The organism is Arthrobacter sp. H14 (assembly GCF_000520495.1).
In the GTDB taxonomy this organism is placed as follows: Bacteria; Actinomycetota; Actinomycetes; order Actinomycetales; family Micrococcaceae; genus Arthrobacter_C.
On sequence record NZ_KI914687.1, the window covers coordinates 25,535 to 74,668 of the forward strand.

Below are 49,134 nucleotides of genomic sequence, written 5' to 3' on the forward strand. Positions count from 1 at the left end.
CCATACCGGCCAGCGCGCCGGCATCCGACAGCCCATGCCACCAGATCCCCAGTAGCAGCAGCGGCGCGATTGTGGAAGCCGTAAAGGCGAAGACCAGCCCCACGCTGCCGGCCAGGGCGAGCGAGTCAGTCATCAACGCCAGGACCAAAGGGACGACGGCCGAAAGCAGGGCCGCGATCCGGAAGCCGAACACACCGCCGTCGAATACGTCCTGGCTGATCACCCCCGCCGACGAAACCAGCAGGCCCGACGTCGTCGACAGGAACGCCGCGAAGGCTCCTGCGATCACCAAAGCCGACAGGAACGCACCCGCGGTGCCGCCCACCAGTTCGCCCGGGAGCAGCAGCACGGTGGAATCAGACGCGCCGGCGTTGGACAGTTCCGGAGTGTACAGCCGGGCAAGGACGCCATACATGGTGGGGAAGAGGTAGAAAACGCCCAGCAGGGCGAGCACAATCAGCGTCGTCCTCCTCGCCGACGCGCCATCGGGGTTGGTATAGAAACGGACGAGCACATGCGGCAACCCGAGAGTGCCGAGCAGCAGTGAGAAGACCAGCGAGACGTTCCTGTAGATTGACGGGTCCGGAACGGTATTCAGTTCCTGCCGGAACGCGGCTCCGCCGTCGGTGATCGGCTGGCCGGTATTGCCGAGCACCAGCAGCGCAAAGACTATGGGTACGGCGATGGCGGTCAGTTTCAGCCAGAATTGGAAGGCCTGCGCGAAGGTAATGGAGCGCATTCCGCCGGTGATCACGGAAATGCAGACCACCACCATGACGACGACGGCGCCCAGCCACGACGGCAGCCCGGTCGCGATGCCCAGGGTCAACGCCGCACCGTGCAGCTGCGGAACGATGTAGAGCCAGCTGACCACGATGACCAGGATGCTGGTGAAGCCGCGGGCCTGCCGGGATTGCAGCCGCGCCTCAGCGAAATCCGGAACGGTGTACGCGCCCGAGCGGCGCAGGGGAGCGGCGACAAAGAGCAGCAGCATCAGGTACCCGGCGGTGTAGCCAATTGGAAACCAAAGCCCGTCGACGCCGGAAATCAGGATCAGTCCTGCCACGCCCAGGAAACTCGCGGCCGACAGGTATTCGCCGCCGATCGCGGAGGCATTCCACCACGGCGGCACCGTGCGCGAGGCGACATAGAAATCCCCGGTCGTGCGGGAAATGCGCAGGCCGTAAATACTGATCACCACCGTCATGATCGACACGGCTGCGATGGCGGCATAGCCGATCAGCGGATTCACGCCTACTGCTCACCCACCAGATCCCGGTACCGTGCTTCATTCCGGGTGGCGCTGCGGATATACAACCAGGCGCACAGGCACATCACCGGGTAGATCAGCGCGCCAAGGATCAGCCAGGAGACGGGAATCGTCAGGACGGAGACATCCTCCAGAACCGGAAACAGCCCCATCAGCACGGGCACCCCGAGCAGGATCAGCAAGAACCCGCCTGCCACGACGAGCGCGAGGCGCAACTGGCTGCGGATCAACGACCTGACGAAGACGTCGCCGACGGCGGAATGCTCGGCCACTTCGCGCGACAGCCGGAAACTGTCCGGGGCGACCGTTGCCTTCGACCGCGGCGCCGTAACGCGCACCCGTTCCGGCCGGTTCTGCCCGGGATTTTCGCTTCCCGGTTTTGGTTTGCCGCTCCCTGGTCCGGTATCGCTCCCCGTCACGATTGCGGCCTGATCCTCGTCGTCTCCAGCACCCGGCGCAACAGCGGAAGGTGGCGGCGGCTGACCGGCAGTTGCACATCGTCCAACGTGACACTGGCCCGGCCTGCCGTGAGCTTCACCGACGTCACGTAATTCATGGACACCAGATAGGAGCGGTGGATCCGGACGAAATCCTGTGCGGACCACTGCTGTTGAAGATCGGTTAGCGGAATCCGGACAAGGTAGCTGGAATCGGCGGTGTGCAATCGCGCGTAGTCGCCCTGCGCCTGGACGTATCGAACCTCATCGAGGCGGATCATCCTGGTGATCCCGCCCTGGTCGACCGTAATCACATCGGCCTTGTCGTCGCCGTCGTCCCTGATTTCACGGATCCGGCCGATTGTTTCCATCAGCCTTTCCGGCCGGACCGGCTTGAGCAGATAGTCCACGGCAGCCAGATTGAAAGCTTCCAGCGCAAGGTCATCATCAGCAGTGACAAAGACGACGGCGGGAGGTTTGGTGAAACGCGAAATCACCCGGGCGATGTCGAGCCCGGACAGAGCCGGCATATGAATGTCGAGGAACAGCGCATCGACGTCGTGATCCTCCAGGGCTCGCAAAGCCTCGGCGCCGCTGGTGGCCCGGTGGATGGCGCCAATCCGATCGTCCTGGCCCAGCAAATAGGCGAGTTCCTCCACGGCGGGGAGTTCGTCATCGGCAACGACCACGTTCAGCATGGGTTAAACATTACTGTGCCTCACGGTTGGTGGTCCGGCTGGAACTTTGGCACCCGCAAGGTGATCAACGTTCCCGCGCCGGGCGCCGTGTCCACGACAAGACCGTGATCATCGCCGTAGACCTGCCGCAGCCGGGAATCCACATTCCGCAGGCCCACATGGTCGCCGGCGGCATGTCCGGCCAGGACCGAGCGAAGATGTTCCGGATCCATCCCCACGCCATCGTCTTCAATCGTCACCTCTGCATGAGGGCCGGCGTCGTGCGCCTTGATTTCAATATGGCCGACGCCGTCCTTCCGCTCCAACCCATGGCGGACCGCGTTTTCGACCAGCGGCTGCAGCGACAGATATGGCACGACGGTACTCAGCACCTCCGGACCGATCTGCAGACTCACCTGCAGGCGCTCGCCGAACCGGGCACGTTCCAGCAGCAGGTATCTGTCGATCGCCTTGAGCTCTTCCGCCAGCGTGGTGAAGTCGCCGTGCCGGCGGAAGGAGTAGCGGGTGAAATCGGCGAACTCAACTACGAGTTCACGGGCGCGGGCCGGATCGGTGTGGATGAACGAGGCGATGGCGTTCAGGGAGTTGTAGATGAAGTGCGGACTGATCTGCGCCCTCAGCGCCCGGACCTCGGCCTCTATGAGTTGGTTTTTCGAGGAGTCGAGGTCGGCCAGTTCAACCTGCGTCGACACCCACGCAGCCACTTCGTTCGCAGCACGGATCAGCCCCGCACCCACATGCGGCGCATAGGCCCCAACAGTGCCCACCACGCGCGGACCGACCTGGATAGGGGAGAAGACCGCCTCGCGGAGGGGAGATTGCGGGTCCGGTCCAGCTGCGCCCCGTCCAGCAGGTCCCGCCGCCTGCAAATCACCCTTGCGGAAGACTTGCGTCCGGCCGGTGGACAGCACCTTTCCCGCGAGCCTCATCGCAGCATCAGGATTGGCATCGCCCGGACCATCCCACGCCAGCTGCGCCGACTCATCCGTGAGTGTCAGGGCTTCGCAGGCCAGCAGCGTCCGAAGGTGCCGGCTCGCCTTGGCCGCACCTTCCGGATCCAGGCCCTGCCGCAGATACTTCGACGCAAGCGCTGCGGTGTGCAGCGTCCTATAGGTCGCTTGGTCGGCGTCGCTGCCTAGATCCCTGGGCCGCGACAGCTTAAATCCAATTGCCAAGACAACAACCACTGCGGCAAGAACGACGGCGGCGATCACCAGCAGCTCGGCGGCGGAGATAGGCATGAAGACAACCTTATCGGCAGGAGTGCCAGAGGAAACGTGGGCGGCTCAGAAGGGCGGGACTTGCGGCCGATTGGCTGTCGCCAGGTCGTCCAACACCCAAATCGGCCGCTTTGGAAGTCTGCCGTTCATCGTCACAGCCGACCGTTCAACGCATGCAGCACGCCTTCCACCGATGCGGTCGCTGCCGGGGCTAGGAAATAGGCATCGCGGCGTACAAAAGTGACTACAGTCACATGAACGCGTCTGAGAGTCAGGAAAGAGCCCGTCTCCGAAGTGCGCGACTATGTCCACCCAAGGAGGAATTATGGCGGACGATACCCCGCCGACCGATGAGGAACTTGAAGCCGCGGTCGACTTCGAAGTAGTGCAGAAATCCGAACAATTCCAGACGCTGCGGAAACGCCACCGGAGTTTTGTCTTCCCAATGGCGATTGCCTTTTTGCTCTGGTACTTCCTCTACGTGTTGTTGGCTGACTATGCGCACGAATTCATGTCCACCCCCGTTTTCGGAAATATCAACATCGGATTGCTTTTGGGCCTGCTGCAGTTCGTCACCACGTTCGGAATCACCATGTGGTACGTCAGCTATGCGAATAAGCGGCTGGATCCCATCGCGGCAGACATGCGGCGGGACCTGGAGCAGATCACGGAGGAGAAGAAGTGAGCAATATCAACATCCTCGCCCAGACCGGAGCTGAGGAAACGGTGGGAAGTCCGTGGGTTAACATCACGATCTTTGCGCTGTTCGTCAGCGTTACCCTGATCGTCGTGCTCCGCGCGAGCCGGAACAATAAGACGGCGGCGGATTACTATGCGGCCGGCCGTTCATTCACCGGACCACAGAACGGTACCGCCATCGCCGGCGATTACCTTTCCGCTGCGTCGTTCCTCGGCATCGTCGGCGCGATCGCGATCAATGGTTATGACGGCTTCCTTTACTCCATCGGTTTCCTGGTTGCCTGGCTGGTCGCACTGCTGCTGGTCGCTGAACTTATGCGCAACACCGGCAAATTCACGATGGCGGATGTCCTCTCCTTCCGCTTGAAGCAGCGTCCGATCAGAATCGCTGCAGCCATCACCACCCTGGCCGTATGTTTCTTCTACCTGTTGGCACAGATGGCAGGCGCGGGAGCACTCGTATCGCTGTTGTTGGGCATCCGGGATGAGCTCGGCCAGTCACTGGTGATCACCGTCGTCGGCGGCTTGATGATTTTGTACGTGCTGGTTGGCGGGATGAAAGGCACCACCTGGGTGCAGATTATCAAGGCTTGCCTGCTCATCACCGGCGCGGCCGCAATGACCATCTGGGTCCTTGCGCTGCACGGATTCAATCTTTCGGAACTGCTCGGACATGCCGTCGAAACCGCCGGTACTTCGGATATCCTCAACCCCGGTGGTGCATATGGAGACAATGCCACGACCAAGTTGGACTTCATCTCCCTTGCCCTGGCATTGGTACTGGGAACGGCCGCACTGCCGCACGTTTTGATGCGCTTCTACACTGTGCCGACGGCCAAGGAAGCCCGGCGCTCAGTCGTTTGGGCAATCTGGCTGATCGGTTTGTTCTATCTGTTCACGCTGGTGCTGGGCTACGGGGCCGGAGCGCTGATTGGCGCCGACAGGATCGAAAATGCGCCGGGTGGCGTAAATTCGGCCGCACCGCTGCTGGCCTTCGAATTGGGCGGTCCACTGCTGCTTGGCTTTATCTCGGCGGTGGCGTTTGCAACGATCCTCGCGGTCGTGGCAGGACTAACTATTACCGCAGCAGCCTCCTTTGCACATGACATCTACGCCAACGTGGTCAAGAAGGGGAATGTGCCGCCCGATGGCGAGGTTAAGGTGGCGCGTCGGACCGTCGTCGTCATCGGTGTCATTTCCATTCTTGGAGGTATCGGCGCTCAAGGACAGAACGTGGCATTCCTTGTCGCCCTGGCCTTCGCCGTGGCAGCCAGTGCGAACCTGCCGACCATCATCTACTCACTGTTCTGGCGTCGGTTCACCACGAGGGGAGCGGTTTGGAGCATGTACGGCGGCCTCGGCACAGCTATGCTGCTCATCGCATTCTCGCCGGTTGTCTCCGGAACAGAAACGTCGATGATCGAGGGAGCCGATTTCGCCTGGTTCCCGCTGAGTAACCCGGGCATCGTTTCCATCCCGCTGGCGTTCCTGCTCGGCTGGTTGGGAACTGTCACGGATAAGAAGTTGGAAAACGTCCAAAAGCAGGCCGAAATGGAAGTACGGTCGCTGACCGGTGTTGGAGCCGAAAAGGCAGTCGAACACTAGTCAGGCATTACACGAGCGGCCCCCGGCAGATCTTTGTTGGGGGCCGTTTCGCGTGGGCGGCGAGGGTCGGCGCTTGGGAGGGGGATGGTCTGTGATAAGGGCGGAGTTGGATCGCGGAACGCTGAAGCCATGCGCCTACCTGAATCGCTGGGCCCCTTTCCGCGGCGGCCCCCTACCCGCGGGTTGCTCCCTACCGCGTGTTGCTGATTCCGTTATTGTTTCGTTATTCCTTCTCGTCTTCCTGTTCCAATATTGTCGGTGCCGGCTGGTGTACTGAAGGTATGGCAAACGAGGAAGCTCCAGAGGGCGGGAACAGCGCAGACGCTCCCGCTGGTGTCTTTGAGCTGCCGGAATTGGCCGGACCGCTCGGCGACGTGAACCCCGGGGACTTGTCGTACCACGAAGCCACCCGGGCCCTGGTCTCGGCCGGCCAGCTTATTGCCTGGGCAGAAGGGCTCAAAGCCCGCCTGGTCATCCGCCTCTGTGACACCGCGGCAGGGACGGTGCCGCAAGCCGACCCGGTCGGACCGAACCGCAATGAAGAGGGCCTGGCCCGGATGAACGTCGAGGCCGAAGTCAGCGGCGCGCTGACGCTGGCGGGGAAGACGGCGCAGAAACTGGTCTTCGAAAGCAACGAACTGGTCGGCTCTTTCCCCTCCACTCTCGACCGCCTCGAATCCGGGACCCTGAACCGGGAGCAAGCCATGGTCATCGTCAATCAGGCACAGACCCTCCCCGAGGACGCCCAAGCGGAATTCGAACAGGAACTTCTCTCCGAAGCACCGGGATTGCCGCGGCCGAAACTGTCCGGCAAGGCGAGTCGGCTGCGGGAGCGGATGCACCCGGACTCCATCGCCCGGCGGAAGGAGAAAGCAGCCTGCGACCGCAGGATCTACCTCCAGCCCGGCGAAGACGGCATGGCCTGGTTCGGCGCGTACCTGCCCGCCGAAGCCGCCACAGCCGCATTCAACCGCATCAACTCCGCCGCCCGGAACCTCCGCGGTCCGGACGAGGAACGAACCGGGACTCAACTGTGCGCCGACGTGTTCACCGATCTTCTCCTCGGCGCCGGCTTCACCCCCGCCGGGCCCATCGCAGGCCGGAACGACGACAACAACAACGCCGATAACCTCGATGAAGGCGCAAATCCCGGCGATCGCAGCAACCAGCCCGGCGGCAGGGGCGGGAACCCGGCACCCGGCTCAACCGGCACTACTTCCGGACAGACCGTGGCAGAGCCACACCTGCCGAACTACGACCAGATAAAGGCCGAAGTACTCGTCACCGTGCCCGTGCTGACCCTGCTGGGCCTGTCCGAAGAGCCTGCCGAGCTTGAAGGTTACGGCCCCATGGATGACGAAACCGCCCGAAAACTATGCGCGGGAGCGTCCTCGTTCAAACGGATCCTCACCCACCCCGAAACCGGGGCCATGATCTCCTTCGGCCGGGACACCTACAAAGTACCGGCAGATCTGAAACGGATGATCCAAATCCGCGACCGATGTTGCCGCGCCCCCGGATGCAACCGGGCCGCGATGTTCACCGAACTCGACCACACGAAACCGTGGGCGGCCGGCGGGACCACCGACTACGAGTCGGTGAAGTGCTACTGCGCCAAACATCACCTGCTTAAAACCGCCTGCGGATGGAAAGACACCCAAGACAAAGATGGCACCATCACGTCCACCTCACCTGCAGGACGAACCTACACCACCAAACCCGAAGGACCCGTGCTCACCAGCCGCAAAGACGCCCGCCGCTACCGCACGGACACCGGTCACCGTTTCGACCCCTGGGACCCCAAAAATGTTGACAACACTCCAACCGGCGACCAGGACCAAACCCCACCACCATTCTGAAACGGCGGTGGTATTCATAGCCAACAACAAAAAGAGCCGCCCTGCTGAATAGGTATCCAGGCAGGGCGGCAGTTTACAGCGGTCAGTGGCCGATATGCTCCAACTTGTCGAGATCAGCCTTATCGACAGCAGCACCGTCGGCTGGAGTTCCGTGGCTGCCATGCGGAACAGCAAAGTCACCGGCTGTTGTGGCGGCCAGTCCCGGGACAGTAATGGCAGAGACCAGCGTCGCGGCCGCTGCCAGGCCAAGCAAGAGCTTTGCCGCTGGAAGGGATCCGCTGGTGGGCCGGGGGCCAAGCCGCCGCAGATACCCAACCGCGGCCAGCATGATCAGCTGAAGGGCCAGGGCTCCGGCCACTGTGGCGTCGAATTCACTTGCTTCTGAAGTCGAGATCCAAACTGAGTGGACCAAAGAACCAAGCAACATCATCGATGTGAGGGAAAGCATCGACACCATTGGTTTCACCCGGACGATGACGCCTCTGCGCATCGTCATAATCGACCATGCGACGAGGCACAGGGCCCACAACCCGGCCACAACGGCGGCTGGGTAGGTCACTGCACCAAACTCGGATGAGGCGTAAGCCAGATTGGAACTTATGCCGAATGTCAACAAAGCGGCACCGAATCCGGCGAATGCGGCCAGCAATCGGGTGGCTTCGCGCAGCACGGTTCCTTCAGAGGCACGGTCAGGTTGCTGCACCGGCGAAAACGATGCCGGTGCAGCAACCCCTGCGTAATTGGCCATCACTTAGGCCATATGGTGCTGACGGCTGGTACGAACCGCCTTGTCCTGGGACAAGCCGACGCCCAGCAGCAGAACGGCACTTGCCAGGTGAAGTACGTTGTCGGCTCCGTTCAGAGCGATGATGTTGAGCGCGGAGTCGAGGATGAACAGTCCGACAACACCGACCAGGAGATAGACAGCGCCTACAGCGATGTTGACGCTCTTGGCTGCGGCGACGGATTTCATCCCCGCGATCAGCAAGGCGGCTCCGATAGCCAAGTGGATGACGTTGTGAAGCGGATTAACCTCAAAGATGATCAAGTTCCGGCCTTCTGTGGCGAAGAAACCGACGCCGGATGTGACGAAGAAGCCGAGAATGCCGACCAGCAGGTATACCGCTCCAAAAACAGTGGCCAGTAACCGATTGGGTGAGGTCTTCATTGTTATTACCCTTCCTGACGGGAATTCCTGAGGAATCCCTCTTTCTTGTGGAAACCCGATTGCGGGTTTTCACTTAGAGTTCGAGCCAGGCCCCTGTCCGGATGGGTGCGGGGCGTATCGTGTTAGTGGAAAACTTTGTCAGCGGTGCAATTTAATTGCCGTGATAGCCGCTGTTATAAGCTGTGCGCCCGGCGGACGGGTTCGAAAGTCACCTCTCCGGACCTCGTATTGAGACCAGGTTTCAGCTGCGGCAGGCGTTCGGCGGCGGCGTCGAACCCATCGGCGGCGATGGCTTTGACGTATGGCAATGTGGCGTTGGTCAATGCATATGTGGATGTGTGTGGGACAGCCCCCGGCATATTTGCCACGCAGTAGAAGACAGCGTCATGAACCATGAAGGTCGGATCCGCATGGGTGGTCGGCCGTGAATCTTCGAAGCATCCGCCCTGATCGACGGAGATATCCACCAAGACCGCGCCTGGCCGCATCCGGGAAACAAGTTCATTGGAGACGAGAGTGGGGGCTTTCGAGCCTGCCACCAGCACGGCTCCGATGACGAGGTCGGCGTTGGTGACGGCTTTTTCGAGTTCGAGCGCGTTGCTCGCCACTGTGTGGACCCGGCCTGCGTACAGCGCGTCAATTTCCCGCAAGCGGTTGAGGTTCGTGTCGAGTACTGTCACGCTGGCGTGCATTCCCACTGCCATAGCGACCGCGTTGGCTCCTGCAACGCCACCGCCTATGACGACGACGTCGGCAGGGTGGGTGCCGGGGACGCCGCCCATCAGCACTCCTCGTCCGCCATTTGCTTTGAGCAGCGTCGCAGCCCCCGCTTGTGGTGCCAAGCGGCCGGCAACTTCACTCATGGGGGCCAGCAGCGGCAGGGAACCGTCCGGCAATTGGACCGTTTCATACGCGATGGAAGTGACCTTGCTAGTGCAGAGCTCTTCTGTCAGTGCCCGGTCCGCTGCTAAGTGCAGGAAGGTAAAAAGTGTCAGGTCATCGCGGAAGTGATGGTATTCCGACTGGACGGGTTCCTTCACCTTCAGGAGCAGTTCAGCCTTGTCCCAGGTCTCATCGGCAGTTTCGACAATGACTGCCCCCGCGCCGGTATAGTCCTCATTCGTGATGGCGCTGCCCAGGCCGGCATCCGTCTCAACGTAAACCTCATGGCCGGCCTGGACCAGATCCTGCACACCCGAGGGCGTGATGGCCACGCGGAATTCGTTGTTTTTCACTTCGCGGGGAACACCAACGCGCATCGTCACACACTTTCTAACGACCCGCGGTGCCATTGAGCGTCACTCTCATCGGGCGCTTGGCATCGTTGCGGGCAAGCTCTTATTCCGATACTTCCGAGCATAACGTGAAGCTGTCATTGTTTTCCGGCGGCTACGGCGCCGGCCTGGGGCCCTTTTCGAGCAGCGGTTCCATCCGGAAGGGAATCAGCTCACCCATGGCCAGCGAAGTATCGGTCCGCTCGACCCCGGTACAGCCAAGAATTTTGCCATTTATGCGGAACAGATCCTCTGCGTCCACGGAGACCACCCGCACCAGCAGATCTGCCTGGCCCGCAAGGCCGAAGGCTTCAATTACTTCCGGTATTTCCGATAGTTCTTTGGCTAATTGCTGTAATTTTTGCTGCTGCACATGTACCGAAATGAATGCCATTAGGGGGTAGCCCAGAGCGGCCGGATTGATCCGGCGTTCGAACGACAGGAACACCGACTTTCTTTCCAGCTGCGCCATGCGTGCCTGTACAGTGTTTCGGGAGAGTCCGAGCTTTTGGGCCAGCGACACAACGGTGCGGCGCGGGTCTTTGGCGAGGGCGATCAACAGCCGGGTGTCGGTACCATCAATAGCTTGCATATTGCGCAACGGTAGCATGACGGTTCGGGGCAAAACTGGGCACAATGTTCAGTTTTTTGTTCCTCTGTTGTACTCAATGAGCTGCGTGAGTATCGTCACAATAGCTTTGGGTAATGGAGCCCTTCAGAGCTGCGGAGGTTTCCCGCAGCTGCAAGACGACGGATTAAGGTTGCGTGCACTGTGTCCAGAAATGACATGAGTTCCGTTGACGACGGCGGACTCGTCCAACTGCTTTCGCCCACTGGCGAACGTGTCAAGAATGCGGACTACGACTCCTGGGTCGAGGACGTGGACGACGCTCAGCTCAAGTCCCTGTACGAGGACATGGTTGTCGTGCGGCGGATCGACACTGAAGCGACGGCCCTGCAGCGTCAGGGTGAGCTGGGACTGTGGCCGCCGCTGCTGGGCCAGGAGGCTGCCCAGATCGGCTCCGGGCGCACGTTGCGGGAGGACGATTTCGTCTTCGGGAGCTACCGCGAGAACGGCGTGGCTTATTGCAGGGGCGTCGACTACACCGACATCATGCGCGTCTGGCGCGGAAATGCCCATGCCGGCTGGAACCCCTACGACATCAATATGGCTCCGTCCCAGGTGATCATTGGGGCTCAGACTCTGCACGCGACCGGTTATGCCCTCGGCTGCCAGCAGGATGGAGTCGACACGGTCGCTATCTCCTACTTCGGTGACGGTGCAACGAGTCAGGGCGACGTCAACGAGGCGATGATTTTCGCAGCGAGCTATCAGGCTCCGGTGGTTTTCTTCTGCCAGAACAATCAGTGGGCGATCTCCGAGCCGGTGGGCCTGCAGGCACGCACTCCGATTGCCGGCCGTGCTCCGGGTTTCGGCATTCCCAGCATGCGGGTCGATGGCAATGATGTTCTTGCAGTGATGGCGGCGACGCGTATCGCCCTCGACCGTGCCCGCAGCGGAAACGGCCCAACATTCATCGAGGCAGTTACTTACCGGATGGGGCCGCATACGACATCCGATGATCCCTCCCGCTATGTCGATGTCCTCGAGCGTGAGGATTGGCAGGTCAAGGATCCAATCGTGCGGGTGGAGGCGTACCTGAAGAGCAAGGATCTGCTGACCGAGGAGTTTCAGGCCGGGGTAAAGGCCAAGGCCGACGACGTCGCGAAGAAAATCCGGGCGGGCACCCTCAATATGGAGGAGCCGGATGCGTTGAGTGTGTTCGACAATGTGTACAGCACCTCAAGCTCCTGGTTGGACAGGCAAAAGAACCAATATTCGCATTACCTACAGTCGTTTGAAGGAGGGCACTGATGTCAACGATGACGTTGTCGCGGGCCATTAACAGCGGACTCCGCAAGGCCCTCGAAGATGACCCGAAGGTCGTCCTGATGGGCGAGGATATCGGCAAGCTTGGTGGCGTTTTCCGCGTCACCGATGGTCTGCAGAAGGACTTCGGCGCCCACCGGGTGATGGACACTCCGCTCGCAGAGGCCGGCATTATTGGCACGGCAGTGGGTCTGGCCTACCGCGGTTACCGGCCGGTGTGCGAGATCCAGTTCGATGGCTTCATCTACCCGGGTTTCGACCAGATTGTCACCCAGGTCGCCAAACTGCATTACCGCACGGGAGGTGCGGTGAAGATGCCGATCACCATCCGGGTCCCGTTCGGTGGCGGAATCGGTGCAGTCGAGCACCACTCGGAATCACCCGAGGCCTACTTCACGCACACCTCCGGTCTCCGTGTGGTGAGCTGCTCCAACCCCCAGGATGCGCACACGATGGTCCGCCAGGCGATTGCCTCGGATGATCCCGTGTTGTTCTTTGAACCCAAGCGCCGGTACTGGACCAAGGGCGAAGTCAACGAGGAAATTACGGCGGACACTCTCTCCCTGGAGAGCGCCGCCGTCGTCAATTCCGGCAACGACGTGACACTGGTCAGCTTCGGACCGCTGGTGGCAACCGCCCGCGACGCCGCCATCGCCGCTTCGGATGAAGGGGTATCGGTTGAAGTGATCGACCTGCGGTCGTTGTCACCGATCGATTTTGCAACCATTGAAGCGTCAGTCCGTAAGACCGGCCGGCTGGTGATCACGCATGAGGCACAGCAGTTCGGCGGACTAGGTGCCGAGATCGCGGCGAGCATTACCCAGCGCTGCTTCTACTATCTGGAGGCGGCACCGGAACGGGTCACAGGATTTGATACGCCGTATCCGGCCGCGAAGCTGGAGGACCACTTCCTGCCGAATCTGGACCGGATGCTCGACGCCGTCGACCGGGTCATGGGCAAGGACAACTCGTTGAGTAACTGGAAGGGCCAGTAGGCGATGATCAAGGATTTTAAGCTTCCGGACCTCGGCGAGGGTCTGACCGAATCGGAAATCGTTAAATGGCAGATCGCAGTGGGGGACACCGTTGAGCTCAACCAGGTGATTGCCGAAGTGGAGACGGCCAAGGCTGTTGTCGACCTGCCGTCGCCGTTTGCGGGCAAGGTGACCGCGCTGCATGAAGACGAAGGCGCCACCGTGCAGGTGGGCGCTCCCATCGTCAGCATTGACGTGACCGAGGAATTGTCCGGCGATGACGCCGCCAAACCAGTCCCCGCAGCCGATGGAGCCGATGCTGGACAGGAGTCCAAAGCAGGGAACGGAAAGCCGGAGCGTCAGTCGGTATTGGTCGGCTACGGCCCGGCTGCCGAGAATGATGGCCGTCCCAAGCGGCGGGCACGCGGCGCTGCCCGGTCCGCGGCGGCTGCTCCGGTGGAACAAACCGTACAAGGCGCGGCGGATCAGGGCACGACGGGTGCCGTTGAACAGGCATCAAGTCCGACGACGGCCAAGCCGGCCGAGCGTCCGCGCTCGACGCCGCCGGTACGGAAGCTCGCGAAGGACCTGGGCGTAGATCTGACCCAGCTGGAGGGGACGGGCAAGGACGGGCTGATCACCCGCCAGGATGTTCAGGCCTTCGCCGACGGAGGGGCTGCAGAACCGGCGCAGGCTGGAGCAGCTCCCGCGGACCGCCGCCACGGTGAACGCGAAGTGCGGATTCCGATCAAGGGGGTTCGCAAGCACACGGCGGCAGCGATGGTCAAGAGTGCTTTCACCGCACCCCATGTCAGCGAATTCCTCACCGTCGATGTCACTCCGACCATGGAGTTGCTGGCCAAGCTCAAGGCGAGCCGCGCTTTCGCAGGCTACAAACTCACTCCGTTGACCATCCTGTCCAAGGCTCTGATGGTCGCTCTGGCCCGGAATCCTTCGCTGAACTCCCGTTGGGACGAGGCGAACGGCGAGATCGTGCAGATGAGCTATGTAAATCTTGGCATTGCGGCCGCGACGCCACGCGGCCTTGTGGTGCCGAACATTAAGGACGCCGAGCAGCTCAGCCTGACCGGACTGGCGACCGCCTTGACCGACCTCACCGAGACGGCGCGGGCAGGCAAGACCAGCCCGGAAAACCTCTCCGGCGGCACGATTTCAATCACGAATATCGGCGTCTTCGGCATTGATGCGGGTACACCGATCCTGAACCCGGGCGAGGCGGCGATTCTGGCCATGGGTGCGGTGCGGAGGCAGCCGTGGGAGTATCAGGGCGAAGTTGGCCTGCGCGAGGTGATGACCCTGAGCCTGTCGTTCGACCACCGGATGGTGGACGGCGAGCAGGGATCGAGGTTCCTGGCCGACATCGGAGCGATTCTGGCTGAACCGGGAATGATCCTGACGATGATTTAGCGCTAAACCGTCAAAGCAGCCAGTGCCATTTCCTCGAGGATCCGCCGCAGGATAGCGATGTCCTTGGACGTTCTCCTGCGGTGCGTGGTGTGCGGAGTGGAATTGATCAGGCCGAAGGCGGCGTGTGCACGGAGCCGCAGTTGCGCCTTGTCCGTCCCCGGGTGCAGCTGCGAGAGCACATTGACCCAGACTTCAACGTATTTGCGCTGCAGCGCCCGCACGTTGTTTCCGTCTTCCTCCGACAGGCTGTCCAGATCCCGGTCGTGCACGCGTATGACGTCCGGGTTTGTGAGAGCGAAATCGACCTGGAATTCGATCAGGCCTTTCAGCGCCGCACGGGCATCGGCGGATTCAGCGACCACTGCCTGGCCGCCGTCGTACAGGTCCCTGCTTACACCCACCAGCAATGCGCTCAGTACGGCCTGTTTGCCGTTGAAGTGGCGGTAGACTGCGGGGCCGCTCACCCCGGCTGCCGCGCCGAGGTCTTCGATCGAGACTCCGTTGAATCCACGCGCCGCAAACAGGTTTGCCGCAGCGGTAAGCAGGGCAGCCCGCCGGGATGCTTTCGCCCGGCCGCGCAGCGTCTGTGATGCGCCGTCGCTGGCTGCTTGCGCAGCACTCATGCGGTACCCTTCTGTGAGGCTTATCACGGCCTGGTGTGGACAAGCCGGTTAATAGATACTAACCTAATTTCAGTTAGCGTTGACTAACCGTAGCTGTGGTCCGTTGACTGGATCCAGTGAGAAACGCGAGTTCGAGAGAAAGCGGTCGATGGAGACTCTGACCAGCCGGGTGGACACTTCCAGTTCCACTTTTGTTGAGAACCAGCAGGCGCAGACTGCCCTGACCGAGGATCTGCGGAAGCGGCTGGCCGACGCCGCGGTCGGTGGACCGGTACGCTCGCGGGAACGCCATGTGGCGCGGGGGAAACTGTTGCCACGCGAGCGGATCGACCAGCTGCTCGACGACGGCAGTCCCTTCCTCGAAATCGGCGCCTTGGCTGCCAATGGAATGTACGACGACGAGTGCCCGGGCGCCGGTCTCATCGCCGGTGTCGGCCTGGTGCACGGCCGCCACGTACTGGTGATTTCCAACGATGCCACGGTCAAGGGCGGCACGTATTACCCGATGACCGTGAAGAAGCACCTGCGGGCGCAGGAGATTGCGTTTGAGAACAAGCTGCCGTGCATCTACCTGGTGGATTCGGGCGGGGCGTTCCTGCCGAAGCAGGACGAGGTGTTCCCGGACAAGGAGCATTTCGGCCGGATTTTCTACAACCAGGCCAATCTCTCCGCCGCGAAGATTCCGCAGATCGCCTCCGTGATGGGATCGTGCACCGCCGGCGGCGCCTACGTTCCCGCGATGAGCGATGAAACCGTCATCGTCCGCGACCAGGGCACGATCTTCCTGGGCGGCCCGCCGTTGGTGAAGGCGGCGATCGGGGAGATCGTCAGCGCTGAAGACCTCGGCGGCGGCGAGGTGCACTCCAGGACTTCCGGCGTGACCGACCACCTGGCCGAAAACGACCAGCACGCCCTGCAGATCGTCCGCGATATCGTTTCGACGCTGCCAAAGCCGACGGCCGCTCCGTGGGATGTCGAGGAAAGCCGTGCGCCGCAGGCCGACGTCGGCGAAATCTACGGCGCCGTACCCACGGATGTGCAGGGGCAGTACGACGTTCACGAAGTGATTGCACGCGTTGTCGACGGCAGCGAATTCCACGAGTTCAAGAAGGAATACGGGACCTCGTTGATCACCGGCTTCGGCAGGATCCACGGGCATCCGGTAGGCATCGTCGCCAATAACGGCGTGCTGTTCAGTGAGTCGGCGCTGAAGGGAGCGCACTTCATTGAGCTGTGCGACCAGAGGGGCATTCCGCTGGTATTCCTGCAGAACATTTCCGGCTTCATGGTCGGCCGCGACTACGAGGCCGGTGGTATCGCCAAGAACGGCGCCAAGATGGTCACCGCCGTCGCCAGTACGCGGGTTCCGAAGATCACCATCATTATCGGCGGCTCCTTTGGCGCCGGGAACTACTCGATGTGCGGCCGCGCGTACTCTCCGCGCTTCCTGTTCACCTGGCCGGCCAGCCGGATCTCGGTGATGGGCGGACCTCAGGCTTCTTCCGTGCTGGCGACTGTCCGGCGCGAGCAACTTGAAGGCCGAGGCGAGGAATGGTCGGCCGAGGACGAAGAATCGTTCAAGAAGCCGATCCGCGACCAGTATGAAGCCCAGGGCAACCCCTACTACTCAACCGCACGGCTGTGGGATGACGGTGTGATCGATCCGGCAGACACCCGGACGGTCCTCGGACTCGCCCTGGACGTATGCGCAAACGCTCCGATCGGCGATACCGCCTTCGGCCTCTTCCGGATGTGATTGGACGATGACAGTAATTCAGACGACAAATGCACCAGGCGCTGCAACGGACATCTCAACCGAAGCTGCAGGCAGTACGACGGCGGAGCACGCCAGGACCTTCGGAACCGTCCTGGTGGCGAACCGCGGCGAAATAGCATGCCGCATTATCGGCACTTTGCGGACGATGGGCATCCAGTCCGTCGCGGTCTACAGCGATGCCGACCGGGGAGCCAAGCATGTGGCCCTCGCCGACACAGCTGTCCACATCGGGCCGGCCGCTCCGCAGCAAAGCTACTTGAACATTCCGGCGATCCTCGAAGCCATCAAGGCCACCGGCGCCGAGGCCGTCCATCCTGGTTATGGATTCCTGAGCGAGAATGAGGCGTTTGCACAGGCACTGCAGGACGCCGGTGTGGCGTTCATCGGTCCAAGTGTCCATTCGTTGAACGTGATGGGCGACAAGATCCGCTCCAAGAACCACGTCTCGGCCAACTCGGTTCCGGTTGTTCCAGGCATAGCCAAACCCGGGCTGAGCAACGAGCAGCTGATGGAGGCCGCCGAGGATGTCGGCTACCCACTGCTGATCAAGCCATCGGCCGGCGGCGGCGGCAAGGGGATGCACGTCGTCGAACGTCCCGAAGATCTGGAAGAAACGCTGGGAACGGCCCGGCGCGTGGCAGCTTCGGCTTTCGGCGACGACACGCTGTTCCTGGAACGGCTGGTGCGCCAGCCGCGGCATATCGAAGTCCAGGTCCTGGCCGACAACCATGGCAGGGTGATCCACCTTGGTGAGCGCGAGTGCTCGCTGCAGCGCCGCCACCAGAAGGTTATCGAGGAAGCGCCGTCGCCGCTGCTGGATACGGCGACCCGCGCGAGGATCGGCGAGGCGGCCTGTAACGCGGCGCGCAGCGTTGACTATGCCGGTGCAGGGACTGTGGAGTTCCTCGTCTCCGACGCCTCACCGGACGAGTTCTTCTTCATGGAGATGAACACCCGCCTGCAGGTGGAGCATCCGGTGACGGAAATGGTCACCGGACTGGATCTGGTGGAATGGCAGGTCCGGGTTGCTGCCGGCCAGCACCTTGCTCTGCGGCAGGAGGACGTCCAGCTGACAGGCCATTCGATCGAAGCAAGGGTGTACGCCGAAAACCCCGAGCGCGGCTTCCTCCCGACGACCGGCACTATCCTCCAGCTGCTGGAGCCGTCCGGCGACGGCGTCCGGGTCGACAGCTCATTGGTTGAGGGGCTCGACGTCGGTGCCGACTACGACCCGATGCTCGCCAAAGTGATCGCCTGGGGGCAGGACAGGTCCCAGGCGCTTGCCCGGCTCGACAATGCGCTCGCGGGGACTGTCGTCCTCGGCCTGCAGACCAACATCGAGTACCTCCGGCTGCTGATTAACGACGACGACGTCCAGGCAGGCCATCTCGACACCACAATGATCGAACGCAAGATGGAAGGGCTCCAGTTCCGGCATCCGGACGAGCGGATCCTGTCGGCGGCAGCCCTGTTCGTCCACGCGCAACGGTACGGCGGCGCCCACAAGGGCGAAGCGCACTCACCGTGGGCGCAACCAAGCGGCTGGCGGATCGGACAATGGCGTCCGACCCGTTTCAGTCTCGGCACCTCGGCGACCAGCTTCACCGACGTCCAGGTCAGCGGCCCGCCCGCCGCAGCCACCGTCGTCGTCGGGGATGCAGCTCCGGTGCAGGCAGGACTGCAGGTCAACCCGGCAATTCCCGCGGCGATCAGCATCAGCTACGACGGCGTGACCACAAGCCTGCGGATGGCCGAGGGGCACGACGGCGGCAACGTCCTCTTTATCGCCGACGCGGGTTTCTCGTGCGAAATCAGGGTCCGCAGCCGCGAGGAGCAGCTGGCGGAAGAGCTCGCGAGCATCGCCCGGACGGAAGGTACAGCCCACCCCGACGTCCGCTCTCCGATGCCTGGAACCGTGATCGCCGTCAACAAGGCCAGCGGGGACACCGTGGCGGCGGGTGAGACGATCCTGACCGTCGAGGCGATGAAGATGGAGCACCAATTGACCGCAATGGTGGCGGGAACTGTCAGCGTCACCGTCAAAGCCGGTGATCTCGTCAAGGCGGACCAGGTGGTCGCCAGCATCGAAGCCGCCGCAAATACTACAGAAACCGCAGACCAGGATGCAGATACTGCTGCAGCCATCAGTGAAGGAGCATGACCATGCCTGATTTTGAGCTTGGCGAGGACTATCAGGACCTCGTTGACACAGTTGCCGAATTTGCCGACGAGGTCATCGCGCCGGTCTCGGCCAAACACGACGAGGAGCACAGCTTCCCGTACGACGTCGTCAGCCAGATGGCGGAGATGGGTCTCTTTGGCCTGCCGTTCCCCGAGGAGTACGGCGGCATGGGCGGCGACTACTTCGCGCTGTGCCTGGCCATCGAGCAGATCGCGCGGGTGGACCAGTCCGTGGCCATCACCCTGGAGGCAGGTGTCTCGCTCGGAGCGATGCCAGTCTACCGCTTCGGCACCGAAGAGCAGAAGAAGGAATGGCTGCCGCAGCTGGCCAGCGGGAAGAACCTGGCTGCCTTCGGCCTGACCGAATCCGAGGCCGGATCGGACGCGTCGGGGACGAAAACGACCGCCAAGCTGGAAAATGGCGAATGGGTCATCAACGGCACCAAGGAGTTCATCACCAACTCCGGAACCGATATCACCAAACTGGTGACGGTGACCGCTGTGACCGGCACGGAAACGCGCGACGACGGTTCGGTCAAGAAGGAAATCTCCACCATCCTGGTCCCCACGGACACGCCGGGATTCAAGGCCGAAAAGGCCTACAACAAGGTCGGCTGGAACGCCTCCGACACGCATCCGTTGACGCTGAAGGATGTACGGGTTCCGGAAGCGAATCTGTTGGGCACCCTCGGCCGCGGCTATGCGAATTTCGTGCAGATCCTGGACGAGGGCCGGATTGCTGTCGCCGCCATGGCCGTTGGCGCGGCGCAGGGGTGTGTCGACGAGTCGCTGAAGTACGCCAAGGAGCGCAAGGCCTTCGGCAAGAGCATCGGTGAATTCCAGGCGATCTCGTTCAAGATCGCCAGGATGCAGGCCCGCGCCCACACCGCCCGCCTGGCTTACTACGACGCAGCCTCGCGGATGCTGGCCGGCAAGCCGTTCAAGACACAGGCCTCGATCGCCAAAATGGTGGCCAGCGATGCCGCCATGGACAATTCCCGCGATGCGACGCAGATCTTCGGCGGCTATGGGTTCATCAACGAATTCCGGGTGGCACGCCATTACCGCGACTCCAAGATTCTCGAAGTCGGCGAGGGCACCACGGAAGTACAGTTGATGCTGATCGCCCGCGATATGGGTCTGTAATAATAACGTCCAAGGGCCGTGGGTCATCTCGACGAGGAGGAACATTGATCGACAAGGTAGCTGCAAGCGCAGCGGAGGCTGTGGCGGACATTCCGGATGGCGCATCATTGGCTGTCGGAGGATTTGGTCTCTGCGGCATCCCGGTCGCGTTGATCGACGCACTGCATGAGCAGGGGACCGGTGAGCTGGAAACCATCAGCAACAACTGCGGTGTGGATGACTGGGGGCTGGGTGTGCTGCTCAAGGATCACCGCATCCGCCGGACGATCAGTTCCTACGTCGGTGAGAACAAGGAGTTCGCGCGTCAGTTCCTTTCGGGCGAGCTCGAGGTCGAGCTGACCCCGCAGGGCACGCTGGCAGAGAAACTGCGCGCAGGTGGTGCCGGTATTCCGGCGTTCTACACTCCGGCCGGTTACGGCACTCAGATCAGCGACGGCGGTCTTCCGCAGCGGTACGACGGCGACGGCGGCGTGGCCAAGGCGTCGGAAGCCAAGGAAAAGCGGGAGTTCGACGGCCGTCACTACGTGATGGAACATTCGGCCACCCCTGATTTCGCCCTCGTCCACGCAGCCAAGGGCGACCGGCACGGCAATTTGGTTTACCACGCCACGGCGATGAACTTTAACCCGTTGTGCGCGATGGCCGGCAAGATCACGATCGCCGAGGTCGAAGAGCTGGTCGAACCGGGTGAGCTCAATCCTGCTGAAATCCATACGCCTGGCATCTTCGTCCAGCGCGTGGTGGTCACTCCGGACGTTGAGAAGCGTATTGAGAAGCGGACCGTGTCGCTGAATAAGGAAGAACAAGCAGCCACGAGCGTACAGGCAGGAGCACAGTCATGAGTCTGACCCGTAACGAGCTGGCAGCACGCGTTGCCGAGGAACTGGAAAACGGCCAGTACGTCAATCTGGGCATCGGCATGCCGACCCTGATTCCGAACTACATTCCTGCCGGTGTGGAGGTGGTCCTGCATTCGGAGAATGGGATCCTCGGCGTTGGACCGTACCCCACCGAAGAAGAGCTGGACCCGGACCTGATTAATGCCGGCAAGGAAACGGTCACGCTCAACGCCGGCGCTGCGCTCTTTGATTCGGCTGCCTCGTTCGGAATGATCCGTGGCGGCCATGTCAACGTTGCAGTCCTGGGAGCGATGGAGGTCGCCGCCAATGGTGACCTGGCGAACTGGATGATCCCGGGCAAGATGGTCAAGGGCATGGGCGGGGCGATGGACCTTGTCCACGGCGCCGAACGGGTGATCATCATGATGGAGCATGTCGACCGCAACGGTGGACCGAAGATCCTCGAGGAATGCTCGCTGCCGCTGACCGGCAAGGGCTGCGTCAACCGGATCATCACGGACCTGGCTGTCATCGACGTCACCGAGGACGGCCTGGTGCTGCGCGAAACGGCCCCAGGGGTCAGCGTGGACGACGTGGTCTCCAAGACGGGCGCAAAGCTGAACACTAACGACGTAACGGTCAAGTGACTGCGGGGGAGACCGTAGCGGCCGGCGGGAACGAACCGGCGCGGCGGAAGATCACCCAGCGGGGGCTGTACTTCGACGAGTTCGAACTCGACGTCGTGTATGAGCACCGGCCGGGCCGCACCGTGACCGAAACCGACAATGTGCTGTTTACGACGGCGACCATGAATACCCAGTCGCTGCACCTGGATGCGGCCTGGGCGGAGCAGCAGCCGTTCGGCCAAAGGCTGATGAACTCCATGTTCACTCTCGCCACTTTGGTGGGCTCCGGCGTCGCACAGCTGACGCAGGGCACCATCGTGGCGAACCTGGGGTTCAAGGACGTGAAATTTCCGCATCCCCTGTACCACGGCGACACGATGTACTCCGAAACTGTCATCACCGACAAGCGGCTGTCCTCGTCCCGCCCTGGCCAGGGCATTGTCACGATGGAACACACCGCGAAGAACCAGGAGGGGACCGTCGTCGCCGTCGCGACCCGCTCGGTGCTGATGTGGACCAAGGACGCCCACGAGGAGGCGGAATGACCTTCACGATGGGCCCATCCCTGTTGTTCTGCCCGGCCGACCGTCCGGAACGCTACGCCAAGGCGGCAGAGCGCGCGGACGCGGTCATTATCGATCTGGAAGACGCCGTGGCGCCGGCGGACAAGGCCGGTGCCCGGCGGTCCATGGTCGAGACCCCGCTGGATCCGGAACGTACTGTCGTGAGGATTAATCCGGACAGCACGGACGATTTCCAGCTGGACTTGAACGCCCTGGCGGACACGGCATACGGCACGATCATGCTGGCGAAGGCCGAGGCGCCCGAGCAGCTCAGGAAGCTGGCACGCTTCAAAGTCATCGCGCTTTGCGAGACCGCCGCCGGCGTCGTCAACGCCTCCGCCATCGCCGCCGAACCCAATGTGGTGGCGTTAATGTGGGGTGCGGAGGACCTGGTCGCATCCCTGGGCGGAACATCAAGCCGGAACGACGACGGATCCTACCGTGGCGTGGCGGTGCAGGCCCGGTCTTCGGTTCTGTTGGCGGCCGGGGCCAAGGGCAAAGCCGCGCTGGACGCTGTCTACATCAACATTGGCGATCTTGACGGGCTTGCAGCCGAGGCGAACGATGCCGTGGCGTCCGGATTCACCGCCACGGCCTGTATCCATCCCGGCCAGGTGGCCGTCATCCGGGACGCTTACCTGCCGACCGATGAGCAGAGGGCCTATGCGGGGGATGTGCTGGAGGCAGCCAAGTCTGAAGGCGGCGTTTTCCAGTTCCGTGGCCGGATGATCGACGGTCCGATCCTCAAGCACGCGGAGCAGACGCTTCGCCGGGGCCGGACGGATAACAGGTCCGGCAACAGCTCCACATAGTCACCGGCAGGATCAGCCATACTGGAAGTATGCCTTTCCGCGATGAAACAGAGCCGGCCGGAAGCCGGAAAGTCGTCCTGCTTGGTTCGACCGGTTCGATCGGTACCCAGGCCATCGAGGTGATCGCGGCTGCGCCGGAGAAGTTCAGCGTTGTCGCTCTCGCCGCCGGTGGCAGCAACCTGCACCTGGTGGCGGAACAGGCAGTCCGTACCGAAGCCCAGGCTGTGGGGATTGCCTCCGGACATGTTGAGGCGCTCCGGGAAGCCATCGAGTCGGCCGCCGGAGCCGCGGGAATTACCGGCTATGCCCCGGAACTCAGCGTCGGCCCGGACGCAGCGGCGGAGCTGGCCGCCTGGCCGACTGCCGACGTCGTGCTTAATGGGATCACCGGATCGATAGGACTGGCGCCGACGCTGGCCGCATTGAAGGCGGGGCACACGCTGGCGCTGGCGAACAAGGAATCGCTGATCGTCGGCGGTGAGCTGGTCCTGTCGCAGGCCAAACCGGGCCAGATTGTTCCGGTGGATTCGGAACATTCGGCGCTGGCGCAGTGCCTCCGCTCGGGTTCGCCCGGTGAGGTGGACCGTCTGGTGGTCACGGCGTCGGGCGGGCCGTTCCGGGGCAAGACCCGCGCGGAATTGGAGGACGTCACTCCTGAGCAGGCGCTGGCCCATCCGACATGGAGCATGGGGCCGATGGTCACCACAAACTCGGCGACCCTCGTCAACAAGGGGCTTGAAGTTATTGAGGCGCACCTGCTGTTTGGCATTCCGCTGGAGAAGATTGACGCCGTCGTGCATCCGCAGTCAGTGATCCACTCGATGGTCCAGTTCATCGACGGCTCCATCATTGCCCAGTGCTCGCCGCCGGATATGCGGCTGCCCATTGCGCTCGGGCTGGCGTGGCCGGAACGGCTGCCGGGAGCGGCCCTGCCCTGCGATTGGAGCCAGGCGACAAGCTGGACTTTCGAACCGTTGGACAACGAAGCGTTCCCCGCCGTCGAGCTGGCCAAGGAGGCCGCCCGCCGGGGCACGACGTATCCTGCGGTGTACAACGCGGCGAACGAAGAGGCCGTCGCCGCGTTTCATGGCGGAGGAATAGGATTCCTCGATATTGTGGATACCATTGCAGCCGTGCTGGACGAACATTCGCCCGCCCCGGAGATGACGTTGGACCTGGTGCTTGAGGCCGAGCAGTGGGCACGAAACCGCACCCGCGAACGTTTAGCCAGAGGAAAATCCGCTGCAGCGGCAACGCATGCCATCGAAAGCCAGTAAGGAAAGAATCCGTTGACAGTACTTCTGTTCATCCTCGGGGTGCTTTTCGTCGCGGTGGGCATCGCCGCTTCGATCGCCCTGCACGAGGTGGGCCACCTGGTACCGGCCAAGCTGTTCAAAGTCCGGGTAATGCAGTACATGATCGGGTTCGGCCCGACGCTGTGGTCGAAGAAACGCGGAGAGACCGAATACGGTTTCAAGGCGCTCCCGCTGGGCGGCTATGTATCCATGGTGGGCATGTATCCACCGGCCGAGGACAGCGATGGCACTGTCCGCCGCTCCAGCACCGGCATGTTCCAGACGCTGGCCGACGACGCCCGCAAACTTGCCGCCGAAGAGGTCCGGCCGGGCGATGAGAACAGGATGTTCTACAAGCTGCCCATCTGGAAGCGGATCATCATCATGCTCGGCGGTCCGTTCATGAACCTGGTGATCGGCGTTGTGCTGTTCGCCGTGGTGATCATGGGTTTCGGCAGCGCGCAGGCGACGACGACGCTCGCCGAGGTCTACAAATGCGTCGTCCCGGTCAGCCAGCAGGCGGAAACAGGCCAGCAGGACTGCCTCCCGAGTGACCCGAAGGCACCGGCGACGGCGGCAGGGCTGCAGCCGGGCGACGCCGTCGTCCGGTTCGATGGCCAGCCGGTGGAGAACTGGCAGGCCATGACGGAGCGGATCCGTGCCGCCGCCGGCGAGGAAGTTCCGATTACGGTGCTGCGCGACGGCGAACGCATCCAGTCACAAATTACTCCGCTGTTGACCGAGCGGCCCGTGATCGGCGCGGACGGCCGGGCGGAACTCGATTCCAGTGGAAATCCGGTCACCACGGAGGTCGGATTTGTCGGCATGGGCGCGCAGATCGAACTGGTGCCGCAGCCTGCCGGTGACGTCCTGCCGGCGGTGGGTGAAAACATTGCCCGCGTGACCGGCGTCGTCTTCAATCTGCCCGAGCATGTGTATGAGATCGGACAAGCTGCCTTCAGCGATGCACCCCGCGATCCCAACGGCCCCATCAGCGTCGTCGGGGTCGGCAGGGTCGCCGGTGAAGTCGCGAGCATGGAGGAAATCGCCGTCGAATCCAAGGTGGCCTTGCTGTTCCGGCTCCTCGGCGGCGTGAACCTGGCACTGTGCGTATTCAACTTGATCCCGCTGTTGCCCCTGGATGGCGGCCATATTGCAGGTGCATTATGGGAAGGATTGCGCCGGCGGATCGCCCGGCTGTTCGGCCGGAGGGATCCAGGTCCGTTCGACATTGCAAAGCTCCTGCCGCTGACGTACGTTGTGGCGGTGCTTATGCTTGGCATGGGCGCGCTGCTGATTTATGCCGACATCGTAAAGCCTGTCAATTTGTTCGGTTAGCGCCGGGCGGATTGACCTTAAAAGTGAGGTTCAACTAACAGTGAGGATCAACGCATGAGTGTTTTTGTTGTCGAATATGTTTATGAGGCGGAAACGGCTGCTGCACGGAATGAGCTATTGCCTACACACCGGCAGTGGCTCAAAGAGCGCGTCGATTCCGGCCGGGTTCTGTCCTCGGGCCCGTACGTTGACGGTGCCGGCGCACTGCTGCTGTTTACCGCCGATTCCGAAGCCGCCTTGCTGGAGGAGCTTAAGCAGGATCCCTTCAACCAGGCAGGCCTGGTATCAGGTATGCGCGTGAAGGAGTGGAAGCCGCTGCTCGGCGCGTTCACGGAACACGCGTAGGGCGCACCCGCGCGGTGCCTGACAGGGCCCGTGGCGTTGCCTCATGCCCGCTGGATCGCCGATTCAGCGGATCAAGAGGATAATGGAATCCGGCGTCTTCATCGGCGTCATCACTGAAGCAATCACACATGGAGGCACGTTTTGACCTCGGTCAACCTGGGAATGCCGGAAGCCCCGCCACCCACCCTGTCCCCGCGCCGTAAGACGCGCCAGATCAAGGTCGGTACCGTCGGTGTAGGTTCGGAATCTCCCATCAGCATCCAGTCGATGACGACCACGCAGACCACCGACATCAACGCCACGCTGCAGCAGATTGCGGAGCTGACGGCGTCGGGCTGCGACATCGTACGTGTGGCCTGTCCGACGGAGGCCGATGCCGAGGCTCTACCGATCATCGCGAAGAAGTCGCAGATCCCGGTTATCGCCGACATCCATTTCCAGCCGAAATACGTTTTTGCTGCAATTGAGGCCGGTTGCGCCGCCGTACGAGTGAACCCCGGAAACATCCGCAAGTTTGACGATCAGGTCAAGGAGATTGCTCAAACCGCCAAGGATCACGGCACTTCGCTGCGCATCGGTGTCAACGCCGGATCACTACACCCCAGCCTGCTGAAGAAGTACGGCAAGGCCACTCCGGAGGCCCTCGTCGAATCGGCCGTCTGGGAAGCGTCGCTGTTCGAAGAGCACGACTTCCATGACTTCAAAATCTCGGTCAAGCACAACGACCCGGTGATCATGGTCCGGGCGTACGAGCTGCTGGCACAGGCGGGCGACTGGCCGTTGCATCTCGGTGTGACGGAGGCCGGGCCGGCGTTCCAAGGCACGATCAAGTCCGCCACCGCTTTCGGTGCGCTGCTCTCGCAGGGCATTGGCGACACCATCCGCGTCTCTCTGTCGGCACCGCCCGTCGAGGAGATCAAGGTTGGCGAGCAGATCCTGCAGTCGCTGAACCTCCGGCCGCGCAAGCTCGAAATCGTTTCCTGCCCGTCCTGTGGGCGGGCGCAGGTGGACGTATACAGCCTGGCCGACGCGGTCACCGCAGGACTGGAAGGCATGGAAATTCCGCTGCGTGTGGCCGTGATGGGATGCGTCGTCAACGGTCCGGGCGAAGCCCGCGAGGCCGACCTCGGCGTTGCTTCCGGCAACGGCAAGGGCCAGATCTTCGTCAAGGGCGAGGTGATCAAGACCGTGCCGGAGGACCAGATCGTGGAGACCTTGATCGAGGAGGCCAACCGGATCGCGGAGGAACAGGGTTTGAGCGAGGAAAGCGGCAGCCCCGTCGTCAGCGTCAGCTAGGAACCTGGTAAACACTGTTCAGGGACTATGGCGCAGGCCGTTTTCCTGACAGACTCGTGGGTAGATATTGGCGTAGGACATATTGGGGTGGCTGGTGGCGAGGATTCTGTCCAAAGTGGCACCGTGGCTGGCCTCCGGAACGAGGGCACACCGGCGTGATCCGGCGTTGCACCGCTACAAGCCCGCTCAGGGGTCCGTACGGGTGCTCGACGACTCCGATACGGCGGAGCTGTGGGCGTTGGTGAACCGGAATCCTGTAGCCAACATTTTCGTCGCCTCCCATTTGGAGAACACCAAAACCGCAGCCCCCACACCCGCCGGCGGCCAAATCCTCGGCTACGACGACGGCGCGTCCCTCGCGAGTGCGTGCTGGGCCGGAGCCAATATCGTCCCTGTCGAAACGTCTCCGGTGGCGGCCCAGGAATTCGGCCGGTACCTGGTGGCCACCGGCAAGTCGTTTTCGTCGATCTTCGGCCCCTCCGACGCGGTGATGGATCTGTGGTCGGAACTGCAGACAAATGCGTCGTCGCCGTTTGATGTGCGGCCCAACCAGCCGCTGATGGAGCTGCGGACAGGTCCGGCCATCGAACCGCATCCTGGCCTCCGGTTCAGCACCATGGAGGACTTCGACGCCCTGCTGCCTGCCTGCGTGGCCATGTTCGAAGAAGAAGTGGGCTATTCACCGCTCGTGGGCGGGGACCAGTTCTACAAGCAGCGCATCGCCTCGTTCATCAACCGCCGCCACTCGATGGTCGACTTCGACGGCGGCGGCGAAGTTGTTTTCAAGGCGGAGCTGGGATCGGTATCGTCTCAGGTGACGCAGATCCAGGGTGTCTGGATGAACCCCGCCTACCGTGGCCGGGGACTGAGCGCGGCCTACCTTGCCGCCGTCGTTCTACTGGCCCGTGAACACGCGCCGGTAACGAGTCTGTACGTCAACGACTACAACGCCCCCGCAATGGCCAGTTACCGCAATGTGGGGTTTGAACGGGTCGGGACCTTCGCCACCATTCTGCTCTAGCGCCCACGGCACGGTTCTGCTCCAGCGCAGACGGTTCATTGCAACCTGTAACCGCTGCCTCACTCTTTTCAGCGTGGTCATGCCTGCCAGTTTCCCAGGTCGCCGGTCAGGTAGTGCTGGACGGTGGGGGAGACCAGTCGCACCACCTCTTCGCTGCTGAGCGAGGCCAGAGGTTCGAGCTTGACCACGTACCGGCTGACAATCAGGCCAAAAACCTGGCTTACCAGCAATTCACCCCGTAGCTGAGCTTCATACTTGTCGCATGCCATGCCGGCCATGATGACGTTCAGGACCCGCCTGCGCAGGACTTCACGCATCAGTGCGGACTGTGACTTGGACCCAATAGTGGTGCGGACCAAAGTGAGCAACGCAGGCTGCAGGGGCGAGTCCCAAAGCGCCAGCAGCGTCCGCACCAGGGCGGCCCCGCGTTCAGCCGGAGGCAGGGTTGCGACGCCGGCGAGCACCTCGCGGGGATTCGCCGGCAGTTCCACGCTTGCCGCCAGCAATGCCTCTTTGCCGTCGAAGTAGTGATGTACCAGCGCAGGACCCACCTCCGCTTCGCGGGCAATGCTGCGCAGGCTCGTTCCCTCGTACCCATGTTCGGCGAAAAGCTTCTGCGCGGCGGTCAGGATCTGTCCGCGGGTGTCTCCACCTCCGCCGCGGCGTCCGCGCCGGGACGTACTCACCGGCTCTGCCGCCTCAGGGTCAGCGAAGCCAGGATTAGGACAACGACGACGCAGCCCGCGATGATGGTCAGATCGGTCCACAGAGCGCTGGTGGCATCGGTGTTTGCGGCTATTTCCTGCAGGGCGTCAACCGAATAGGTTAGCGGCAGCGCATTGGAGATTGCCTCCAGCCAGTCCGCCATCCCGTCCCGGGCGACGAACAATCCGCATAGCAGGATCTGCGGAACGACGACGACCGGCATGAACTGGACGGCCTGGAATTCCGTGCTCGCGAAGGCCGAACAAAGCAGCCCAAGCGCCACCGCCAGCACGGCGTTGATGACGGCAACCAAAATCACCAGGCCGGGACTTCCATCGATCTCTAGGTCGAACACGAAGTACGCGAACGCCGTCGCAACACCGGCCTGCAGCGCCGCCATGATCGAGAAAGCCAGCCCATAGCCGAAGAGCAGATCAACCTTGTGGATCGGCGTCGTCAGGATCCGTTCCAGGGTCCCTGAGGTGCGCTCGCGGAGCATGGTGATGGAAGTGACCAGGAACATCACCACAAAGGGGAAAATCGCCAGCATCATCAGGCCGACCCGGTCGAAGGTGCGCGGTACGCCCGACGGCAGTGTTTCGTTCTCGAACAGGTAGTACACCACGGCCAACAGCAGGGCAGGCACCACCAGGATGAGGCCGATGCTTCGTGGATCATGCCGCAGTTGCTTCAGCACGCGGGCGGCGGTGGCAAGCATCATTGACATGTTCATGCTGCTGTCTCCTTCGGCAGTGAGCGGATGAGCCGCAGGAAGGCAAGTTCCAGATCGTCCGTCCCGCCGAGTTCGCGGAGCTTGCCGGGAGTGAGCTGTGCCAGCAGGCGTCCCTCGCGCAGCAGCAGTAACGAATCGCAGTGCGAGGCTTCCTCCATGACGTGACTGGGAATGATCAGGGTGGTTCCCGCCGCAGCCATCGCCGCAAACTGCTCCCACAGTTCGACCCGGAGCACCGGATCGAGCCCTACGGTAGGTTCGTCGAGAATCAGTACGTCCGGGCGGGATACCAGGGCGCAGGCCAGTGAGACGCAGCTGAACTGGCCGCCGGAGAGGTCTGCGGTTTTGCGCTTGGCGAACGGACGCAGCCCAACGGCGTCGATCGCCTCATCCGTCCGTGAGCGGGGCATCGAGTGCAGGGCGCCAAAATATTGCACGTTGTCTTCGACCGTGATGTCCGGATAGACGCTTGGAGATTGGCTCACGTGCCCTGTTTTGCTGCGCAGGGCGGCGCTTCCGGCGGGATGGCCGAGCACTTGGATGCTTCCGGCGGAAATATGCTGAACGCCCACGATGGCGCGCATCAGCGTGGTTTTTCCACTCCCTGAGGGCCCGAGGAGGCCGGTGATTGCTCCGCCGCCAATAGTGAAATCCAGTCCGTCCAGAACCGTTGTTTTACCCCGCCGGATCTGCAGTTCATTGACGACGACGGCCGCGGCCGGATCCGCTTGAGGATATGACATGGGAACTTCCTTGCGAGTAATTCACCAGTTGATGAATTAAAGCTAAGCCGCAGAGTTTCTCCCGTCAAGGTTCAAGTGGTAACGGGCGTGCGCATGAGCGGTTAGATTAGTAGTCGAGTTGTTTTACGATCAGTTGCTTCACAGAACGGAGACCACCGGTGGTCCTTCGCCTTTCCTCGCTGTTCTTGCGCACTCTGCGCCAAGATCCCCACGCCGCCGAAGTGGCCAGCCATAAACTTCTGGTGCGCGCCGGCTACATCCGCCGGGCCGCTCCGGGAATCTATTCGTGGCTGCCCCTGGGCCTTCGGGTGCTGGCCAAAGTCGAGGCCGTCATCCGCGAGGAGATGGCCGCCATCGGATCCCAGGAAGTCCACTTCCCGGCACTGCTGCCGCGCGAACCGTACGAGACCACGAACCGGTGGACCGAATACGGCGACAACATCTTTACGCTCCAGGACCGCAGGGGCTCGGACTACCTCCTCGCCCCCACGCACGAGGAAATGTTCACCTTGCTGGTGAAGGACTTGTACAACTCCTACAAGGACCTTCCGTTGAGCCTGTTCCAGATCCAGACCAAGTACCGCGACGAGGCGCGGCCGCGGGCGGGTCTGATCCGGGGACGAGAGTTCATCATGAAGGACTCTTACTCCTTCGACATTGACGACGACGGCCTCGACGTCAGCTACGAGGCCCACCGGCGCGCATATGTCCGCATTTTCGAGCGCCTCGGCCTGGAGGTCGTCGCCGTTTCCGCCACCTCCGGGGCGATGGGCGGGTCACGGAGTGAGGAATTCCTGCACCCGACGCCGATAGGCGAGGACACCTACGTACGCTCACCGGGCGGTTATGCGGCCAATGTCGAGGCAGTCACCACCATCATCCCCGACGAGATCGACTTCTCGAATGCTACGGAAGCACGCGTTGAGCACACCCCGGACACGCCGACGATCGATACACTGGTGGCCACCGCCAACACCAAGTTTCCCCGGGAAGACGAGGACTGGACGGCTGCGGACACACTGAAAAACGTGGTCCTGGCTGCCGTCCTTCCCAGCGGAGAGCGACAGATCGTCGTCGTCGGGCTGCCCGGCGACCGCGACGTCGACCTCAAGCGGATCGAAGCCAACATCGGGCCGCACCTGCAAACCGGTGGCGAGGTCATCATGGAGACCGCCAACGACGCGGATATTGCGCGCAACCCCCAGCTTGTCAAGGGCTATGTGGGACCGGGATTGAGCACCGGCTCCCCAGTGCTTGGCACTGAAGGATCCACCGGACTGCTGTACTTGGTGGACCCGCGTGTTGTCAGCGGCACCACCTGGATCACCGGCGCGAATACGTCCGGCATGCATGTCTTCGGACTGGTGGCCGGCCGGGACTTCAGCTGGGACGGAACCATCGAAGCCGCCGAGGTATGCGCAGGCGATGAGGCTCCCGACGGCTCGGGAAAACTTGAATCGGCACGCGGGATCGAACTGGGCCATATCTTCCAGCTCGGCCGCAAGTTCTCCGATGCACTGGACCTGAAGGTGCTGGATAAGAACGGCAAACTCGTCGTCGTCACGATGGGCTCGTACGGCGTCGGAGTGACGCGCGCCGTAGCAGCGCTCGCCGAGGCAAATCACGACGAGAAGGGTCTGACGTGGCCCCGCCAGGTGGCGCCGGCCGATGTCCACATCGTGGCCGCAGGCAAGGATGCCGAGGTGTTTGAAACTGCCGGAAGAATTTCCGAGGAGCTGGACGCCGCCGGCATCGAGGTCATGTATGACGACCGCCAGAAGGTTTCACCCGGGGTCAAGTTCGGCGACGCTGAACTGATCGGCATTCCCACCCTTGTCGTGGTGGGCAGGGGACTGGCCGACGGCGTTGTCGAGGTGAAGGACCGCGTTACCGGAGAGGCGAACAAGGTTCCGGTAGGAGAAGCCGTGGCCCACCTCACCGAACTCGTCCGAGGATAGTTTGAGGTGGGTTCAGGACTCGAGGAGCTTCAGCTTGCAACGATAGTCCTGATCGTCCTCGCCGGTTTCGCGGCTGGCTGGATTGACGCCGTCGTCGGTGGTGGCGGGTTGATCCAGCTGCCTGCACTGCTGCTCGTGCCGGGGATCGGGCCGGTACAGGCGCTCGCGACGAACAAAATGGGCTCCATCTTCGGCACGACCACCAGCGCCATCACATACTTCCGCAGGGCCAGACCGGACTTACGCACAGCATTGCCGATGGCAGGGATTGCCCTGGCGGGAAGCTACGGAGGCGCCGTGTTCGCGGCACTGCTGCCGGCGTCGGTATTCAAGCCGATGATTGTGGCCGCCCTGATTGCCGTCGCGCTCTTTACGGCATTCCGGCCGACGGTTGGAACGTTGACGAAGCTGCGCCATACCGGACACCGGCACTACGGGGTCGCCGTCGCGATCGGGCTGGTTATCGGTTTCTACGACGGGCTGCTCGGTCCCGGGACGGGCTCGTTCCTCGTTATCGCCATGGTGACCCTGCTGGGGTACAACTTCCTGGCCGCCAGCGCCAAGGCCAAAATCGTCAACATGGCCACAAACATCGGCGCGCTGTTGTTCTTTGCTCCGAATGGATACCTGCTGTGGGGACTCGGTCTTGTGCTGGGCGTCGCGAATATGGCCGGTGGCTATCTGGGGGCCCGGATGGCTATCACCAAGGGCAGCAAGTTTATCCGCGTCGTCTTCCTCGCCGTGGTATCGGTGCTGATCGTCAAACTCGGCTACGACGTCTGGGCGGAGAACTTCACCGGCTAGCTGTATTAACCAGCTGGCGTGGGGCTGCGGGAAGGCTAAGGTTCCGGCAGCTCATGTACGTCGGGAAGACCGGGGTAGGTCCTGCCCGCCATGGCGGACGCAACCCACAGCGACCGTGCAGCTTCGGCAGCCATACCGTCCTCATACGACCAGATCGCGTTTTGGACTTCCCGCACCAGGCTCCACTGGCGCGCGAGTTCGTTATCCAGTCCTGCGGCGGCGCACAGCCGGGCCTGCCGGTCCAGCAAGGCTATTTCCGGGTTCTTGTCGGGCAGTTCACCCAACCGGTTCCACAGCATTGGCGCGACGGCGAATTCGGCATCGCCAATAACCGGTTTGGGGTCGATGGCCAGATACCAGTGCGGTTCCTCGAGCGAGGCAAGGATGTTGAAGTAGTGGAGGTCGCTGTGCACCAGGACGTCGGCGTTCCTGCGCCGGCCGACGGCACCGTGCACCTGGCACACTTCCAGGGCAGCTTCAAGAAGCCAGCGTTCGAACGGGCGGCCCAGCTGTTCCCACCGCTGCGGGAACTCGTCCGTCCACTGCTCCGCCTGGGCCGCCAGCAGCGGGAACGTATGACGGGAGGCTTCCGGAACCGTGACGGCGAGCCGGCGGACCAGTCCTCCCCAGACGGACAACGCCTCGGCCATCGGCGCGTCCGCCAACGAACGGTCGCCGTCGAGCCGCTCCAGCAGAAGCACCAGCTCCGGTTTGTCCGCTTCCAGCAGCCGGACGGCTCCGGTGCCGTCCCAGAGCTCCAATGCATCGGCCTCGGCCAGGGCCTCTTCATGCGGCAGCGTGAGTTTGAGCACCGCCCGGGTGCCGCCGTGCCGCCGCACCGGGATGACGACGCCGGTGTGGCCAGTCCACGGGGCCCTTCCATCGGGAAGGTCCAGAGTGAGATCCCAGCGGCGCATGTAGCGCTCGTACTGCTGCGGAAGCTGGGCCAGCCAGGTGCGGCCGGCGGGTTCGGAACGCACATTGCGCTCCAGGGCGGCAGGGAGTTCGAAGCCGGGGATCATCCGCGGTTCTCCCACTGCTGGGCTCTCAGCGAAGCGCGGGTGAGCATGCTGATCGACCATGCCCGCACGTCTGCGCTGCTGAGCCCGACGAGATCGGCGTACATCGCTGCGAGATCCTCCTCCACCCGGGCAAGACCATCCGCGGGGTCCTCCCTGAATCCATCCGGGAGGGCGTAGGCAGGTTCGGCCACCGGGACTTCGGCACACAACGATTCCAGCATCAGCTCTCCCTGCTCCAGGGCACGGGTGTGCTGCCGCAGCCGCTCACGGAAGCGGGAGAACAGGGGCCCGGCGAACTGCGGGGTGGCAACTTCATAGGCGTAGACGGTGCGCTGCAATCCGGAGTAGGTGGCCTGCAACGCCGTTGCCGGCTTCGCCTCAGCTGTCCGGGATCCCTGGCAGTCGACCAGATCGGCACGATCGGCGCCCGCCGGTACACCATCGGCGCCCGCCGGTAGGGGAGGGAGGCCGGGAGCGGGCAGCCCCGCCTTGCCGGCAAGCGAGGTGGCCTGCACGAATTGTTGTGCCGACACGGTGGCCAACAGACCCGCCAAGCCTGCCTTCACGTCACGGGCGTCGAGCCGCATGGTCTCCGCATTGGCCGCCAAAGCGGCCACGAGACCGGGAACTGTTGGAGCCGGCGCGCTTTCCTCCGTGCCTGAATCAACCGGCGAAGGCAACGGGGATGGTCCGGGACGGGGAGATGCTGGAGCCGGCGCTGCCAATTGTGAAGCATGGCGGGCCAGCATATCCGCGGTGCTGATGAGTGCACGTTTCATCCCGCCGGGTGCGGCATTTCCGGCCAGTTCACGCGCGCGTGACTGCAGCGATTTTGCCTCGGCGCGCGCCATACTTCGTGCCATGCCCGTTACGCTCGGCGGGTCCGGTTGAGGCCGGGTCCGGTCCGCTACAACAGTGCCCAGACTGAGCACGAGCAGGGCGACAACGGAAAGCAGAACTGCAGTCTTCGCCTTGGCGGCGGCGGACTTCTTTCCGGTCGGCTTCACAACAGACGATGATCTCACGTTCGCCCGCTTGGTGTATGCATTGCGAAGTCGCCGTCCAATGCATCGACTGTGGAGAATTGTCGTTACGCTAGTAGCTACAACATCATCGAGTGGGAGGCAGTAATGGTCCGGCCTAATCACAATCCGGGGGACGCGGAGCAGACCCGCGCAGAATCGCACCGGCTGCGTGAACTGCTGGAACCAACCGTTTCGGCTCACGATCTCTACTTGGAGGACGTACAGGTGAAGCCCGCAGGCACGGAACGCACGGTTTCCGTCGTCGTCGATCTTCATGAGAACCGGACCGGCGGTGTCAACCTCGACACTATTTCCCATGTTTCTGCTGAACTTTCCCGCGTCCTCGACGAGGACCCCCATGACACAGCACGGCCGTACCAGCTGGAAGTCTCTTCGCCGGGGGCGGCCCGTCCACTGACGGAACCCCGTCAGTGGCGGCGTGCCCGGGGCCGGCTGGTGAACATGACAATGGTGGACGGCGGTGATGTCACCGGGCGTCTTCTCGACGTCGACGACGACGGCGTCACAGTCCGTCCCCAGGTGCAGGTAAAAAAAGGCATGAAGCCCAAAAAGGGCGAACCCACCCACTTTGCCTTTGAGCAGGTGCGCATGGGTGCGGTGGAAATTGAATTCTCCCGGGTCGACGAAGACCTTGACGGCGGAACCGCCGGGAACCATACTTTTTCAGCTGAGGAGGCCTGAGATGGATATCGATATGAGCGCATTGCGGCTGCTTGAACGCGAGCGGGAAATCCCTTTGGATCTGTTGATCCCCACCATCGAGCAGGCATTGCTGGTCGCCTATCATAAGACGTCCGGCGCGCACGATAAGGCGAGGGCGGAGCTGAACCGCAAGAGCGGCCACGTCACTATCTGGGTGGCGGAGCTCGACGACGACGGCACAGTGGTCGGCGAGTACGACGACACCCCGGCCGGCTTCGGGCGGATCGCGGCCAGCACGGCCCGCCAGATCATTCTGCAGAGGCTGCGGGATGCTGAGGACGACAATATCCTTGGCGAATTCCGCGGCAAGGAAGGTGAGCTGGTTTCCGGGCTCATCCAGCAGGGGCACAACCCGCATATGGTCCAGGTTAATCTTGGTGCCGTCGAGGCTGTCCTGCCGCCGCCAGAGCAGGTCCCCGGCGAAAACTATCTGCACGGCGCACGGCTTCGCGCGTATGTCGTCGACGTCCACCGCGGCATGAAGGGTCCTTCGATTACGCTGTCCAGGTCGCATCCCGGCCTGGTCCGGAAACTTTTTGAGATGGAAGTTCCGGAAATCGCGGACAAATCGGTGGAGATCATCGCCCTCGCCCGCGAAGCTGGTCATCGTTCCAAAATTGCTGTCAAGGCTGCCGTTCCGGGGTTGAATGCCAAGGGTGCCTGCATCGGCGAGATGGGGTCCCGTGTCCGCGCGGTCATGAACGAGCTCAACGACGAGAAGATCGACATCATTGATTTCAGCGAGGATCCGGCGACGTTCATTGGAAATTCGCTGTCGCCGTCGCGCGTGGCATCGGTAACGATCGTCGACGAGCAGCTGCGCCAGGCCAGGGTTGTGGTTCCCGATTACCAGCTCTCGCTGGCCATCGGCAAGGAAGGGCAGAATGCCCGGCTTGCGGCCAAGCTCACCGGCTGGCGCATCGACATCGTTTCGGACGCTGCCCCGGCACAGGTGCAGGCGTCAGAGTAGACTCACACCTTCCGGTTCGTGGCAAACGGGCCGGAAGCGCTAGAATGTATGTGGCCGGGTCATTCGACTGTGCAATCGATGCGAGAGGTGCCACTGGTGGTAACGACGAAACGTCAACCACTTCGGACCTGCATCGGGTGCCGTAATCGAGCAGCCCAAAGTGAACTTCTGCGGGTGGTGGCCACCAATTGCGACGGCACGAACGCCGTCGTTGTCGATGCCCGCCGCCGCATGGCAGGCCGGGGTGCCTGGTTGCATCCCAGCCGGTCCTGCTTGGTAATGGCTGTGAAACGCCGTGCGTTCAACCGTGCTTTTAGAGGCCAGGTTGAAACCCGGAATGTGGAGAGTTATTTCAACGCAGCGGAATCCACCGGAACCTCCGGAGGACCCATGACAACCGTCCAACCTGAGAGCGGGTCAGTAATGAAGATGGAAACCCGATGAGTACCCAGCGATGAGTGCCCAACGATGATTCATTTGTTGTGCTTTAAAAACGACCGCGCACTTGCCATGAGTGCTCAAAGTCGCAGTAGGAAATAGACGGTTCGTGCCTGACTCGGTGCGAGCCGAGACAGGAGAAATGTGGCCAAGGTCCGCGTACACGAGCTCGCCAAAGAGCTCGGGATTACCTCTAAAGATGCAGTAGCAAAACTGCAGGAGATGGGCGAATTTGTTCGCTCAGCCTCATCAACTATTGAAGCGCCCGTGGTGAAGAAACTCCGCGGCGCATTCCCGGCCGCCGATTCCAAGACGGATGGCAAGGGTGGCGGCTCCAAGCCGGCTGCAAAGGCCACCGACAAGGACGGCACGACGGAGAAGCAAAGCGCTCCGGCCGGGACCGGCAGCAAACCGGCAGCGCCCAAGCCGGGAGCAACCACTGCCGCACCCAAGCCGGGAGCAAAACCAGCCCCAGCAGAGCCGGAGCAGCCTGCACCGGCTCCCGCGCCCGAGAAGCCCGTCGAGGCTGAAAAGCCGGCAGCGGAAGCTGAAAAGCCTGCCGCGGAGCCGGAAGCGCCCGCAACCGGGACGCCAAATCCCGCAGCGGAGGATGCAACACCGGCACCAAAGCCTGGTGCCCGTCCTGCCCCCAAGCCTGGAGCCAAAGCGACACCATCCGGCGCACGCCCAGGATCAGGTGGGCCACGTCCCGGGAACAACCCGTTTGCCACTTCGCAGGGTATGCCCCGCGGTGGCCGCGGTTCGGATCGTTCAGGCGGTCCCCGTCCGGGCAACAATCCGTTTGCCACCTCGCAGGGTATGCCCCGCGGCGGCCGTGGCGAAGGATCGGGCGAGCGCTCAGGCGGTCCCCGTCCGGCAGCAGGATCCGGCGGCCCACGTCCTGGCGCACCGCGTCCGGCCGGTGCCGGCGCGGCTCCCCGTCCGGGTGGCGGAGCCCGTCCCAATCCGAACATGATGCCTGGCCGCACCGATCGTGTGGCACCTCCCGGACGCGGCAATGACCGCCCGGGTGCAGGTCCGCGCCGCGGTGCCGCTCCCGGCGGCGGTCCCGGAGGCCCTCCGGGTGGCGGCTTCGGCAAGGGTGGCCGCGGACGCGGTGGAACCCAGGGTGCCTTCGGCAAGGGAGGCGCCGGCCGCGGCAAGCAGCGCAAGTCGAAGCGGGCAAAGCGGCAGGAACTGGAGCAGATGTCAGCGCCGAGTGTCGGCGGTGTCACGGTTCCCCGTGGCGATGGCAGTACGGTTGTCCGTCTGCGCCGTGGTTCATCGATCACCGACTTCGCCGAGAAGATCGATGCGAATCCCGCATCGCTGGTGACCATCCTGTTCCACTTGGGCGAGATGGCTACCGCTACCCAGTCCCTGGACGAGGACACGTTCGCGTTGCTCGGTGGCGAACTTGGCTACAAACTTCAGGTGGTTTCACCAGAGGACGAGGAGCGCGAACTGCTCGATGCCTTCGATATCGACCTCAATGCAGAACTTGAGGCAGAGGGCGACGAAGAGCTTCAGGCCCGTCCTCCGGTAGTGACCGTCATGGGACACGTTGACCATGGTAAGACGCGCTTGCTGGACGCCGTCCGCAACTCCGATGTAATGACCGGAGAGCACGGCGGCATCACCCAGCACATCGGTGCCTACCAGATTCACCGTGAACATGAGGGCAACAACCGCGCTATCACCTTCATTGACACCCCGGGTCACGAGGCGTTCACCGCCATGCGTGCCCGTGGTGCCAAGGTCACCGACATCGCGGTGCTGGTGGTTGCTGCCGACGACGGCGTCATGCCGCAAACGGTTGAGGCACTGAACCACGCACAAGCGGCCAACGTGCCGATTGTCGTGGCAGTGAACAAGATCGATAAGGAAGGCGCCAACCCGGAGAAGGTCAAAGGCCAGCTCGCCGAGTACGGTCTGGTGCCGGAGGACTATGGTGGCGACACCATGTTCGTCAACGTCTCCGCCCGGCAGAACGAAAACATCGACGAACTGCTTGAAGCGGTCCTGCTGACTGCGGATGCCGCTCTCGATATGCGCGCCAATCCGAACAAGGATGCACGTGGTATCGCCATCGAGGCGAACCTGGACAAGGGCCGCGGCGCGGTGGCAACTGTGTTGGTCCAGTCCGGAACGCTCAACGTCGGGGACACCATTGTGGCGGGCAAGGCCCACGGCCGTGTCCGTGCCATGTTCGACGAGAACGGCGATACAGTCGAAAAGGCCGATCCTTCGCGTCCGGTGCAGGTGCTGGGATTGTCGACCGTGCCCCGCGCTGGTGACACCTTCCTGGTGACTCCCGACGAGCGGACAGCACGGCAGATCGCTGAGAAGCGTGAGGCGGCGGACCGTAACGCGGCTCTGGCCAAGCGCCGCAAGCGCATCACGCTGGAGGACTTCGACCAGGCTGTGGCCGAGGGCAAGATCGACACCTTGAACCTCATCCTCAAGGGTGACGTTTCCGGTGCGGTTGAGGCTCTTGAAGACGCCCTGTTGAAGATCGACGTCGGAGATGACGTGCAGCTGCGCGTCATCCACCGCGGTGTCGGTGCCATCACGCAAAATGACGTCAACCTCGCCACCGTGGACAATGCCATCATCATCGGCTTCAACGTCCGTCCCGCGGAGCGGGTCTCCGATCTGGCAGACCGCGAAGGCGTGGACCTGCGGTTCTACTCGGTTATCTACGCGGCAATCGACGATATTGAGAATGCGCTCAAGGGCATGCTCAAGCCCGAGTACGAGGAAGCCAGTCTCGGCACGGCGGAGGTCCGCGAGGTCTTCCGTTCCTCGAAGTTCGGCAACATTGCCGGTTCGATCGTCCGTTCCGGAACCATCCGCAGGAACACCAAGGCACGTCTGGTGCGCGACGGCAAGGTCGTGGGGGACAACCTCACCATCGAGTCGCTCAAGCGCTTCAAGGACGACGCGACCGAGGTCCGCGAAGGTTTCGAATGCGGTATCGGCCTGGGGTCGTTCAACGACGTCAAGGAAGGCGACACCGTCGAGACGTTCGAAATGCGGGAGAAGCCGCGCGCCTAAGGCGTCGATCGATAATGCAAGAATCTGCGGAGGCGCTCCATCGAGCGCCTCCGCTCAGGCAGGAGAAAGATAATGGCTGATCCAGCACGTGCCGCGAAACTGGCGGACCGGATCAAAGTAGTGGTCGCACAGGCGTTGGAGCGACGGGTGAAAGACCCGCGGCTGGGCTTCGTCACGGTGACCGACGCCAGAGTAACCAACGATCTGCAACACGCGACGGTGTATTACACCGTCTACGGTGATGAGGACGAGTCGGCGGAAACGCGCCGTGCGCTGGAGTCCGCCAAGGGCATTCTGCGCGCCGAGGTAGGCAAGAACATTACCGTGCGGTTGACACCGACGCTGGAGTTCGTCCCGGATGAGATCCCGGTTAACGCCAGCAACCTCGAGGAGCTTTTGCGTACCGCCAAGGAGCGGGATGCGGAGGTGGCGTCACTGGCCGCTGAGCAGAAGTACGCGGGCGAACCGGATCCCTACCGTCGTAAAGACGATGAGGAAGCCGCTGAGGCGGACGGCTCCGACCGGCCGTAACCCCGTACCAGATAAAGAGAAGGCCCGCCGGGCTGCCCATAGCATAATGACTTCGGGCAGTCCGGCGGGCCTATTTCATGCCTGGGAACGCTAACCGGGCCGGGACGCTGGGGGTGGAAGCGCCCCGCCACGGTCTGAAATGGACGCAGCCAGGCCATCAAGGATGAGGTCGAGCCCGAACTCGAACTCGTTACCGAAGTCGTAACCCGGTTGGAGGACGTGCTCGGAAGCCATCTCTCTCAGATGGGGGTAGTCGCCGGCGGAGAATAATTGCACAATGGGTTCGGTGACTTCAGCGACGGTTCCCGGGCCTTTGAATGGCAGCGCCGCTTCCTGAAGGGCGAAACCGTAGATATAGCTGTCGAGCAGGGCGTAGGCGTGGGCTGTCATCTGTACGGAAAACCCCGCCGCCCGCAGAGTGCCCAGCGTCGCGTCATGGTGCTGCAGCGTGGCAGGTCCGGGAGTGGTCCGGGACTCGAGCAGGCCGATGGCCCAGGAATGACAGCGTAGAACCCGCCGCGCAGACTGTGCCCGGCGGTGCATCCCGGGCCGCCAATCGCCCCCGGCAGAAGGCAAATCGATTTCGCTGAAGACGAGATCCACAATGCCGTCAAGGATCTCGTCCTTATTGGCAACGTAGTGATAGAGCGACATTGGCTTGGTTTCAAGCGCGCGGGCCAGCGAGCGTATCGTCAGCGCCCCAATTCCCTCCCGGTCTGCAACTGCCAGGGCACAGCGGAGAACTCTCTCCCGGCTGAGGGGAGTCCGCTCACGGCGGCTGCTGCGGCTGGATTTTTCAGGCATATTGCTCCCGGAGGACTCTATCGCTTTCGTACAGTGTACGTTACCATATTTCGTACAGTGTACGAATGCGTACTGCTGGACAGCATTTGGTCAGGAAGAACAACCCATGACATCTCAACAAGAACGTGCCCCAAAGAGAAATGCCGCAAACGGCACGACGACGGCAGCCGACACGATGCGGGCGATCGTGCAGGACTCTTACGGGTCGGCCGACGTCCTCCGCCTGGCGCAGATACCCCCTCCCCGAATAGCCGACAATGAGGTGCTGGTGCGGGTTCACGCCGCAGGACTGGACCGGGGAACGTGGCATCTGATGACGGGCAAACCGTATCTGCTGCGCCTGGGTTTTGGATTCCGCAGGCCCAAGGACCGGGTTCCCGGAACAGACGTCGCAGGAACGGTTTCCGCGGTCGGGCCGGCAGTGACCGGATTCGCCCCAGGCGACGAAGTGTTTGGTTTCGGGAAAGGGGCCTTTGCCGAATACGCCGTGGTGCGCGAGGACAAGCTTGCCCGCAAGCCGGCCAACCTTTCTTTCGAACAGGCGGCAGTGGTGCCGGTATCAGCGTCCACCGCGCTGCAGGGCCTCTGCGACGTCGGCCGCGTTCAGCGGGGGCAGAAAGTACTCATCATCGGTGCATCCGGCGGTGTCGGCAGCTTTGCAGTACAGCTGGCTAAAGCCCTTGGGTCCGACGTCACCGGCGTATGCAGCACGGCAAAACTCGACTTCGTGCGATCCCTCGGCGCTGACCATGTCATCGACTACACCGGTACCGACTTCGCAGACGGCGCCCACCATTACGACTTGATCCTCGACATTGCAGGAAATCCGGGTCTCTCACGCCTCCGCAAAGCCCTCACAGCCAATGGAACGGCGGTCATCACCGGCGGCGAAGACGGCGGCAACTTCTCAGGGGGAATGAACCGCCAGTTCCGGGCCCTTGCTCTATCAGTCTTGATACGCCAGCGGTTAACCATGTTTGTCGGCAAAGTGCGTTCCAGCGACCTCCAAAGACTTACTGGATTCATCGAGGCGGGAACGGTGACGCCGGGAATCGACAAGACGTATCCGCTGGACCGGATGCCGGAGGCCATGCGCTACTTCGACGCCGGGCAGGTACGTGGAAAGGTCGCCATCACTATCTAAATACGAGCAGCCCTCCGATCCGCCGTCCACCCGGCCAACAGTTTTATCGTGTGAAAGAAGAAAGTCATGTCAATGTCAACGCCGAACGAATCCCCGCGGCAGTCCCGGCCGCCAGCCGGCAAAATGAGCCCCGTACACATGCTCATACTCATCGTGGGAGTGCTGCTGTCTGTCGCCTCTCCGGCCGTGCTCGCCAATTCGGGACCGGTACTGCTGGGCCTGACCCTGCTTGCGGGCGGGCTGGCCCTCATTATCATTGGAGCCGCCGGCCTTGGCCGGGGCATCCAGGCACAGTCTCCCATGACGCCGGATGATGAGACCGACGCCTCTGCCTACCCAACCCGGTTGGTCGGGCAATTGGACCCCGCGCTGTCGAGATGGATGTGGTTGCTCAAGTGGCTCTTGGCCATCCCGCATTACATAGTGCTCTCCATCCTCTGGATTGCGTTCCTGGTTGTGACCGTGGCCGCCGGCCTGGTGATTCTGTTTACCGGCCGTTATCCAGCCTCGCTCTTCCAATTCACGGTCGGCGTCCTTCGTTGGAACTGGCGGGTCTCGTTCTACGCCTATGGAGTGCTTGGCACAGACCACTATCCGCCTTTCACCTTGGCGCGTACGGACTATCCAGCGGAATTCGACGTGGCCTATCCTGCCAAGCTTTCGCACTGGAAAGTGCTGGTGAAGTCCTGGCTCCTCGCCTTGCCGCAACTGCTTATCGTCGCTGCTCTTACCGGAGGAGTGTGGGCTTCGACAGACGGTTCGAACACCGGGTCGGCCAATGGCATCTCGCTGCTCAGCCTCCTGGTCCTGATCACCGCCCTCATCCTGCTGTTCACCGGGGTCTACCGGCTTGGACTGTTCAACCTGCTGATGGGTATTAACCGGTGGATATACCGCACCATTACCTACACGGCCTTAATGCGCGACGACTACCCGCCGTTCAGGCTTGACCAAGGGCCGCTCGAACCACCCGCAGAACGGAGAGATGTGGGAAATGTACCGCTGTAACGGGCGGCCTCCGCAGCACCCTATACTGGGTGGGTGACTTCTGGGCTGACCGGATCGGGATTGGTGATCGTAGACAAGCCGGAGGGGTGGACCAGCCATGATGTGGTCGCCCGGATGCGGCGCTTGGCCGGTACGCGCAAGGTGGGCCATGCCGGGACACTGGATCCGATGGCCACCGGCGTACTCGTCGTCGGAATCAACAAGGCCACCAGGCTGCTGACGTACATCGTCGGCGTCTCCAAGACCTACACGGCCACCATCCGATTGGGCCAGAGCACCATCACCGACGATGCCGAAGGCGATGTCACTTCCGAAACCAGCGCGGCCGGCGTGGGCGAAGCTGCGGTGCGTGCCGCCGTCGAACGCTTAACTGGAGACATTGAGCAGGTGCCCAGCAGCGTCAGCGCCATCAAGGTTAATGGCAAGCGTTCCTACGCCAAGGTCCGGTCGGGCGAAGAGGTGAAACTCGCCGCGCGGCCGGTCACCGTATCGGAATTCTCAGTTAATGGACTCCGCCGCGTTCCGGCTGGCGAAGAGTTGGCCGGCGGCGACGAGGGTGAGTACCTGGACGTGGACGTGACCGTCGAGTGCTCCTCCGGAACCTATATCAGGGCCTTGGCCAGGGATCTCGGCGGCATTCTGGGGGTCGGCGGGCATCTGACTGCCTTGCGCAGGACGCGGGTCGGTCCGTATCGGCTCGATCAGGCCCGTACGCTGGAGCAGCTGGCCGAAGAACTCACCGTCCTGGACATTTCCACCGCCGCGCGGGCACTGCTTCCCGTTCGGGAACTTACTACGGACGAGGCGGTGGAGTTGTCGTTTGGCCGAAGGATTGCCGCAGGAGCCGGGACGGAAACGGTGGCGGCCTTCGCTCCGGACGGATCCTTGGCCGCGCTGCTGGAAAACAAGGATGACGCCGCCAAGCCGGTGCTGGTTTTTGCGCCGGCCACGGGAGGACACCAGGAGTAATGGATGGATACTTTTACGCGGTATTGATCGTCGGCTTGTTGTCCACGGTGGTGTGCGTCGCCGGCGGCATCAGGGGAATAGGCCCCAACGACATCACGATCCTGTCCGTGGCCGCCGTCGAGCTGACCCTGTTGGTGTATCTGGCCGGCTCCATCATCAGTGCCATCGGCGCAGGAGGACCGTCAGGACCGGCCTGGGAGTTCTGGGGCTATCTCGTGACGGCGCTGGTCATTCCCCTCGCGGCCGTCTATTGGTCCTTGATGGAGCGCAGCCGGTGGAGCAACTTCGTGCTCGGATCGGTCGGGCTGATCGCCCTGGTCATGACCGCGAGGATGAACCAGATCTGGTACGGGCCGCAGCTGGAGGGCGCGGCGCTTGCCGCCTGGATTTTCTAGCCGATGGCCACCACGGAGGAAGAAACATTGAAATCATCCCGGTCCAGCGGACCCGGGCGGCTGATCATCGCCGTCTATGCGGTATTTGCGCTCGCCGCCACCGCACGTGCAGGTTTCCAGATCGCAACAAAGTTCTCTGAAGCGCCGGTGGCCTACAGCCTCTCCGCCTTCGCCGCCGTCGTCTACATCCTGGCTGCAGTATCGCTGGCCAAAGCGGGCCCCCGCTGGTTCTGGACATCGGTGCTGGCCGTCAGCGTCGAAATGGTCGGTGTACTCACGGTCGGCGCGGTCACTCTGGCGAGCTCTGCGGCCCTGCCCGACGATACGGTCTGGTCAGCCTTCGGCCGGGGATATGGATTCGTTCCGCTGGTATTGCCGATCGTCGGCTTGTGGTGGCTCTATTACAATCGTTCGGACAGGGAACGCCGATGAAGAGCGACGGTGTGGTCAGACTGCGGAGGCTGCGGGTTGCGGATGCGGAAGCGTTCGCCGCGCTGTCCAGCGACCCCGAAGCCGTCCAGTGGTCCAATGGCAGTCCGGATTATTCGGCCGCGGACGCGGCGCTGTTCATAGCCGGCGATGCAGAAAAAGGCTGGGAGAGCGGAAAGACGCTGCGCTGGGCGGTTGCCGATGACGACAGTGATGCACTCCTCGGGACGGTCGCGCTGCACCGGGTGCACGCCGGGGGAGCGGAACTGGGTATCAAGCTCGCATCCGGCTCCCGGGGCACCGGGGTTGCCCTGCGCGCCGTCGAACTGGTGCTGGATTATGCCTTCAATGAGCGGGATCTGTCCGTGGTGCACTGGTACGCCAAAGTGGGGAATTGGGCCAGCCGGAAGCTGGCACACCGGGCAGGGTTTTCGCTGCAGGGAACCGTGCGGTTGCTGGCGGACGACGGCGATGGCCGCGCCGACTGCTGGATCCTGACCATGACCACATTCGATCACCGGCGGATCAGCGGACCCAGCGGAGAGCCGCAGACGGGCAACCTGGAGGTGACCGCCGTCGTACCGGAGCTGTCCGACGGCACAGTGGTGCTGCGCCGGCTCGGGGAGCGGGACGTGGCGGCACTTACCGAAAACTGCCAGGATCCTGCGGCGGTGAAGTGGACGAGTGTTCCGGAGGGTTACACCGAACAGGACGCCCGGGATTACATTTTCACCCATGTGCCTGGGGCCTGGGAGAGCGGAGAACAGCAGAACTTCGCCATTGCCCGCGCGGAGGACGGCCAATTGCTGGGCACCATTGGCCTTCACCGCTTCCGGCCCGGAACCGCCGAGGTAGGGATCAATATGGGGCCGGAATCGCGGGGCAGCGGCGCCGCGGAATGGGCGGCCCGCCTGCTGATCGGGTACGCGCTCGATCAGCTGAATCTGCAGTACCTGCACTGGCAGGCAGGTGTTCCCAACTGGGCAAGCCGGAAACTGGCGTGGAAGCTCGGCTTCCGGCACGAGGCGACGATCCGTGGTTACTTCGTCCAGCGGGGTGTTCCCACCGACGCCTGGATCATGACGCTGGCGGCCGACGATCCCCGAAGTCCCTGCGAACCGTGGATGGGGCCGTAACCGCTTTCCACCCTGCACCGGCCGTGAGAGTATGGCTTCACCCAGTACTGTCCTTGAGGTGAGGTGTTGAACATGTCCCAGCCCGGTCCGGACTCCTCCAACGGTCCAGCCAAGGAACAGGCGGGAAAGCCGGCTGGAGACGAGGGCAGGAACGCTTCTGGTGCTCAGGGCCGCAACCCAGCAGGAGCCCAAGGCAAAGACCCCGCGCCTGGAACGGCGCCGACCACCAAAATCGGGTCCGGCCCATCCAATACAAGTTCCGTGTCGCCCCGGCCGGCCGACAGTGCTGCGACCAAACCGATACGCACGGATACCGCGACCGGTGGAAAGCGCGACGCTCCCGATAAGCGGGACGCCCGTGGCAAAACCGGAGCCGATGGGAAGGCAGCCGAAAGCGGCGATGAGAACCGCGGCGATTGGAAACTGTTCCGGGCCGCCGTCGCGCTGGTGGGACTGCTGCTGTTGGGATTCGGCGTTTTCCAGGTCCTGTTGGGGACAGCGGGGCTGCCCGGGCCGGCGTCGGAAACCACACCTACTTTGGAAAGCAACTACCGGTACTTCGCCGCGCTGCTCGTGGGTGTCGGAGCAGCATTCCTGACCATCGCGGTGAAATTCGAATGGGCGAATGTTCTCTGGTTTGTCTGCACCATGGTTTTTATAGGCGGTATCGCCCGGGTGATTTCCTGGGCCCTTTCCGGAACTCCCCACGTCATCATGATCGTGCTGATGGTCCTCGAACTTGTGGTCCCGCCCGTGCTGGTGGTCTGGCACCGCTGGTTGGTCAAAACGGCGGAGCTCAAGCGCACTTATTCCCACCAGCAGGGAACCGCGCAGGGCCCGCGTTAAATTATCAACGGCACTATCAGCCATAATGTTAAGGACCCGTTCCGGGGCACAACACTGCAGCGCTCGCGAGGAGATACGTGCACTACTGGAAAGACCTGGCCGAGGTTCCCGGCGGCTTCGGTCCATCGGTGGTCACCATTGGAAACTTCGACGGCGTGCACCGGGGACACCAGCAGGTTCTCTCGCAACTGATCACCGCGGCGCAGGAGGACGGATGTGCCGCTGTGGCAGTTACCTTCGAGCCGCATCCGGCCAAGGTGCACAGGCCCGAAAGCGCGCCGGAGCAGATCATGGGCCTCGAGGACAGGCTGGAAACGCTCGAAGCAACCGGGCTGGATGGCGTTCTGGTGATGCATTACACCCTGGAGTTGGCCGCAAACACGCCCGAGGAGTTCGTTCGGAAGGTCTTTGTCGATACGCTCGGCGCTTCCAAGGTGTTCGTCGGCCACGATGTCCGCTTCGGCAAAGGCAACAGTGGGGACCTGGAAACCATGAAGCAGCTGGGGGAGCAGTACGGTTTCAGCGTGGCCGTCATCAACGAATTCGGGTCGGACGTTCCCGGTCCGCACATCGATTCCGCCGTAGCGAACGGCAGCAACGCGGTCGACCGCCGGTGTTCATCCACCTGGGTCCGTGAGCTGTTGAACGACGGCGATGTGCAGACCGCGGAGCAGGTCCTGGGCCGGCCGCACCGGGTCCGCGGCGAAGTGGTCCATGGAGCGGCACGCGGCCGCGCGCTGGGTTTTCCCACCGCGAACCTTGCCCCTGCGGCAACCGGGTTCATCCCGGCGGATGGAATTTACGCCGGCTGGATGACGGACGCCGCAGGACGCCGGTGGCCGGCCGCCATTTCCGTGGGCTCGAACCCGACCTTCGAGGGCGTCTCCCGCCAGGTCGAGGCACACGTCATCGACCGCCCGGAAGAGGCACCGGACGACTTCGATTTATACGGCCAGATGGTAGTCGTCGAATTTGTTGATCGGCTTCGCGGGATGGTGGCCTACAAGGGGCCGGAGGCGCTGGTCCATCAGATGCGGCTGGACGTGCAGCAGACCCGCGATGTGCTGAAAGCCGCCGGCTAACGCCCCACTGCCAGATGGACGGCATCAATCAGGGCACCCTTGGGGCTGCCCTTGGGGAGGAAGGCCACAGCTCCTGCGGCTTCCGACTGGGACAACCGCTCCTGTCCGGCGTCGACGCTGATCAGCACCACCTTCGCACCCGGCAGCGCCGCCAGGATCTTCTCCGTCGCACTGATTCCGTCCAGCAACGGCATATTGACGTCCATGACGACGACGTCGGGCCGCAG

Annotated in this window: 49 protein-coding genes; 33 read left to right on the plus strand and 16 right to left on the minus strand. The window is 62.7% G+C overall.

The window, feature by feature from the left end:
* The 4 genes from Y707_RS27475 to Y707_RS0118590 form a co-directional block, all read right to left on the minus strand.
* The coding region (locus Y707_RS27475) for a sodium/solute symporter (RefSeq protein ID WP_035782600.1) at positions 1 to 1,252 on the minus strand (1,252 nt) is incomplete at its 3' end.
* A 2-nt stretch (positions 1,253 to 1,254) separates the two neighbouring features.
* Positions 1,255 to 1,608, minus strand: coding sequence for a DUF485 domain-containing protein (locus Y707_RS0118580; RefSeq protein WP_026536187.1), 354 nt, complete (start codon positions 1,606 to 1,608; stop codon positions 1,255 to 1,257).
* Between the two features lie 77 nt (positions 1,609 to 1,685).
* Positions 1,686 to 2,405: a LytR/AlgR family response regulator transcription factor gene (locus Y707_RS0118585; protein ID WP_026536188.1), complete on the minus strand. Its 720-nt coding sequence runs from the start codon at positions 2,403 to 2,405 to the stop codon at positions 1,686 to 1,688.
* Positions 2,406 to 2,425: 20 nt separating this feature from the next.
* On the minus strand, positions 2,426 to 3,646 hold the full coding sequence (locus tag Y707_RS0118590; protein WP_051442190.1) for a sensor histidine kinase: 1,221 nt from the start codon (positions 3,644 to 3,646) through the stop codon (positions 2,426 to 2,428).
* A 304-nt stretch (positions 3,647 to 3,950) separates the two neighbouring features.
* Between Y707_RS0118590 and Y707_RS0118595 the strand changes: the two genes are divergently transcribed.
* The 3 genes from Y707_RS0118595 (at position 3,951) to Y707_RS0118605 (ending at position 7,788) form a co-directional block, all read left to right on the plus strand.
* Complete coding sequence (locus Y707_RS0118595; protein ID WP_026536190.1) at positions 3,951 to 4,310, plus strand: DUF485 domain-containing protein; 360 nt, start codon at positions 3,951 to 3,953, stop codon at positions 4,308 to 4,310.
* A complete protein-coding gene (locus Y707_RS0118600) occupies positions 4,307 to 5,929 on the plus strand; it encodes a monocarboxylic acid transporter (RefSeq protein WP_051442191.1) in 1,623 nt (540 codons plus the stop codon). Before Y707_RS0118595 ends, Y707_RS0118600 begins: the two co-directional genes overlap by 4 nt.
* Before the next feature lie 281 nt (positions 5,930 to 6,210).
* On the plus strand, positions 6,211 to 7,788 hold the full coding sequence (locus Y707_RS0118605; RefSeq protein ID WP_026536192.1) for an HNH endonuclease signature motif containing protein: 1,578 nt from the start codon (positions 6,211 to 6,213) through the stop codon (positions 7,786 to 7,788).
* A gap of 82 nt (positions 7,789 to 7,870) precedes the next feature.
* Here the strand turns inward: Y707_RS0118605 and Y707_RS29190 are convergent, their stop codons facing one another.
* The 4 genes from Y707_RS29190 to Y707_RS0118625 form a co-directional block, all read right to left on the minus strand.
* On the minus strand, positions 7,871 to 8,539 hold the full coding sequence (locus tag Y707_RS29190; RefSeq protein WP_026536193.1) for a hypothetical protein: 669 nt from the start codon (positions 8,537 to 8,539) through the stop codon (positions 7,871 to 7,873).
* Complete coding sequence (locus Y707_RS0118615) at positions 8,540 to 8,956, minus strand: DUF4383 domain-containing protein (protein ID WP_026536194.1); 417 nt, start codon at positions 8,954 to 8,956, stop codon at positions 8,540 to 8,542.
* 173 nt (positions 8,957 to 9,129) lie between these two features.
* Positions 9,130 to 10,215 (minus strand): alanine dehydrogenase, encoded by a 1,086-nt coding sequence (gene ald / locus Y707_RS0118620; protein ID WP_026536195.1) that lies wholly within the window; start codon positions 10,213 to 10,215, stop codon positions 9,130 to 9,132.
* Between the two features lie 130 nt (positions 10,216 to 10,345).
* Positions 10,346 to 10,822: an Lrp/AsnC family transcriptional regulator gene (locus Y707_RS0118625; RefSeq protein WP_026536196.1), complete on the minus strand. Its 477-nt coding sequence runs from the start codon at positions 10,820 to 10,822 to the stop codon at positions 10,346 to 10,348.
* 195 nt (positions 10,823 to 11,017) lie between these two features.
* Here Y707_RS0118625 and pdhA point away from each other — a divergent pair, with 195 nt between their 5' ends.
* Genes pdhA through Y707_RS0118640 form a run of 3 tightly spaced genes read left to right on the plus strand, consistent with a single transcriptional unit; the run spans position 11,018 to position 14,523 of the window.
* Entirely contained in the window at positions 11,018 to 12,106 is a 1,089-nt protein-coding gene (gene pdhA, locus Y707_RS27485; protein ID WP_051442192.1) for a pyruvate dehydrogenase (acetyl-transferring) E1 component subunit alpha, read from the plus strand.
* Positions 12,106 to 13,116 carry an alpha-ketoacid dehydrogenase subunit beta gene (locus Y707_RS0118635; RefSeq protein ID WP_026536197.1) on the plus strand — a complete coding sequence of 337 codons (1,011 nt, stop codon included), beginning with the start codon at positions 12,106 to 12,108 and terminating at the stop codon, positions 13,114 to 13,116. Before pdhA ends, Y707_RS0118635 begins: the two co-directional genes overlap by 1 nt.
* Positions 13,117 to 13,119: 3 nt before the next feature.
* Entirely contained in the window at positions 13,120 to 14,523 is a 1,404-nt protein-coding gene (locus Y707_RS0118640) for a dihydrolipoamide acetyltransferase family protein (protein ID WP_026536198.1), read from the plus strand.
* Between the two features lie 2 nt (positions 14,524 to 14,525).
* On the opposite strand, the gene Y707_RS0118645 is transcribed toward Y707_RS0118640, so the two are convergent.
* On the minus strand, positions 14,526 to 15,146 hold the full coding sequence (locus Y707_RS0118645; protein WP_026536199.1) for an SACE_7040 family transcriptional regulator: 621 nt from the start codon (positions 15,144 to 15,146) through the stop codon (positions 14,526 to 14,528).
* Positions 15,147 to 15,294: 148 nt separating this feature from the next.
* Here Y707_RS0118645 and Y707_RS0118650 point away from each other — a divergent pair, with 148 nt between their 5' ends.
* From Y707_RS0118650 to Y707_RS0118710, 12 genes are all read left to right on the plus strand, one after another.
* Entirely contained in the window at positions 15,295 to 16,902 is a 1,608-nt protein-coding gene (locus tag Y707_RS0118650) for a carboxyl transferase domain-containing protein (RefSeq protein WP_026536200.1), read from the plus strand.
* A 7-nt stretch (positions 16,903 to 16,909) separates the two neighbouring features.
* A complete protein-coding gene (locus Y707_RS0118655; protein WP_026536201.1) occupies positions 16,910 to 19,084 on the plus strand; it encodes an acetyl-CoA carboxylase biotin carboxylase subunit in 2,175 nt (724 codons plus the stop codon).
* A 2-nt stretch (positions 19,085 to 19,086) separates the two neighbouring features.
* Positions 19,087 to 20,250 carry an acyl-CoA dehydrogenase family protein gene (locus Y707_RS0118660; protein ID WP_026536202.1) on the plus strand — a complete coding sequence of 388 codons (1,164 nt, stop codon included), beginning with the start codon at positions 19,087 to 19,089 and terminating at the stop codon, positions 20,248 to 20,250.
* A 44-nt stretch (positions 20,251 to 20,294) separates the two neighbouring features.
* The gene (locus Y707_RS0118665) at positions 20,295 to 21,092 is read left to right on the plus strand and encodes a CoA transferase subunit A (RefSeq protein ID WP_026536203.1); all 798 of its coding nucleotides are present in this window, start codon (positions 20,295 to 20,297) and stop codon (positions 21,090 to 21,092) included.
* Positions 21,089 to 21,736, plus strand: a complete 648-nt coding sequence (locus Y707_RS0118670; protein ID WP_026536204.1) for a CoA transferase subunit B — start codon at positions 21,089 to 21,091, stop codon at positions 21,734 to 21,736. Before Y707_RS0118665 ends, Y707_RS0118670 begins: the two co-directional genes overlap by 4 nt.
* On the plus strand, positions 21,733 to 22,260 hold the full coding sequence (locus Y707_RS0118675; protein ID WP_051442193.1) for a MaoC family dehydratase: 528 nt from the start codon (positions 21,733 to 21,735) through the stop codon (positions 22,258 to 22,260). Before Y707_RS0118670 ends, Y707_RS0118675 begins: the two co-directional genes overlap by 4 nt.
* The gene (locus Y707_RS0118680) at positions 22,257 to 23,090 is read left to right on the plus strand and encodes an HpcH/HpaI aldolase/citrate lyase family protein (RefSeq protein WP_026536206.1); all 834 of its coding nucleotides are present in this window, start codon (positions 22,257 to 22,259) and stop codon (positions 23,088 to 23,090) included. Before Y707_RS0118675 ends, Y707_RS0118680 begins: the two co-directional genes overlap by 4 nt.
* A 29-nt stretch (positions 23,091 to 23,119) precedes the next feature.
* Positions 23,120 to 24,367 (plus strand): 1-deoxy-D-xylulose-5-phosphate reductoisomerase, encoded by a 1,248-nt coding sequence (dxr, locus tag Y707_RS27490; protein ID WP_051442194.1) that lies wholly within the window; start codon positions 23,120 to 23,122, stop codon positions 24,365 to 24,367.
* A gap of 12 nt (positions 24,368 to 24,379) precedes the next feature.
* A complete protein-coding gene (locus tag Y707_RS0118690; protein ID WP_026536207.1) occupies positions 24,380 to 25,723 on the plus strand; it encodes a M50 family metallopeptidase in 1,344 nt (447 codons plus the stop codon).
* 54 nt (positions 25,724 to 25,777) lie between these two features.
* On the plus strand, positions 25,778 to 26,068 hold the full coding sequence (locus Y707_RS0118695; protein WP_026536208.1) for a YciI family protein: 291 nt from the start codon (positions 25,778 to 25,780) through the stop codon (positions 26,066 to 26,068).
* Positions 26,069 to 26,209: 141 nt separating this feature from the next.
* A complete protein-coding gene (ispG, locus tag Y707_RS0118705; protein ID WP_026536209.1) occupies positions 26,210 to 27,364 on the plus strand; it encodes a flavodoxin-dependent (E)-4-hydroxy-3-methylbut-2-enyl-diphosphate synthase in 1,155 nt (384 codons plus the stop codon).
* A 115-nt stretch (positions 27,365 to 27,479) separates the two neighbouring features.
* Positions 27,480 to 28,385, plus strand: coding sequence for a GNAT family N-acetyltransferase (locus Y707_RS0118710; protein ID WP_253905260.1), 906 nt, complete (start codon positions 27,480 to 27,482; stop codon positions 28,383 to 28,385).
* Between the two features lie 77 nt (positions 28,386 to 28,462).
* Here Y707_RS0118710 and Y707_RS0118715 read toward each other — a convergent pair whose 3' ends face one another.
* The 3 genes from Y707_RS0118715 to Y707_RS0118725 are packed head-to-tail and all read right to left on the minus strand — an operon-like array spanning position 28,463 to position 30,566.
* Positions 28,463 to 29,071, minus strand: a complete 609-nt coding sequence (locus tag Y707_RS0118715) for a TetR/AcrR family transcriptional regulator (RefSeq protein ID WP_026536211.1) — start codon at positions 29,069 to 29,071, stop codon at positions 28,463 to 28,465.
* The gene (locus Y707_RS0118720; protein ID WP_026536212.1) at positions 29,068 to 29,823 is read right to left on the minus strand and encodes an ABC transporter permease; all 756 of its coding nucleotides are present in this window, start codon (positions 29,821 to 29,823) and stop codon (positions 29,068 to 29,070) included. Before Y707_RS0118720 ends, Y707_RS0118715 begins: the two co-directional genes overlap by 4 nt.
* Complete coding sequence (locus Y707_RS0118725; protein ID WP_026536213.1) at positions 29,820 to 30,566, minus strand: ABC transporter ATP-binding protein; 747 nt, start codon at positions 30,564 to 30,566, stop codon at positions 29,820 to 29,822. Before Y707_RS0118725 ends, Y707_RS0118720 begins: the two co-directional genes overlap by 4 nt.
* Before the next feature lie 158 nt (positions 30,567 to 30,724).
* Between Y707_RS0118725 and Y707_RS0118730 the strand changes: the two genes are divergently transcribed.
* Both Y707_RS0118730 and Y707_RS0118735 read left to right on the plus strand, forming a co-directional pair.
* The gene (locus Y707_RS0118730) at positions 30,725 to 32,524 is read left to right on the plus strand and encodes a proline--tRNA ligase (protein ID WP_026536214.1); all 1,800 of its coding nucleotides are present in this window, start codon (positions 30,725 to 30,727) and stop codon (positions 32,522 to 32,524) included.
* A gap of 6 nt (positions 32,525 to 32,530) precedes the next feature.
* Positions 32,531 to 33,328, plus strand: coding sequence for a sulfite exporter TauE/SafE family protein (locus Y707_RS0118735; RefSeq protein WP_026536215.1), 798 nt, complete (start codon positions 32,531 to 32,533; stop codon positions 33,326 to 33,328).
* 35 nt (positions 33,329 to 33,363) lie between these two features.
* Here Y707_RS0118735 and Y707_RS0118740 read toward each other — a convergent pair whose 3' ends face one another.
* On the minus strand, positions 33,364 to 34,350 hold the full coding sequence (locus tag Y707_RS0118740; protein WP_026536216.1) for an aminoglycoside phosphotransferase family protein: 987 nt from the start codon (positions 34,348 to 34,350) through the stop codon (positions 33,364 to 33,366).
* Positions 34,347 to 35,357: a DUF4439 domain-containing protein gene (locus Y707_RS0118745; RefSeq protein ID WP_026536217.1), complete on the minus strand. Its 1,011-nt coding sequence runs from the start codon at positions 35,355 to 35,357 to the stop codon at positions 34,347 to 34,349. Before Y707_RS0118745 ends, Y707_RS0118740 begins: the two co-directional genes overlap by 4 nt.
* 69 nt (positions 35,358 to 35,426) lie before the next feature.
* Here Y707_RS0118745 and rimP point away from each other — a divergent pair, with 69 nt between their 5' ends.
* From rimP to rbfA, 5 genes are all read left to right on the plus strand, one after another.
* Entirely contained in the window at positions 35,427 to 36,077 is a 651-nt protein-coding gene (gene rimP, locus Y707_RS27495; protein ID WP_253905261.1) for a ribosome maturation factor RimP, read from the plus strand.
* Position 36,078: 1 nt separating this feature from the next.
* The gene (gene nusA / locus Y707_RS0118755) at positions 36,079 to 37,068 is read left to right on the plus strand and encodes a transcription termination factor NusA (protein WP_026536218.1); all 990 of its coding nucleotides are present in this window, start codon (positions 36,079 to 36,081) and stop codon (positions 37,066 to 37,068) included.
* Between the two features lie 78 nt (positions 37,069 to 37,146).
* Positions 37,147 to 37,512, plus strand: coding sequence for a YlxR family protein (locus Y707_RS0118760; protein ID WP_035782638.1), 366 nt, complete (start codon positions 37,147 to 37,149; stop codon positions 37,510 to 37,512).
* Between the two features lie 138 nt (positions 37,513 to 37,650).
* Positions 37,651 to 40,563: a translation initiation factor IF-2 gene (infB, locus tag Y707_RS0118765; RefSeq protein WP_026536220.1), complete on the plus strand. Its 2,913-nt coding sequence runs from the start codon at positions 37,651 to 37,653 to the stop codon at positions 40,561 to 40,563.
* 72 nt (positions 40,564 to 40,635) lie between these two features.
* Positions 40,636 to 41,094, plus strand: coding sequence for a 30S ribosome-binding factor RbfA (rbfA, locus tag Y707_RS0118770; RefSeq protein WP_026536221.1), 459 nt, complete (start codon positions 40,636 to 40,638; stop codon positions 41,092 to 41,094).
* Between the two features lie 90 nt (positions 41,095 to 41,184).
* On the opposite strand, the gene Y707_RS27500 is transcribed toward rbfA, so the two are convergent.
* Positions 41,185 to 41,898 carry a TetR/AcrR family transcriptional regulator gene (locus tag Y707_RS27500; RefSeq protein ID WP_051442196.1) on the minus strand — a complete coding sequence of 238 codons (714 nt, stop codon included), beginning with the start codon at positions 41,896 to 41,898 and terminating at the stop codon, positions 41,185 to 41,187.
* A 106-nt stretch (positions 41,899 to 42,004) separates the two neighbouring features.
* Between Y707_RS27500 and Y707_RS0118780 the strand changes: the two genes are divergently transcribed.
* The 8 genes from Y707_RS0118780 to Y707_RS0118830 all read left to right on the plus strand — a co-directional run bounded on the left by Y707_RS0118780 (position 42,005) and on the right by Y707_RS0118830 (position 48,907).
* Positions 42,005 to 43,042 (plus strand): NAD(P)-dependent alcohol dehydrogenase, encoded by a 1,038-nt coding sequence (locus Y707_RS0118780; protein ID WP_253905262.1) that lies wholly within the window; start codon positions 42,005 to 42,007, stop codon positions 43,040 to 43,042.
* 72 nt (positions 43,043 to 43,114) lie between these two features.
* Entirely contained in the window at positions 43,115 to 44,050 is a 936-nt protein-coding gene (locus Y707_RS27505; RefSeq protein ID WP_333782860.1) for a DUF4389 domain-containing protein, read from the plus strand.
* A gap of 33 nt (positions 44,051 to 44,083) precedes the next feature.
* Entirely contained in the window at positions 44,084 to 45,019 is a 936-nt protein-coding gene (truB, locus tag Y707_RS27510) for a tRNA pseudouridine(55) synthase TruB (protein ID WP_275451233.1), read from the plus strand.
* The gene (locus Y707_RS27515; protein WP_035782605.1) at positions 45,019 to 45,414 is read left to right on the plus strand and encodes a hypothetical protein; all 396 of its coding nucleotides are present in this window, start codon (positions 45,019 to 45,021) and stop codon (positions 45,412 to 45,414) included. Before truB ends, Y707_RS27515 begins: the two co-directional genes overlap by 1 nt.
* Positions 45,415 to 45,417: 3 nt before the next feature.
* The gene (locus Y707_RS0118810) at positions 45,418 to 45,846 is read left to right on the plus strand and encodes a hypothetical protein (protein WP_026536224.1); all 429 of its coding nucleotides are present in this window, start codon (positions 45,418 to 45,420) and stop codon (positions 45,844 to 45,846) included.
* A complete protein-coding gene (locus Y707_RS30150; RefSeq protein ID WP_081745006.1) occupies positions 45,843 to 46,979 on the plus strand; it encodes a GNAT family N-acetyltransferase in 1,137 nt (378 codons plus the stop codon). Before Y707_RS0118810 ends, Y707_RS30150 begins: the two co-directional genes overlap by 4 nt.
* Positions 46,980 to 47,051: 72 nt before the next feature.
* On the plus strand, positions 47,052 to 47,825 hold the full coding sequence (locus Y707_RS29195; protein WP_081745012.1) for a DUF4345 domain-containing protein: 774 nt from the start codon (positions 47,052 to 47,054) through the stop codon (positions 47,823 to 47,825).
* 77 nt (positions 47,826 to 47,902) lie between these two features.
* Positions 47,903 to 48,907, plus strand: a complete 1,005-nt coding sequence (locus Y707_RS0118830) for a bifunctional riboflavin kinase/FAD synthetase (protein ID WP_026536225.1) — start codon at positions 47,903 to 47,905, stop codon at positions 48,905 to 48,907.
* Here Y707_RS0118830 and Y707_RS0118835 read toward each other — a convergent pair.
* A partial coding sequence (locus Y707_RS0118835) for a response regulator (RefSeq protein WP_026536226.1) occupies positions 48,904 to 49,134 on the minus strand: 231 nt, incomplete at its 5' end. The two genes, Y707_RS0118830 and Y707_RS0118835, sit on opposite strands and share 4 nt — an antisense overlap.

Excerpts from the sequence above, each read along its gene's own strand:
- Y707_RS0118725 (WP_026536213.1), bottom strand. The coding sequence starts at position 30,566 with ATGTCATATCCTCAAGCGGATCCGGCCGCGGCCGTCGTCGTCAATGAA.
- Y707_RS0118810 (WP_026536224.1), top strand. The coding sequence starts at position 45,418 with ATGGCCACCACGGAGGAAGAAACATTGAAATCATCCCGGTCCAGCGGA.
- Y707_RS0118680 (WP_026536206.1), top strand. The coding sequence starts at position 22,257 with ATGACCTTCACGATGGGCCCATCCCTGTTGTTCTGCCCGGCCGACCGT.
- Y707_RS0118590 (WP_051442190.1), bottom strand. The coding sequence starts at position 3,646 with ATGCCTATCTCCGCCGCCGAGCTGCTGGTGATCGCCGCCGTCGTTCTT.
- nusA (WP_026536218.1), top strand. The coding sequence starts at position 36,079 with ATGGATATCGATATGAGCGCATTGCGGCTGCTTGAACGCGAGCGGGAA.
- Y707_RS0118625 (WP_026536196.1), bottom strand. The coding sequence starts at position 10,822 with ATGCAAGCTATTGATGGTACCGACACCCGGCTGTTGATCGCCCTCGCC.
- Y707_RS27505 (WP_333782860.1), top strand. The coding sequence starts at position 43,115 with ATGTCAACGCCGAACGAATCCCCGCGGCAGTCCCGGCCGCCAGCCGGC.
- Y707_RS0118615 (WP_026536194.1), bottom strand. The coding sequence starts at position 8,956 with ATGAAGACCTCACCCAATCGGTTACTGGCCACTGTTTTTGGAGCGGTA.
- Y707_RS29195 (WP_081745012.1), top strand. The coding sequence starts at position 47,052 with ATGTCCCAGCCCGGTCCGGACTCCTCCAACGGTCCAGCCAAGGAACAG.
- Y707_RS27500 (WP_051442196.1), bottom strand. The coding sequence starts at position 41,898 with ATGCCTGAAAAATCCAGCCGCAGCAGCCGCCGTGAGCGGACTCCCCTC.
- Y707_RS30150 (WP_081745006.1), top strand. The coding sequence starts at position 45,843 with ATGAAGAGCGACGGTGTGGTCAGACTGCGGAGGCTGCGGGTTGCGGAT.
- rbfA (WP_026536221.1), top strand. The coding sequence starts at position 40,636 with ATGGCTGATCCAGCACGTGCCGCGAAACTGGCGGACCGGATCAAAGTA.
- Y707_RS0118635 (WP_026536197.1), top strand. The coding sequence starts at position 12,106 with ATGTCAACGATGACGTTGTCGCGGGCCATTAACAGCGGACTCCGCAAG.
- Y707_RS0118760 (WP_035782638.1), top strand. The coding sequence starts at position 37,147 with ATGCGAGAGGTGCCACTGGTGGTAACGACGAAACGTCAACCACTTCGG.
- Y707_RS0118740 (WP_026536216.1), bottom strand. The coding sequence starts at position 34,350 with ATGATCCCCGGCTTCGAACTCCCTGCCGCCCTGGAGCGCAATGTGCGT.
- Y707_RS27515 (WP_035782605.1), top strand. The coding sequence starts at position 45,019 with ATGGATGGATACTTTTACGCGGTATTGATCGTCGGCTTGTTGTCCACG.
- Y707_RS0118605 (WP_026536192.1), top strand. The coding sequence starts at position 6,211 with ATGGCAAACGAGGAAGCTCCAGAGGGCGGGAACAGCGCAGACGCTCCC.
- Y707_RS0118650 (WP_026536200.1), top strand. The coding sequence starts at position 15,295 with ATGGAGACTCTGACCAGCCGGGTGGACACTTCCAGTTCCACTTTTGTT.
- Y707_RS0118655 (WP_026536201.1), top strand. The coding sequence starts at position 16,910 with ATGACAGTAATTCAGACGACAAATGCACCAGGCGCTGCAACGGACATC.
- Y707_RS0118640 (WP_026536198.1), top strand. The coding sequence starts at position 13,120 with ATGATCAAGGATTTTAAGCTTCCGGACCTCGGCGAGGGTCTGACCGAA.
- Y707_RS0118595 (WP_026536190.1), top strand. The coding sequence starts at position 3,951 with ATGGCGGACGATACCCCGCCGACCGATGAGGAACTTGAAGCCGCGGTC.
- Y707_RS0118720 (WP_026536212.1), bottom strand. The coding sequence starts at position 29,823 with ATGAACATGTCAATGATGCTTGCCACCGCCGCCCGCGTGCTGAAGCAA.
- Y707_RS0118670 (WP_026536204.1), top strand. The coding sequence starts at position 21,089 with ATGAGTCTGACCCGTAACGAGCTGGCAGCACGCGTTGCCGAGGAACTG.
- ald (WP_026536195.1), bottom strand. The coding sequence starts at position 10,215 with ATGCGCGTTGGTGTTCCCCGCGAAGTGAAAAACAACGAATTCCGCGTG.
- Y707_RS0118645 (WP_026536199.1), bottom strand. The coding sequence starts at position 15,146 with ATGAGTGCTGCGCAAGCAGCCAGCGACGGCGCATCACAGACGCTGCGC.
- Y707_RS0118660 (WP_026536202.1), top strand. The coding sequence starts at position 19,087 with ATGCCTGATTTTGAGCTTGGCGAGGACTATCAGGACCTCGTTGACACA.
- Y707_RS0118695 (WP_026536208.1), top strand. The coding sequence starts at position 25,778 with ATGAGTGTTTTTGTTGTCGAATATGTTTATGAGGCGGAAACGGCTGCT.
- dxr (WP_051442194.1), top strand. The coding sequence starts at position 23,120 with ATGCCTTTCCGCGATGAAACAGAGCCGGCCGGAAGCCGGAAAGTCGTC.
- Y707_RS0118780 (WP_253905262.1), top strand. The coding sequence starts at position 42,005 with ATGACATCTCAACAAGAACGTGCCCCAAAGAGAAATGCCGCAAACGGC.
- Y707_RS0118585 (WP_026536188.1), bottom strand. The coding sequence starts at position 2,405 with ATGCTGAACGTGGTCGTTGCCGATGACGAACTCCCCGCCGTGGAGGAA.
- pdhA (WP_051442192.1), top strand. The coding sequence starts at position 11,018 with ATGAGTTCCGTTGACGACGGCGGACTCGTCCAACTGCTTTCGCCCACT.